Raw genomic sequence first — 56312 nt, forward strand, 5'->3', positions numbered from 1 at the left:
TTAAATGAACTTCATAGATAGTATCCAAATGTAGTCACTCGGATAGTACTACATATTCATTTTAATTATTATGCAAAGGGAATATATAATGAAAAGAAAAGTATTGGCACTGCTTCTCCCTGCTTTATTAGCTGCAGGCGCAGCAAATGCGGCTGAAATCTATAATAAGAACGGCAATAAACTGGATCTGTACGGTAAAGTCGACGGTCTGCGTTATTTCTCTGACGATGCGGGCAACGATGGCGATCAGACCTATGCGCGTCTGGGTTTTAAAGGCGAAACCCAGATCAACGAGATGCTGACTGGTTACGGTCAGTGGGAATATAACATTAAGGCCAATACCGCTGAAGGTGACGGCGCAAATTCTGCAACTCGTCTGGCCTTCGCCGGTTTAGGTTTTGGCCAGAATGGTACCTTCGATTATGGTCGTAACTACGGCGTGGTCTACGACGTAGAAGCCTGGACCGATATGCTGCCAGAATTTGGCGGTGACTCCTACACCCAAACCGACGTGTATATGACCGGTCGTACCAACGGCGTAGCCACCTATCGCAATAAAGGCTTCTTTGGGCAGGCTGATGGCCTGAACTTTGCTTTGCAGTATCAGGGCAATAATGAAGACGGTGGTTCAGGCGAAGGTACCGGTAATGGTAAAGGTCGGGACCTGACACGTGAGAACGGCGACGGTTTCGGTATGTCCACCTCTTATGACTTCGACTTCGGTTTAAGTCTTGGCGCTGCATACTCCAGTTCTGACCGTTCTAACAATCAGGTTGCTGCTGGCCGTGGCGATAGTAGCCATGCCAACAGCTATGCAGGCGGTGACACAGCGGATGCCTGGACCGTGGGTGCCAAATATGATGCCAATGATATTTACTTGGCTGCCATGTACGCAGAAACTCGCAATATGACCGCTTACGGTGATTACGGTATCGCCAACAAAACCCAGAACTTTGAAGTAGTTGCGCAGTACCAGTTCGACTTCGGTCTACGCCCTTCCATCGCTTACCTGCAGTCTAAAGGCAAGGATTTAGGTGGTCAGGAAGTCAGTCGCGGTAACTGGCGTTATGTCGACAAAGACCTGGTCAAATATGTTGATGTGGGTGTGACTTACTACTTCAACAAAAACATGTCCACCTATGTCGATTATAAAATCAACCTGCTGGATGAAGACGACAGCTTCTATGAAAGCAATGGTATCGCAACTGACGACATCGTTGCGGTTGGTTTAGTCTACCAGTTCTAATTGACGCAAAAACAAGCAAGCCCGCTTCATATGAAGCGGGCTTTTTATTTATCCGAAACGTATTTTTTTTATCACACGGGCATTACAACGATAAACTTGTGAGGATACTCAAAGAAAAAAACATCCATGAGAACTGTCGTTGAAAGCGAGGCGTGCAAGTGCTTGAATAGTGGCGGAGAGAGGGGGATTTGAACCCCCGGTAGAGTTGCCCCTACTCCGGTTTTCGAGACCGGTCCATTCAGCCGCTCTGGCATCTCTCCGTTTTGGCGGTTGCCATGATGCCAGGTAATTTGGCATTTTAACAGACCCCGTTCCGTCAATTTCGTTCAAGTGACGAGTTTGCGAGCAAAACGATGATTAAGTGGCCCTGGAAAGAGCAAGAAACAACCCGGAGTGACGACTGGCCGTGGGACGACGCCCTGGCTATTCCTCTTCTGGTGAATCTCACCGAGCAAGAACAAGCCAGGCTTATCGCCCTGGCCGAGCGCTTTTTACAGCAAAAAAGATTGGTAGCGCTTCAGGGGTTTGAACTTGATCCACTAAAAAGTGCGCGCATTGCGCTGCTTTTCTGTTTGCCTGTTCTGGAATTGGGGATCGAGTGGCTCGACGGGTTTCATGAAGTTCTCATCTACCCTGCCCCGTTTGTCGTGGACGATGAATGGGAAGACGATATTGGGCTGGTACATAATCAACGTGTTGTACAGTCCGGGCAGAGCTGGCAGCAAGGTCCAATAATCCTCAACTGGCTCGACATTCAGGATTCTTTTGATGCCTCCGGCTTCAATCTGATCATCCATGAAGTGGCACATAAGCTTGATATGCGTAATGGCGACCGCGCCAGCGGTATTCCGGCGATCCCTCTGCGAGATATTGCCAGTTGGGAGCACGACCTGCATGCCGCAATGAATAACATTCAGGATGAAATTGATCTGGTCGGTGAAACCGCGTGCAGTATAGATGCCTACGCAGCGACCGATCCTGCCGAATGCTTTGCCGTTCTATCGGAGTATTTCTTCAGTGCCCCTGAATTATTTGCACCACGTTTTCCGGCATTATGGCAACGTTTCATTCAGTTTTACCGCCAGAACCCCATGGAGCGGTTACGCGATACCCGCTAAGGTGGCCATTGTCGCTCACCAAATGTGCATTAACGCTGAATTTGAAGATTAATTAACCAATTGAAATGACGCGCTAATTTTACTGTTGACACCTCATGGTGAGGTCAGTAATATGCGCCTCGTTCAAACGATTCCTCTGTAGTTCAGTCGGTAGAACGGCGGACTGTTAATCCGTATGTCACTGGTTCGAGTCCAGTCAGAGGAGCCATATTTAAGAAGCCTGCTTAGGAAACTAAGCAGGCTTTTTGCTTTTCAGGTCACTATAAAATCCCTCTCATAAGCCCCCTGCCTGCTCTGCACCGCTGTTACATGCCGCATCACAACGTTGATTAAAGTTATGTAAATGTAAATCGTTTAAACTTTGCAATTATTGTAAGTGCTAGTGATTATCATTTATTGTACGCGGGCCAAAGGAACGAGCCCCCCGCTCGGTTCACTGTACGTTCCAATTACTCTGGGATATAAACGATGAATTCTCTGCCTCGCGCCGGACTGCGCCGTATCACCCTTGCCTCTGCCCTGGTCTTCTCTGTTAGCCTACCGGCTTTCGCTCAGGATACGTTAACGCTCTATACCACCCGTGAACCGGGTCTGATCCAGCCTTTGCTTGATAGCTGGACCAAAACCAGCGGCATCAAAGTCAGTACGGTCTATATCAAGGACGGTATGCTTGAGCGCGTTAAAGCTGAAGGTAAAAATTCACCTGCTGACCTGCTGATGACCGTTGATGCCGGTAACCTCATTGATTTAGTGGAAGCGGGTGTAACTCAGCCAGTAGAGTCAGAAGCACTGAAAACCGCTATTCCGGCTAATCTGCGCGGTGCAGATAATCAGTGGTTTGCGCTGTCGATGCGTGCCCGCGTGCTGTATGCCGAGAAGTCACTGCCAATCGATAACTGGCATTACGAACAACTCGCCAGCCCTGAGTACAAAGGTAAAGTCTGTATTCGTTCCGGACAGCACCCGTATAACACAGCGCTGATCGCCGCAATGATTGCTCATCACGGTGAAGCAAAGACCGAAGAATGGCTGCGCGGTGTGAAAGCTAACCTGGCGCGTAAAGCTACCGGTGGCGACCGCGATGTAGCTCGCGATATTCTCGGTGGAATTTGCGATATTGGTCTCGCCAACTCCTATTACGTCGGCCATATGAAAAACGCCAAAGAAGGCAGTGATGTACGTCAGTGGGGCGATGCGATTAAAGTCGTTAAACCCACCTTTGAAAATGGCGGTACACACGTCAACATCAGTGGCGCAGCTGTAGCCCGCTATGCACCAAATAAAGCCGATGCCGTTAAGCTGATGGAATATCTGGTTTCCGCACCTGCCCAGCAGCAGTATGCGAAAGCGAACTTCGAATACCCGGTACTGAAAGGCGTGACGCTTGATCCGGTTATCAGTGCAACTATTGGTGAAATCGACGTCGATAAAACGCCGTTAACCGAAATCGTTAAATATCGTAAACAAGCTAGTCTGCTGGTAGATAAAGTTGGATTCGATCAATAAACCTCTGCAGTTTCCGACGTTACGCGGCCTGGTTTCCGGGCCGCAGTCATTATTAACGCCGCTACATCTTGGCGCGCTGTGCGTAGCGCTTGGCGTTCTGACACCCATCATTGCGCTGATTTGGCAGGCTACCCAGGCCGATTTATCTCACTGGGATAATCTCCTGACGTATGTACTGCCTGCCGCACTAAAAAATACCGTGCTGTTATTAGCCGGTGTCGCGGTGATGGTCGGCGTGATTGGCGTAGGCAGCGCATGGGCGGTAACGGCATGGGATTTTCCTGGACGTAAAATTCTTAGCTGGGCGTTACTGTTGCCGCTGGCAATGCCGACCTACATTGTGGCCTTTGCGTGGCTCGATCTGCTGCATCCAATTGGCCCCCTGCAAACCTTTATCCGTTTTTTATTGGGTTTTGACAGCCCAAGACAGTTCCGGCTGCCTGATTTACGCTCACTTTCCGGCGCAATCATCCTGCTCGGATTAGTGCTATACCCATACGTGTATCTGACAACCCGCGCCATGTTTATTAGCCAACCGGCTCATTTACTGGAAGCCGCACGCACGCTGGGATGCAGCGCAACCGGAACCTTCTTTCGTGTTGCTTTGCCCATGGCTCGTCCGGCACTGGCCGTTGGGATCAGTCTGGCACTGCTGGAAACGCTCAACGATATTGGCGCATCGGAGTTTCTCGGGGTACAGACGTTAACCGTTACCGTGTACACCACATGGATCTCGCGGTCTGATTTATCTGCCGCGGCACAAATTGCCTGCATGATGCTGATGTTTATATTCCTTATTCTGACGCTGGAATTTTATGGTCGTAGAAAACAAGGATTCAGCAGCCGCAGCCTACGGGAAATTCAACCAACGCGCGTGCAGGGCTGGCGTGGTTGGCTGCTCGGTGGCGTTATTTCACTGCCGGTTGTGCTGGGTTTTCTGGCTCCGGTACTGTTTTTAATGTGGGAAAGCGCCAAACGTATAGGTGATGAGAACCCCCTTTCCTCTTCGTTACTGTCAGCATTGCAAAATACGCTATCGCTGGCAGCGGGAACTACGCTAGTGGTGGTTTGCGTCAGTATGCTGGTGGCCTGGAGCGCGCGTCATAGCGCCGCAGACAACGCCATGCCGGGATTTCGTCGCGGCGTGATGCGTCTGGCCTCTTTAGGCTATGCGGTTCCCGGCACAATTCTGGCGATTGGCTTTTTAACCCCCGCCATGGCTGTCGACCGCTGGCTGGCAGATTTACTGGATGTTCGCGGCCTGCCGCTGATGTCCGCCGGGATCCTGCTGGTAATTTGTTGTGCCATGCGATTCCAGGCGATTGCCATTGGCGCACTGGATTCTGGTCTGGGCCGCATTCCACCTTCGCTGGAACAGGCGTCTCGTCTGTTGGGTGAGAATGGTGCGGGGACGTTTGCACGAGTCCATTTTCCCCTGCTGCGCCCGGCGTTAGTCAGCAGTGCCCTGCTGGTTTTTGCTGATGCCATGAAGGAGCTACCAACAACGTTGCTTTTGCGCCCGGTCAATTTTGAAACGCTGGCAACGTTGCTGTATGCGGAAGCCGCCCGTGGAACCTATGAAGAAGGTGCTATCGCCGCGCTAATGATTGTTTTAGCTGGCACGCTACCGGTTATTTTGTTGGTGCGTCACCAAATGACTCACCGTGGTTAAGAGAGCAACAATGTCAGAAATTGCATTACGACTCCAGGATGTACACGTTGCTTATGGCAACAGCCAGCAATCGGTACTGAGCGGATTTTCAATGTCGGTACGTAAAGGTGAAATTGCCTGTCTGCTGGGCGCTTCAGGCTGCGGAAAAACCACGGTACTACGCGCAGTAGCCGGATTTGAACGCCTGCAAAACGGAGAGATCTATGTGTCACAGCGACGTGTTGCCGGTCCCGGCGTTCATCTGCCACCGGAAAAACGTCATGTCGGCATGGTCTTCCAGGAATATGCGTTATTCCCCCATCTGACCGCGCAACAAAATGTCGCCTTTGGGTTGCGTCGCATGCCGCGTGAGGAACAACAGGCCAGAGTGACTGAGTTGTTGAAAATGGTGGAGTTACACAGCCATGCCAACCGCTATCCGCATGAGCTTTCCGGCGGGCAACAACAGCGTATCGCCCTTGCGCGCGCGTTGGCGCCACATCCGGAAATCCTGTTGCTCGATGAACCCTTCTCCAGCCTGGATAAGCGCACGCGTGAGCGTCTTGGCAACGAGGTACGGGATATTTTGCGCGCCGCCGGGCAAACGGCGCTGTTGGTTACCCACAGTGAACACGAAGCCCAGCTAATGGCTGACCATATTGGCGTGGTAAAAATGGGGCAGTATCAAATTAAAAAAGCGACCCATCCGACCTGAAGGTCAACAGGGTCGCCCTGAAAATTAATAATGCTTCTGTACCAGGCTAATGTTCACTGGCATACCGGAACGTCTTTCCAACGCCTGGCTCCCGCGGCTCACATCCACGTCATTCCCGCTGATAAAGGTGCGCAAAGCGGGAGTGACTGGCAAAGGTACCTTTCTGTCAGACTCGTATTCCGAACGGTTTCGTGACAGCGGCTCATGTACTTCCACCCAGCGACTACCGTCCGGCTCTTCGCTGTATTTCACCGGTCGGTCTATCAGTTGTACACGCGTCCCTACAGGCACCGTATCAAACAGGTACTTGATGTCATCATTCCGTAAACGGATGCACCCCTGGCTTACCCGCAGACCAATACCAAAATTGGCGTTTGTCCCGTGAATGGCATAAAGCCTGCCGATATAAATTGCATACAGGCCCATTGGATTTTCTGGCCCGGCAGGAACAAAAGCCGGTAAGCTTTCCCCGCGAGCGGCGTATTCACGTCGGGTATTTGGCGTCGGCGTCCAGCTTGGTGCTTCCTGCTTACGTTCGACCGCCGTCACCCAGTTACGCGGCGTTTCTCTACCCGCCTGACCAATGCCAATGGGTAAAACCTCAACCGTATTGCTGCCAGCAGGATAATAGTAAAGCCGCATCTCGGCGACGTTGATGACAATCCCCTCGCGCACGGTATCCGGAAGTATCAGTTGCTGCGGCACAACCAGCGTTGAACCCGATTTAGGCAGAAAAACATCGACGCCCGGATTGGCTTCAAGCATATTGCTCAACCCCTGTCCGTACTGAGCAGCAAATGCCTCCAGCGGCTTGGTGTTTCCTGGTGGAACCGTGATAGTCAAAGGGCTACCCACCAGGCGACTCCCCTCTGGCGGCAGCGGATAACTCACCGCCTGCGCGCCCTGACTCGCAAGCAGCATAATGAGTGAACAAAGCAGTTTTACACGACGCATCTTTTTCCTTTCCTTCGTCGCAACAGATATCCGTTAAGTATAGCTTTTATTATCTGTTTTAGTGGGTTACGACATATTTGCGCATAAAAAAACCTCGCCATCAGGCGAGGTTCAGGTTGAACGGTAACTACGCTTCCTTACCATCTGGAAGCACAATGTTACTGGCGGCGAGCTGCCCCATATTTTTGTACATCGCACAGGCAGCTTCAACAATCGGCATTGCCAACGCGGCCCCACTGCCTTCACCCAAACGCATCCCCATATTCAGATAAGGATCCAATTCAAGATGCGCAAGCGCGGTGCGAGCGCCCTTCTCAGCGGAGAAGTGTGACGGAATTAAGTAGGGTTTAATTTGTGGTGCAATCTGGCTGGCCGCCAGAGCAGCAGAATACGAAAGAAAACCGTCCAGCACCACAGGCAGACCACAGGAGGCCGCCCCAAGCATCACCCCCGCCATACCGACAAGATCAAACCCGCCAACCTTAGCCAGCACATCGACACCGTCATGGCGATCAGGTTGATTGACGGCAATTGCCCGGCGCACAACGTCTACCTTATTCCCCACCCGAGAAAGAGGAAGGTTAGCGCCAATACCCACGACTTCCTCAGCATCACTGCCGGTCAGCACGCTGACAATGGCCGCCGCAGGTGTAGTATTTGCCATACCAAGCTCCCCGACGCCAAACAGCGTTACACCGTCTTTTGCCAGCTCATGGGTATAGCGGATGACTTCCAGCAACAGCTCCTCGGCCTGCGAACGGCTCATTGCCGGGCCTTCGGCTATATTGCCGCAACCGCGTGCCACACGCATATTCACCACACCGGGAATAGGTTCAGCATCAATCCCAACATCTATCACATGAACCTTCGCCCCAGCCTGAGCGGCCAGGACGCAGACGCCGGTCGTTCCACGCGTCATATTGGCAGCCTGAATAGCCGTGACAACTTTAGGCGAAACGGCAACCCCTTCATCCCACACGCCGTGATCGGCGCACATCACCAGCATCGCTTTGCCGTTCACATGCGGCACGCCCTTCAGGCCAGGCATCCCGGCCAATTGTACGGCGAGAGATTCGAGTCGCCCCAAACTTCCCGGCGGCTTAAGCAAGCCGTCGATATGCTGCTGTGCACGCAACATCGCGGCACTGTCTGGTGATGGGATCGTGCGGAGTAAAGAGGTTAAAGTCTGCATAAGGATTCCAGTATGTGGGCTGACTCAGAGCAGAGCCAGCAAGAAAATCAACTCGCCAAGTTCAATGGCAGCGCCCAGCGTATCGCCGGTTTGCCCACCCAACGTGCGTTTTAATAACTGCCCAAGAATAAAAACCGCCACTATTGTGACAACCAGCGCTGCCACGCCGCGCATGCCAGGAAGTAGCACGGTGGCAAGGATCGCCGCTAATCCCAACGTAACGCAGGTTTGACGCCCGGTGACTTTGCCAATAAAAACGTTGCCCAGTCCTTCTTCGCGGGCATAGCGATGCCGATACATCAGCAACACCGCCGTTCCTCGCCCGGCAACACATGCCGCTGCCAGCGCGGCCAGCATTGGCGTGCCACGCAAAGCCAGTTCACTCACCACCAGTACCTTCGCCAGTAAAACGAAAATTAACGCCAGTCCACCGTGGGTGCCCAGACGACTGTCGCGCATGATTTCCAGCATCCGCTCGCGTCGGCGCGCCGAAAAAATGCCGTCACAGGTATCCGCCAGACCATCCAGATGAAATCCCCCGGTCAGCAATGCCAGTGTCAGCACCGCAAAAAGGGCCGCCAACGGAATACCGCACCAGGGCTGGAGCGCCATAAAGACCAGCCCCGTCAGCCCTCCCAACACGACGCCAATCAGGGGAAACATTACAATACCGCGGGAATAGTGCTCGAAATCCAGTCCTTGCGACCAGCGAGCAGGAACGGGCAAGCGACTGATAAAAGAGAGCATTGCCCAGAACAACTTACTCATTTAATTTTGACTCCAATTCCTGATACCACCAGCCAGACCTCATCCGCTGCCGCCGCCAGTCGCTGGTTCACGCGTCCTGCAATATCACGAAAATGCCGCGCCAGACGATTCTCCGGCACAATCCCCATACCCACTTCGTTAGTGACCAACACGATCTTTGCCGGGCAGCATTGACAGGCTGCGATCAGCGAACGGATTTCACCTTCGATAGACTGCTCCATCGCCGCGTAATCCCAGCTGTCCGGATCGCTTTCACCGCCCAGCGCAAACAGCAAGTTGGTCACCATCGTGGTGATGCATTCCAGCAGAATAGCTTCCTGAGGATCGTTCGTGTCCGTGATCAGTTCATCAAGATGTTGCCAACGTTCGGCTGTCCGCCAGTGCGCAGGACGTCCATCGCGATGATGCTGAATTCGCGCAGCCATCTCCTCATCAAAAATCTGCGAAGTCGCGATATACAAAACATTTGGGGAATCAGCGATCAGCGCTTCCGCATGCCGACTCTTACCGCTTCGCGCGCCACCAGTAACCAGAATCATCATACTGGCTCCCGGTGTTGCTGCATGATGGTATAAATTTTTTCAATATCGATGTGTTGCCGCATCGCATCCGCCAGCAGATCAAACTGCTGCGATTTATATTGCGCGTAATGGAAGGTGGAATCCAGCGGAGCTAACCCTTTACGTTCTCGCAGGCCATTGACCAACGCACGGGTGAAATCATCGCTGTCGAAAAGACCGTGAAGATAGGTGCCGAACGCCAGACCATCCGGAGTGACCGCGCCGTCAACAACGTTGCCGCCGTCTTTGTGCAACGTCATCACCGACCGGCATTCATCGGTTAATGCTGTTTCGCCCATATGAATTTCATAACCGCGAACGGATAACCCCGCCGTGCCCGCCAGCCAGTCAGGCAGCGATGAAGACATTTGTCCCTCAACCAGGGTCGTGGTTTTGTGCTGGGCAAAATGGGTGACTGTATTGAGTAAGCCCAGACCCGGCAGCGTACCGAGGCCCGACTCTACTTCATCAATGATGGTGTCGCCGAGCATTTGATAGCCGCCACAAATCCCCACCACCGGTACGTTATTACGATGTAATTGCACGACGCCATGCGCCATCCCACTTTCACGCAGCCATACCAGATCGCCAAGGGTATTTTTGCTGCCCGGCAAAATCACCAGATCGGCTCCCACCAGCTCTTCAGGCTGGCGAACATAGCGCACGCGCACATCCGGCTGCGCAGCAAGCGCATTGAAATCAGTAAAGTTAGAAATGTGCGGTATTTGAACAACGGCGATATCGATGTCGCGTTTGTCAGTGCGCAAATACTTGCCCTTTTGCAGCGCAACGCCATCTTCATCTTCCAGATCAACATCCAGCCATGGCATCACGCCCAGTACCGGAACGCCGGTCAGCGCTTCAATTTGCTCGATACCGGAGTGCAGCAGCGTCACATCACCGCGAAACTTGTTGATGATCACCCCTTTTACCCGCGCGCGCTCGTGATCGTGCAACAGCGCCAGCGTGCCGTAAATGGAGGCGAACACCCCGCCACGATCGATATCCGCCACCAAAACGACAGGGCACTGCGCCATCTCGGCCATACCCATATTGACGATATCGCGATCGCGCAGGTTAATCTCTGCCGGGCTCCCCGCTCCTTCCAGCACCAGCACATCGAACTCCTGCGCCAGGCTGTTATAAACTGACAGGATCTGTTCCCGCAGACGTGGCTTGTACTCGTGGTAACTCACCGCGTCCATATCGGTTGCCACTTTACCCATCAGCACTACCTGCGCTTTTCGATCGCTGGTCGGTTTAAGTAACACTGGGTTCATACGCACATCTGGCGTAATGCCTGCGGCTTCGGCCTGAAAAATTTGCGCGCGGCCCATTTCTTTTCCCTCTGGCGTAATGCCAGAGTTCAGCGCCATGTTCTGCGATTTGAACGGCGCGGTATGCAGTCCATCCTGATAAAAAATACGACACAGCCCGGCGACCAATACGCTTTTACCCACATCAGATGCCGTTCCCTGCAACATTATTGCCTGCGTCATGACGCCTCCTTCAGTGCGTTCTCTCGCATACAACTAAAAAATTCAGCCTCTGTTTTACACAGCGGGAAGCCCAACTCTGTATGCAGCTTCACCAGCCAGGGCTGAGTTAATCCCGCTTGTTCAATAAGATCCGTACGGGCGAATACGTCGCCTGGCGTGCCGTGCGTGAGTACTTCGCCCCGGCGTAAAACGTACACCGCATCGCTGACTTCATAGATAAGATCGATATCATGGCTGGAAATTACGACGTGGTTTCCTTGCGCAACGATGCGTTTGATTATCTCAATCATCTGCGTGCGGCCTGACGGGTCAAGGCCCGCAGTAGGTTCATCCAGCAGCAGATACTGCGCCTGCAACACCAACGCCCCGGCAATCGCTACGCGTTTTTTTTGCCCATGGCTTAAGCACTGAATGGGCTGATGGCGAAAATGCTGGGCGTCGACCAGCGTAAGCGCATCTTCCACGCGCCGAGCGATTTCAGCTTCATCCACCCCAAGATTGCGCAGGCTAAAGGCGATATCGCTGTCGATATCGGTATAAAAGATTTGCTGATCGGGATCCTGAAATACCGTTGCCACCTGTTGACGCAGCGCCAGCAGGCCGCGCTTGCTGTAATCCAGCGGTTTGCCCTGCCACATCACCGCGCCTTGCTGTGGGCGCAATAAGCCACTCAGGTTCATAAACAGCGTGGATTTCCCGCAGCCATTAGCGCCTACCAGTCCGGTGACGGCATGCGTCGAAAAATCCAGAGTTAGCCCTTTGAGGATCGGGTCATCCTGATAGCGAAACCAAAGCGCTGAGGTGGCAAGCATACTTTTCCTTACAGGTGAAAATCACCCTGATACAGTTTGATATCCAGTGTGGTGGTCATTTGCTGGTAGCGGATCAACACACGGGTAAACAGCAATCCCACCAGCATTGCCAGAGAGCGGTAGCCCAACGGCAAGCTACGATAACCAAAACGCAGCGTTTGTGCGCGATGAATAGCCAGCGCCTCGTCTAACAGGATAAAAATAAACCGCCAGGTCAGCAGGATCTGCTCAGTTAGCAGGCGAGGAACGTGCGCGCGTTTGAGTAAGATAATTAATTGCGGAAACGGCAGATTCAGTACCAGCCAGAAGGTTGCCGCCAACGCGGCAAGGCTGCGCCAGAAGGTTTCATTGGCGGTTACCAGGCCTGGTGCGCTGATCCCCAACCAGTAACTTCCCACAGGTATGCTGGCCAACAGCGTCTGTGGATCGCGGCTGATGCTAAACAAAATGGTCACCACGCCAACCGTGAGAAAACCAAATGGCAATGCCATCCAACGGCACCAGCGCCAGAAGGAAATACGCAGCAGCCAGCAGCTCAGCGCGGCAATAAGTAAAAGCTCAATACCCTGCCCCAATGGGGGCAGAGTAAACGCCAGAATCATCATCACCAGCCAGAGCAGAAATTTCCGCATCGGCGAGACATGAACCCAACGGCTTTGATAGCTAAGCCTGTCAAGCCCGGTCATCACGGCGTTGCCTACCCTTGGTGTAACCCAGGATATAGAAAATCACGGCTGCGCCAAGCGATCCCTGGAGCGTAAACAGCAGACTTTCAATTTCACCGCTTGCGGGTTCATACAACGGCTGGAACCAGGGCTCATAATGCGGGGCAATAGCCTGAATCTGGCTTTCCGCCTCACCATCTGACCCGCCGTACTCCCCACCGTGGTTGATAAAGAACGGCAGGATCACCAGCGCCACTACCATGCCCAATATAATCAGCGTCTTTTTCATCGTTAATGCCCTTGTGCGGTTATCAACTGGCGTTTGGTTAGCTGATCGTAAATCAGCACGGTAAGTAACCCTTCCGCAATCGCAATTGGGATCTGCGTCAGGCAGAAAATCCCCATGAACTTAATGATTGAGCCGGTAGCACCAGCAGAGGGATCCGGGAACGCAACGCCCAGCTGTACCGAGGTCACGAAATAGGTGACGAGATCCGCCAGCATCGCACACAGGAAGACGCAGACATCACGACGCAGCCCTGCGCGGCAGGCCATTTTCCACACCATGTAACCCACTACCGGGCCAATTACCGCCATCGACATGCCGTTCGCGCCGAGCGTTGTCAAACCACCGTGTGCCAGCAGCAGAGCCTGGAACAGCAGGACAATCGCCCCAAGGATGGCTACCACGCCCGGTCCAAACAGGATAACCGCCAGGCCTACACCAGTTGGATGAGAGCAGCTTCCGGTGACGGAAGGAATTTTCAGCGCCGACAGCACAAAAATAAAGGCTCCACACAGGGCCAGCAAAACCTTCTGGTGGTTATCCTCCTGCACAATTTGGCGCAGACGTACCAGCCCGTACCACAGGCAGGGTAAAAACAGCAGCCACCAGGCCAGCGCCCACATCGGCGGCAAGAAACCTTCCATAATGTGCATGGCGAACGCTTGTTCAGGAACAATCATCAGTAATAGCGCCGCAGCCAACCCGCTGAAAGACAGCTGTTTTAGCTGTTGTTCAAGCTTCATTGTGCATACTCCCACTGTTTATTGACCAGAATGGTCGAGAAATAAGGCAGCGGCTGATCGTCGCTCACCTCATCGAGATGACGCCAGCACTGTTCACCTGGCAGCGTGGCTTCAGACATCATTAATGCACAGTCCAACAAACCTTCTTGTTGTAGCAGCGCTTTGATACGTGCAAAACGACCGTACACTTTCATCAACACCAGACTGTCATGCTGTTTTAACGCTTGCTGGATTTCCGCTTCCGGCGCGGTACAGGAGACCACCGCCAGTGACTGTTGCTCCATAGCGAGCGGCGTTTTGGAACGCGCGGCAATCGCGGCGAAAGAGGTCACGCCCGGAACGATTTCCAGCCAGTCAGGACAACCAATACGCTGAAGTAAAAAGACCCAGGTGCTGAACAGCATCGCATCGCCGAGAGTGATAAACCCCACCTGCTTACCGGCCTCGACTTCCTGAACCAGCGCGGCAGCAACTTCATCCCAGACGGCCTCTTTTTCAGCGCTATCGGCACTCATAGGAAAATGGCAGCAGCGGACTTCGGTCTGTTCACCGATATACTCACGTACAATCGACAATGCCAGACTGTCGCCGCCTTTACGCCCGGCAGGCGCATAGAGAATATCCAGCGCGCCCAGCGTGCGTGCGGCACGCACGGTAATCAAGTCGGAAGCACCTGGCCCGGTGCTCAGTGCATACAGTTTTCCGCTCATGCTGCTTCCTCCAGCGCCACATTAAGCGCCTGCTGTAAATGTGCCACGAACATGGCGCGAACCGCCGGGTTCTCACCCAGACCACTAAGCCACGGCGTAGCCGGTATCCCGGCTGCATTGAACAACGTTTTCCAGGAATCATCTTCATCGGAGGCCATATCGTTGATGGCATGGTCGCCAGCGACTAACATCAGCGGCATCAGATGCACCGCCGTCACCCCTTCCTGAGATAAACTTTCAATCAGCACATCCACTTCCGGATAGCTTTCCACCGCCCCAACCCGCGCGGGAAAGCGCTGCGCCGTCATCATGTGGTCGAGACAGGCATAGGCGGCAAAAGCATGGTGGCTGGCACCGTGTCCCATAAAGACCACTTTTTCACTTTCGCCAAGCTCCGGCATCTGCTGTTGCAACGCCAGCATCAACTGTGCGTAATCTTCATGGCTGCTCAGCAGCGGTACACCCAGCGTCAGGCGTGAAAACAGCGGACGCATACTTTGCACTTCGCGGACAATTTTTTCGTATTCGTCACCATTAATAATGTGCAGCGACTGAATAGCCACATCCTGATACCCCTGCTCCGCCAGTTTTTGCAGCGCCTGCAGCGGCGTGTCGATTTCAATGCCGTCGCGCTGCTTGAGCTTGCGGATTATCATCCCGGAGGTAAACGCCCGGAACAGGTCGCGGTCAGGGCAGCTAGCTGCAAGATCGCGCTCACAGGCCACAATATTTTTCTCGCAGGTGTCGTGATAGCTGGTGCCAAAACTGACCACCAGAAGCGCCTTTTTCATCTCAAACTCCTTAAGCAGTGGCCAGCCAGCGCGTTAAACGCGCCCCAAAGGCGGCCTGACTTTCCAGTAACTCTTCTCCCGTCACCAACGGTGCCGGACGTGTAATCACGATGCAGGGGATTCCGGCATCCAGACAGGGTTGAACCTTTTCCTGATAACCACCTTCAGCGCCAGATGCTTTGGTGATCACCACATCAGCCTGGCACTGGCGATAAAACGCAGCGTTGAACTCGGCGCTAAACGGTCCGCACAGTGCGAAGATTTCACCGACGCCAAATCCCAGATCCGCGCATTGCTGAATGACCTCAGGAACAGGCAGAACGCGCGCCAGCAGCGTTTTTTCAGGCAACCCTTCGCGCCAGATAGCCAGATCTTTACTGCCGGTCGTCAGCAGCACACGATCGCCGAAGCGTCGCGCCAACTCACAGGCTTGCTGAATGCTTTGTACGGTATACAGGTGCGGGTGAGTTAAACCACTCAACTGCTCAGGGCGCTGGTAGCGGCTCAGCAGTACGCCCGCCGCTTCGCAGGCGCTCATGATGTTGCGGCTCACCACCTCGGCGTACGGATGCGAGGCATCGATCACCCAGCGCGTCCGATTTTCCTGTAGCCAGGCAATCATTTGTTCGCGCTCCAGACGCCCGCAGCGCACCTGGCCTTTGATGTCTCCCGCCAGTTGTTTCCCTGTTGGGGTTGCAACTGACAGGGTGTAGGCCACGTTTGCCGCATCCAGTTGCTGGCACAGCATGCGCGCATCGCTCGTACCGCCCATGACCAGCACATCACCGTAATTCACAGCACATAACCTCGTGGCGTGATCATCAGGCCGTCCTGAACATAGGTTGTTTTGTTACCCACGATCACAAGGCTGGTCATATCAACCGGTTCGAAATCCATTTCACCGAGCGTGGTTAACCATTTTTCCTGCTTTTTACGTCCGGCAGACTTCACAATACCCACCGGCGTTTGTGCGCTTTTGCTGGCGGAAAGCAGTTCAAATGCGCGCGCCAGATGACCTTCGCGACCCCGACTGCGCGGGTTGTAGAAACAGATAACAAAGTCTGCCTCACCGGCGGCAACGATGCGTTTTTCGATAACCGGCCATGGCGTTAACAGATCGCTTAAGCTGATGTGGCAGAAGTCGTGCATCAGCGGCGCACCCAGCAAAGAGGCCGCGGCAATACTAGCGGTCATGCCAGGTATTAGCCTGACCTCAACATCCAGCTTTTGCTTGCTGACCAGTTCAAGCACCAGCCCGGCCATACCGTAAATCCCCGCGTCACCGCTACTGATCAGCGCCACGTTGTGACCCGCCTGTGCCAGTTCGATCGCCGCCTGGCAGCGTTCAATCTCTTTGCACATTCCGGTTTTGATCACCTGCTTGTCACCCGTGAACGCTTTTACCAGATGGGTGTAGGTTTTATAGCCAACGATGATTTCCGCTGCCTGCAGTGCTTCAACGGCTTCCATGGTCATCATTGCCTGCGAGCCAGGGCCAATTCCAATTACGCTTAACATCAGTGTGAAACTCCCAAAGTGATAGTGACGCCCTGTTCTCGCAGGGTCTCGCCTAACAGTTTTCCGTGGCTCAACAGCCAGGCTGCAGGACCGGAAACGCTTCCTGTACCCACCGTTTTGCGAACAAACGATGAGGCTGGAAAACGGTGCTCATGCTCACGCAGCGCGTCAGCAGTAAAGGTTTCGAAAGGAACGCGGCAGCACGAAGCCAGTTGGATAAGTCCCTGTTCATCTTTTTTCAGCGTGATGCTGCCAATCGCTTTTAGCGCCAACGGATCGAGCTGTTGAGCTTCAAGTTGCCGGGCAAGCAGCGCAGCCAGCAGAGGGAACGGCGTATCACGGCGACAGCCAATTCCGGCCACAACCCGCTGTGGCACCAACTTCCAGTGCGGAACAGGCAGGTCAGGTAAATTGGTGCGTAAGGTGATGCACACCAACGCATCCAGTTCAGGGAGCTGGTTGAGATCGGTTACCGTGATAAATCCGCGCCGGTCGCAATGGCTGACATCCTGCGTCAGTTCGTCATCCCACCACAGACCAACCCGCTTATTGCTGACCAGCATCTGATTCACGATTTTCACCGCCGAACGGAAATCACTCATCCGGGCATTCAGTTGAAATGCCAGCGTATCCAGTGCCGCCATATCGTTCACATCCGTCGCGGTAGTGATAACCGGGTCAGCGCCCAACATGCCCGCCAGATAACGCGCCAATGCATTGGCACCGCCCGCGTGACCGGAGAGCAGGCTGATGACATGCTGGGCACGTTCATCAATGACCACCACCGCCGGATCGCAGAATTTGTCATTGACCAGCGGGGCCAGTACGCGCACCGCAATGCCGGTCGCACCGATAAAAATCAGCGCCGAGTAATTCGTAAACGCTTCGCGGGCGGTATTCGCAAAGCCGTTTTCAAAGGGAATAAACCCCTCCTCCAGCAGCTTTTCACTGGTAAAACAGGTAACCGGCAGCATGGCTGCCAGACGTTTCGCCAGCACAACGCCACCAGGAGTCAGGCAAAAAAGCGCAATTGACTCAGGCTTTACGGTATTCATGGCTAAAGTCCGCCGCATAGAGTTTGGAGTAGTGATACTCCGAGCCCAGGAAATTACCGACCAGAATAAGGGCCGTTTTACGGATGCCCGCATCGCGAACCTTGTCGCCAATATCCGCCAGGGTCCCGCGCACGGTCTGACTTTCCGGCCAGGTCGCTTTATAGATCACCGCCACGGGCGTGGTCGCCGGATAGCCGCCTTCAATAAGACGCTCGGCCACCCGATGAATACGCTGGACGGAAAGATAAATCGCCATTGATGTCTGGTGGCTGGCAAAAGACTCCAGCTGTTCACGCTCTGGTACCGGGGTGCGGCCTTCCAGGCGCGTAATGATCAGGCTCTGTGAAACTTCAGGTACGGTGTACTCCACGCCCAGCTCCGCCGCCGCGCCGAGGAACGCGCTGACGCCGGGGACCACCTGCCAGTCAATCCCGCGTTTGGTCAGCTCCTCACCCTGCTCGCGTACGGAACCGTACAACGAGACATCACCGGTTTGCAGGCGCACAACGGTCTTGCCCGCTTTCACTCCGGCCTCCATCAGATCAAGGATCTGCTCCAGATGCAGTTCGGCACTGTCGTGACATTCAGCACCGGCAGGGCAATACTCCAGCAATTCAGTGTTAATCAGCGATCCGGCGTAGATAACAACCTGCGCCTGCTGCAGCAACCGGTAACCTTTGAGGGTAATCAGCTCGCGATCGCCAGGACCTGCGCCAACAAACCACACGCTACGGGGATCAAAAATCTCAGACATGGTTTCCTTCCTTCTGACAGGCGATAACAAATACGGGGTTATTCGGTTTAAAATAGTGACCATTGCCAAGCGTGGTAAGCGAGGAAACCTGTAGCTGCAGGCAATCCACTCCCTGTACGCCAAGATGATCCAGATGTGCCAGCGCGGTGTTGAGGTTTTCCTGGAGGATAAACGTCATTACCAGACGCCCTGCGGGATGCAATTGGCGCATCGACCAGTCAATTAGTTCGGTCAGATGGCCTCCGCTGCCGCCCATAAAAATGGCATCGGCTTTTTCAGCGATGGTCATGGGAGCAACGCCGGGAAAAATATCGATATTTGCGCAGGCAAAATGCTGGCGGTTTTCATCCAGCAACCTGAGCGCCGCCGGGTTACGTTCGATGGCCGTTACACGTAATCCGGGATATTGCAACGCCGCCTCTATCGACACGCTGCCGGTTCCGGCACCAATATCAATCAGGTGACTGGCGCGGTGTAATTCAAGTTTTGAGAGGGCAAGTGCGCGTACCGCTTCTTTGGTCATCGGCACTTTCTCTCCACGCAGAAACAGCTCATCTTTCATCAAGGATCACCACTGCATTCATGTCATAGTCAGCGTTAACTTCACGCACAGGCAGGAAATGGATCTGTTCGTTTTCCATCGCCAGGTTTTCGCCAATCACCATCCAGCGATGCCCCTTGCCTCGGGCAATGAGCTGCTGCGCGATTTCTCGCGGGCCACACAGCGCATCAGTCACCATCGCCACCTTGTTATGTCGCGCCAACTCATCAAAACAGACGCTGCGGCCATGGCTACTGGTCAGCCACATATCGTTCATATCAATACCGGACTGCGCGCACAGGTACTGCACCGCACTAATGCCGGGAATAATCCGCACATTCTCAATACCAAAATGCGCCACCATGCGCGTCCCGATGCCGTAAAACAGGGGATCGCCAGACGCCAGTACCACAACGTGCTTCTCCTGGTGCGCGCTAATCCAGCTCAGGAGTTCCGGGATATTGGCGCCAAGAGCAAACTGTTCACCGGCAAAATCCGGGAATTGCTGCAAATGCCGCTTTCCACCGACCAGAACATCCGCCGTCGCGACCGCTTCTCGTGCCGCAGGCGTCATCAAATGCAAACCGGCGGGGCCCATCCCTACAACGGTTAACATTGCATCTCCTCAGCAATCTCTGCGACCGGACGATTACTTCCAAGAACCTGATTATCAAAAGAAAACATGATGGCATCGCAGGTCGGGGGATTTTTGGTAAAGCGCAGCGTTTGCAGAACACGCATACAAATGCGCTGAGCCAGATGGTCATAAATGTGCTGGAAACCGTACGCGTCGATATGTTCCATCGCCGCTTCGGTGGTATCGCACTCGCTGACCAACGTCAGCAGTTCCAGCGGTGCGCCAAGTAGCGCGAGGTGGGCCACCAGCGTTTCCATGCGGGCATCGGCAATATGGCTATGAGTGTGGAAGATCCCCGCCGCGATTTTGACGAGCTTACCGGGGTGCCCCACCAGTACGATTTGCCGGAACCCCAGACGTACAGCTTCTTCAATCATGTAACCGACAAAGTTGCTCATGGTGACCACAACCTGGGTGTCGATACCCATCTGCTCGCGCACAAAACGCTCGCCGTGGTTTCCCGGCACCAGTACAACACGCTCCAGCCCTGCCGCCCGCTTAATTTCCAGCTCAAGCGACAGCGAACGCTTCCAGCTCTCTTCTGACATCGGCGTGACAATACCCGTGGTGCCGATAATCGAAATGCCGCCAAGAATGCCAAGGCGAGAGTTGTAGGTTTTTTGCGCCCGTTCTTCGCCTTCTGGCGCGAAGATTTCAATCTGCGCCCCACGATTTGGGCCAATCGCTTCGCGGACGGCTGATTCAATGGTCTGGCGAGGTGTACGGTTAATCGCCGAACTGCCCACCGGCAGGCCAATCCCCTTGCGGGTTACCGTACCGACCCCTTCACCGCCCTGTAAGGCAATCACGCCACTATCGTCTAACGTCACGCGAGCAAAAATCAGCATGCCGTGGGTGGCGTCCACATCATCTCCACCGTCTTTGCGGATGGCCGCTATTGCCTGCTGCCCTTCGATATGCGGTGACTCCACGTTCAGGCACAGCGTCACCCCGGAAGGCGTCACGATGGAAACCTGATGGATGAGGTGTTGGCGCAATACCATCAACGCGGCAACTTTTGCCGCCGCCGTGGCGCACGATCCCGTGGTATATCCTTTACGCAGCGCTTTACCGTTGTGCCACACCGGCGTATCGAAGGCCTCGCTCATCGCGCCCCCTGCATGTGATAAAGCATGGCGTTGACGATAGCGGCGGCGACATTGCTTCCCCCTTTGCGGCCTAACGCTGCAATGGCGGGCAAATTGCTTTGGGTCAGGGCATCTTTCGACTCTTCAGCACCAACGAACCCGACCGGTACACCCACCACACCGCTGACGGCAACATCATGCTCAAGCAGGCGGAACAGCGCAGTCGGCGCGTTGCCAAAGACAAACAGCTTTTCCCCCTCTTCCTTCACCGCAATGTCGACTGCCGCCATGGACCGGGTAATACCCTGCTCTTTTGCCGTACGCACAACCCGCGGGTCGCTGATGTAGCAGCGGCATTCACCGCCGAATTTTGCCAGCAGCGTTTTATTGATCCCGGAAAGCGCCATCGTGGTATCGGTATAAATCACGCTCGAACGGCTAAGCGCCGCACAAAACTGCTCCAGCACATCACTGGAAAACCACAGAATGTCCAGCCAGTCGAAATCTGCCGTCGTGTGAATAACCCGCTTGATAATGGCTTCATGTAACGGACTGGCAAACTGATAGTCCGGACGGGTTTCACGGATGATCTCGCCAATAATGTCGAAACTTTTGGCTTCAATCGCCTGGGGTTGCTGGATGTATTGCATTATGTTGTCCTCAGGCTACACCGACCCACAGCCACCGCAGCGCAATAAACAGCGCCAGTGCCAGCGTCGATGCCACCCACATCAGTCGAATCGTATGGGAAATGTCGTCTACCGAAATGTCACGTTGAGCATCACCGATCCACGGTTTCTCAACGCGCTCGCCAAAGTAGTCATTAGGACCACCCAGCCGAATGCCTAATGCCCCGGCTACGGATGCCTCTGACCACGCACAGTTTGGGCTGCTGTGGTTGTAGCGATCGCGCCAGCCAATCTGTAAAGCTCGCGAGCCGTCTTTACGACATAAAAATGCCGCCACGCCCAGCAACAGCCAGCTCAGTCTTGCAGGAATAAAGTTCGCGACATCGTCCAGACGCGCGCTGACCATACCAATAGCGCGGTATTTTTCATGTTTGTAGCCCACCATGGAGTCAAGGGTGTTTACCGCTTTGTAGGCCATCGCCAGGGGCGCACCGCCGAGGAGGAGAAAGAACAACGGTGCGATAATACCGTCTACGGTGTTTTCAGCCACGGTTTCCACCACCGCGCGATTGATCTGCTGCGGTTGCAGCTGTGAGGTATCACGCCCCACAATCCACGATAGTTTTTCCCGACTCTGAGCAAGGTCACCGGCCCGTAGCGGACGTTCGACATCCTGCGCGGCCTTTGCCAGGCAGCGTCCGGCCAGCACGGTAAAGATCATCCATACCTCTACCACCCAACCCAACCAGGGATGAATAGATTCTGCCAGTGCCAGCACGCCCCAGGACACCGCCCAGGTCAGACCAACCACCACAATCCACATCACCGCGCCGCCGATGCGCAGCGCACGGTCGCTATGGCAATAACGCCGAATAACTCGCTGCACGGCAGAAATCAGATTACCAATCCAGCGCACCGGATGCGGCCAGTTCTGCGGATCGCCGATGATAAAATCAAGCAGCCAGGCAACACACCATGCAAGGATCGTCATAGCGCACTCCTCGCAGCTGCCAGCCAATGGTTAAGCATCTGCGGACGTTGAGCAAAATGAACGTGTAGATAGCTGGCGAAGGTGTTTCCGACCTGCCAGCCGCCGGACCAGGCTTGCAGCGTTTTACCATCGCGCACTTTGCGACAGTTCATCACCGCTGGCGTTTCAGGGGTAAAATCGGAATAGTGGAATTCATGCCCGCGCAGCACTTCGCCTTCTGCAGCTAACAATGTTTGCTGCGCGGCCTGCGCTTCGCAGTAGCCAAATCGGGTCAGACGTTTCCCCATTTTGCTGTGGCCGGGAATGATATCCGCCATCAGCCAGGTATCGCCGTTGCTGTCCTCAAGCGAACTGCCGAGATACATCAGCCCGCCGCACTCTGCATAAATCGCGACGCCACGTTGATGTGCCTCTCGCAGTTGATTCAGCATCGAGACATTGCGAGCCAGCGCCGCAGCGTGTAGCTCTGGATATCCGCCACCTAACCAGATCATCTGACAGTCCGGTAAACAGGTGTCGTGCAACGGGCTAAAACGGACAACTTTAAGCCCCGTACGTTCCAGCAGCGTAATGTTATCCGGGTAGTAGAAGTTGAAGGCTTCGTCATCGGCAATGGCAACCGTTAGCCCTGCTCCGGCGTCTGCGGCAGGAAGCGCGGGCCATTCGCCAGCAGGAAGATTGGTTGACTGGCTTAATGTCAGAAGTGCGTCGATATCAAGGGTTTGCTCCAGCGTCGCGGCAAAAGCCTGCCACGGTTGCTGATTGATAACCGACTCACGTGCGGTTACTAAACCCAGATGACGTTCGGGAAGGGCAACCCCATCCATACGGGGTACGTAGCCCAAGACGGGTACATCGCAGTAACGTTCGATTGCGACTTTCAGTAACTGGTAATGCGTTTCGCTGTTAACCCGATTAACAATAACCCCGGCGATGTTCAGGGTGGGATCAAAATGCTGAAAACCCATTACCGTTGCGGCGATTGAAGTGGAAACGGCTTTGCCATCAACCAGTAAGATGACCGGACAGCCTAACTGTTTAGCCATCGCGGCGGTGCTGCAGTAGTTTGGGTCGGTACCATAGCCGTCATACAGCCCCATAACACCTTCAATAACGGCGATATCCGCATGTTGCATCTGCTCGTTGAATAGAGCGTTCAGCGTGGGGACGGGAAGCATGAAGCTATCAAGATTGCGGGAAGCGGTACCGCATACCGCTGTATGCCAGCCGGTATCAAGGTAATCAGGACCCACTTTGCAAGGCTGGACGCGCAAACCGCGTTTTTTCAACAAGCTCAACAAGCCCAGCGTCACCGTGGTTTTACCACAGCCGCTTCCGGTACCTGCAAGAACAAATGCGTGAAAATTGGCCGCCATACCCTGATCCTGTTCAGGGTGGTAGGGGTGTAGAGATACCCAGTCTCTCGACTGTATGCATCTGAACCACCCACTTCCCACCGAAGTTGTTGGTAGTCACTGACAGGCAGGTCTTCTGGCTTAGCGTCATCCTCACCCGTCCTTCCCAATCTTGCGATCAGTGGTCCATACGGGGTCGTCAGCATCACAGCAGCGGGGGCTGCGGGGGATTCTCACCCCCTTCCCTACCACAAATGTGGCAAACCTGTCAGTTCAAGAGCCTGGTTAATTAAGCTCTCTGTTATGAGGTAAATTCACGACCTCATGACAATAATTCAATTTAATATCTTTCCGAGTTCATTCAGCCAATTTTCTGGCCTTAACCCACTTATTCACACGTTCACTTTTTGAATGAAAGTATCAGCTAAGAATAAAGAAAGTCATTCACACAGACACTGTATCTCATCACAAAAATAAAAACTGGTGCAGTTTATCCCTCTAATACCATTATTTTGTTGCGCTATGACAATTTATTGACTGCTGTTGTCACATTTCATTTTATAATGACTAACATAGCGCCCGATATCAAAAATCGGCAATAGCAAAATATTGCTATTTAAGCGGATTCACCGCGTGAAATGACATTTATTTGCTGACGAAATGCCTGCGGCGTAACCTGATAGGTCTGGCGGAAAACTTTGCAAAAATAACTTGTTTGCGAAAAGCCTAAATTACGCGCAATGCTGGCTATACTCCAGTCACTGTGACAAAGCAGCTCTTTGGCACTGGCCATTCTTTGCTGGTTTACCCATGCGTTAAAACCAATACCCTGATATTTTTTGAACAATTTGCTGAAATAGTACGGGCTAAGGAAAACATGAGAGGCAACATCCTCCAGACGCAGATCGTCTGATAAATGTGCATCAATATAGCGCAGGGCTTTTTTCATTTTACTGTCATGAGGGTTGGTACTACGGTTAGCGCGTACCGGCTCTGACTGCTGCGGGTTATCTTTGATAACAACAAAATTAAGTTGTTTCTTAAGGCAATTTTCGACGATGAGCTTGAGTAAATCCGCTGAAGCAATGACTCGAGAATAGTCCATTTCAGGTACATTACGGAACTCGTTGACCAGTTCGGGATCGGCTTGCCAGCGGTCATCGACGTTCAGAATATCAACGAGGCCTACATCGTTACTTAAGCGTACTTGTCCACAAAGCACGAACCCTACCAGGTGTCCCGCGATGACCAGCGGAATTGAGAAATCGGTAAGCCCGGCATGGCAGCGATAAATGCAGGGTTGATCGGATTTAGAGGCTTCCAACCCTCCACAGCGGTCGCTCATACGACAACGCGTACTATGCTGAGGATGCTGGCGCATCAACTGGCAAAAAGGAGTGAAATTAAAAAGCTCAGAAATTTCATCACCGTGAATATTGACAACCACAACAGCCAGACTGGTGGCCTGTGCAAAATCCTGTGCGATTTTATTAATGAGTTCTGAGTTCAGGGCACTCGCAGAAATCATGATAAAACCTCTCAGTTAATTTATTGTTATAAATAAAACATATTATTCACACATTCATTTTCATCTCGCGATCCAGCGCTCTGATGAAAGTCAGCATTGAACATAACAAAAGTCTCCCATTGTTGGGAGACTTTTTAAGCCGTTCAGGAAACCGGATCACGAAAACAGTTTTTACCTTTCAATAATAAACATCTTTCGTGAAGCTAGCTCTCGTTTTCCTCCAACTTACACGAATTACACGGTAAATTTTTGCCAATAAAATAACGATAAATTGCTGCGCCCGCACAGGCGCCGATGATGGGTGCCACAATCGGCACGATGAAATAAGGGATATCACGCCCACCTGTCATCGCAACATCACCCCACCCAGCCATCCAGGCAAACAATTTAGGACCAAAATCACGTGCCGGGTTCATCGCAAAACCGGTAAGTGGACCGGTTGATGCGCCGATAACAGCAACCAGAATACCAATCAGCAGTGGTGCTAACGGGCCTTTGGGAACACCGTTACCGTCATCCGTCAGCGCCATAATCATCCCCATCAGAATGGAGGTAATCACCACTTCGACCAGTGCGGCCTGCCAGACACTCAGTGCGGCGGCAGGATACGTACTAAAAATGCTGGCAAGTTGCAGGCTTTCCAGACTACCGCGTACCATTTGATGGGCTGATTCATACTCAATAAATAAGCTGCCGTACAACAAATAGGCCAGCATAGCGCCACCAAAGGCCCCCGCTATCTGAGCGACAGAATAAGGTAGTACCTTACGACCCGGAAAACAGGCAAACAACCAAAGTGCGATGGTAATAGCGGGGTTGAGATGGGCCCCAGAAATCCCGGCTGTCAGGTAAACTGCAAGCGAGATCCCCAAACCCCATATGATGCAGATCTCCCACAATCCCAAACTGGCACCCGCGACCTTCAGGGCGCTCAGGCACCCAATACCAAAAAACAAAAATAGTCCGGTACCCAAAAACTCAGCAATACATTGCGCTCTTAGTGAATCGTTCATTGTGACACCTTCTAAGCAGAGTTCGTGTCTTTACCAGCGGACTCCTTGCTGGCAGGAAGATTACTTCAAGGCTTACTATAAAAATCTGTATCGGCAAATTGTTGGCAATCTGCAAGCGACATGCCCTTAAAAATCGTGTTGTGATAGCAAATTCTTGCTATCACCTTTATTAAAGCAGGCGGTAAAACGAGGATTTACCCTATTAAAAGTACATTTTCAAAATAATAAAATATTGCGAACAGCAGAATTCCATTTTCAAACGATCATCACAATTTCATTTTTCTCGCATAGCAAATGATATTTAAACTGTCACTCGGAAAAGTGTAAATATGGAATTAACATAACCAAATAGTCACATTACTTAAACTAAAAATAACCAACAAAAACAAATTGTTATGATGACATATAGCAATTTTATCTCACCATAACCCCACTATTTTTTCACTCTTACTTTCAACTCAGCCATTCTTTTTCCTCGCTTCTTTTTATAGTCATGAAAATCGGGACAACCCAGGCGAGGTCTTTATGCAACAAGAAGCGTTAGGAATGGTAGAAACCAAAGGCTTAACTGCAGCCATAGAGGCCGCAGATGCAATGGTGAAGTCAGCCAATGTAATGCTGGTCGGCTACGAAAAAATTGGTTCGGGACTGGTAACAGTCATTGTCCGTGGCGATGTCGGCGCAGTCAAAGCAGCAACAGATGCAGGTGCCGCCGCAGCCCGTAATGTGGGAGAAGTGAAAGCCGTACACGTCATCCCACGCCCGCATACCGATGTAGAAAAAATCTTACCGAAGGGAATTAGCTAATGAGCAGCAATGAGCTGGTTGAACAGATCATGGCACAGGTGATTGCTCGCGTGGCAACGCCGGAACAGCAGGCTATCCCTGAAAATAATCCTCCAACACGAGAAACGGCTATGGCAGAGAAAAGCTGCAGTTTAACGGAGTTTGTCGGTACCGCGATTGGCGACACCGTCGGTCTGGTAATCGCCAACGTAGACAGCGCCCTACTGGACGCGATGAAACTTGAAAAACGGTATCGCTCCATTGGCATCCTTGGCGCCCGTACTGGCGCAGGCCCGCACATCATGGCCGCCGATGAAGCGGTAAAAGCCACCAATACTGAAGTCGTCAGTATTGAGTTACCACGTGATACCAAAGGCGGCGCAGGTCATGGCTCGCTGATTATTCTTGGTGGCAACGATGTTTCCGACGTGAAACGCGGCATTGAAGTCGCACTGAAAGAACTGGATCGCACCTTTGGCGATGTTTATGCCAACGAAGCCGGTCACATCGAAATGCAGTACACCGCACGCGCCAGCTACGCGCTGGAAAAAGCCTTTGGCGCACCGATTGGCCGTGCCTGTGGCGTTATCGTCGGCGCGCCAGCATCCGTTGGTGTCCTGATGGCCGATACGGCCCTGAAATCAGCCAACGTGGAAGTTGTGGCCTACAGCTCCCCTGCCCATGGCACCAGCTTCAGTAACGAAGCCATTCTGGTTATTTCGGGTGACTCTGGCGCTGTTCGTCAGGCCGTTATCTCCGCCCGTGAAATCGGTAAAACCGTACTCGGGACCCTCGGCTCAGAGCCGAAAAACGATCGTCCGTCCTACATCTGATATCAGTGAGGCTGATTCATGAGATCGAAAAGATTTGAAGCACTGGCGAAGCGCCCTGTGAATCAGGATGGTTTCGTTAAGGAGTGGATCGAAGAAGGCTTCATTGCGATGGAAAGCCCGAACGACCCCAAACCGTCGATTAAAATCGTCAACGGTACAGTCACTGAACTGGACGGTAAATCCGCCAGTGAATTTGACTTAATCGACCATTTCATTGCCCGCTATGGCATTAACCTGGCGCGCGCTGAAGAGGTCATGGCGATGGACTCGGTCAAACTGGCCAATATGCTTTGCGACCCTAACGTAAAGCGCAAAGACATAGTGCCGCTGACCACCGCAATGACGCCGGCAAAAATTGTCGAAGTGGTGTCCCATATGAACGTCGTTGAGATGATGATGGCGATGCAGAAAATGCGCGCTCGTCGTACACCCTCTCAACAAGCGCACGTCACAAACGTCAAAGATAACCCGGTGCAGATTGCCGCTGATGCCGCTGAAGGCGCATGGCGCGGGTTTGACGAACAGGAAACAACCGTTGCCGTTGCGCGTTATGCGCCATTTAACGCCATTGCGCTGTTAGTCGGCTCACAGGTTGGACGCCCAGGCGTATTAACCCAGTGCTCGCTGGAGGAAGCTACCGAACTTAAACTCGGCATGCTAGGCCACACCTGCTACGCGGAAACCATCTCCGTCTATGGTACTGAACCCGTCTTTACCGACGGCGATGACACGCCATGGTCGAAAGGCTTCCTCGCCTCGTCCTATGCTTCCCGTGGTCTGAAAATGCGCTTTACCTCCGGCTCTGGCTCAGAAGTTCAGATGGGTTACGCCGAAGGCAAATCGATGCTTTATCTGGAAGCCCGCTGCATTTACATCACCAAAGCTGCGGGCGTACAGGGCCTGCAAAACGGTTCAGTAAGCTGCATCGGTGTCCCTTCCGCCGTGCCGTCAGGCATTCGTGCAGTGTTGGCTGAAAACCTGATTTGTTCCTCTCTGGATCTGGAATGCGCCTCCAGCAACGACCAAACCTTTACCCACTCGGATATGCGTCGTACTGCTCGTCTGCTGATGCAGTTCCTGCCGGGTACTGACTTCATTTCTTCTGGTTATTCCGCGGTGCCGAACTACGACAACATGTTTGCGGGTTCGAACGAGGATGCTGAAGATTTTGACGACTACAACGTTCTTCAGCGCGACCTGAAAGTAGACGGCGGTCTGCGCCCGGTTCGCGAAGAAGACGTTATCGCCATTCGTAACAAAGCGGCACGTGCGCTGCAGGCCGTCTTTGCCGGGATGGGATTACCACCAATCACTGATGAAGAAGTGGAAGCTGCGACCTACGCCCACGGTTCGAAAGATATGCCGGAACGTAACATCGTTGAAGACATCAAGTTTGCACAAGAGATCATCAATAAAAACCGTAACGGTCTGGAAGTGGTGAAAGCCCTTGCTCAGGGCGGATTTACCGATGTCGCTCAGGACATGCTCAACATCCAGAAAGCCAAGTTAACCGGGGATTACCTGCATACCTCCGCCATTATCGTTGGCGACGGACAGGTGCTATCCGCCGTCAATGATGTTAACGACTATGCCGGTCCGGCAACAGGTTATCGCCTGCAAGGCGAACGCTGGGAAGAGATCAAAAACATCCCTGGCGCACTTGATCCCAACGAGCTTGGCTAAGGGGTGAAAAATGGAAATTAATGAAAAACTGCTGCGCCAGATAATTGAAGATGTGTTGTCTGAAATGCAGACCAGCGACAAACCCGTCTCTTTCCGCGCATCTACAGCGGCAAGCGCACCTCAGGCTGCGGCGACACAGGGAGACAGCTTTCTGACCGAGATTGGTGAAGCCAAACAAGGCCAGCAACAGGACGAAGTGATTATTGCCGTAGGGCCGGCGTTCGGGCTCTCGCAAACCGTCAATATCGTAGGGATCCCGCATAAGAATATCTTGCGCGAAGTGATTGCCGGTATTGAAGAAGAAGGCATTAAAGCGCGCGTTATCCGCTGCTTTAAATCCTCCGATGTGGCGTTTGTCGCCGTTGAGGGGAACCGTCTGAGCGGTTCCGGGATCTCTATCGGCATCCAGTCAAAAGGTACCACGGTTATCCACCAGCAGGGGTTACCGCCGCTTTCAAACCTGGAGCTGTTCCCTCAGGCACCGCTTCTGACGCTGGAAACCTATCGTCAGATCGGTAAAAACGCCGCGCGTTATGCCAAGCGTGAATCTCCGCAACCGGTCCCTACTTTGAATGACCAGATGGCCCGTCCTAAGTACCAGGCCAAATCAGCCATTCTGCACATTAAAGAGACCAAATACGTTGTGACAGGCAAAAACCCGCAGGAACTGCGCGTGGCGCTTTGATAAAGGATACCTCCATGAATACCGACGCAATTGAATCGATGGTTCGGGATGTGTTGAGCCGGATGAACAGCCTGCAAGGCGAGTCCGCGACTCCGCCCGCGGCGAGTTCATCAGCACATACCGCGAAAGTCACGGATTACCCTCTCGCGAATAAACATCCTGAGTGGGTAAAAACTGCGACCAACAAAACGCTGGACGACTTCACGCTTGAAAATGTTCTGAGCAACAAAGTGACCGCGCAGGACATGCGCATCACCCCTGAAACACTGCGCCTGCAGGCGGAAATTGCCAAAGATGCCGGACGTGACAGGCTGGCGATGAACTTCGAGCGCGCAGCCGAGCTAACCGCTGTTCCTGACGATCGCATTCTTGAGATCTACAACGCGCTGCGCCCGTACCGCTCAACAAAAGATGAGCTGATGGCTATCGCCGACGATCTCGAAAATCGTTATCAGGCAAAAATCTGTGCAGCTTTCGTTCGTGAAGCGGCAGCGCTGTACGTTGAGCGTAAAAAACTCAAAGGCGACGACTAACTCAGGGACAGGATCATGCGATATATAGCTGGCATTGACATAGGCAACTCATCAACGGAAGTCGCTCTGGCTACTCTGGATGAGTCTGGCGTGCTGAGCATCACCGGCAGCGCGCTGGCAGAAACCACCGGAATTAAGGGCACATTACGTAATGTGTTTGGAATTCAGGAGGCCCTTACGCTGGCGGCAAAAAACGCCGGTATCAATGTCAGCGATATTTCGCTCATCCGTATTAACGAAGCCACCCCGGTCATTGGCGACGTGGCGATGGAAACAATAACCGAAACCATCATCACTGAATCCACCATGATCGGCCATAACCCTAAAACACCGGGCGGCGTCGGGTTAGGCGTGGGCGTCACTATTACGCCGGAAGACCTTCTCAGTCGCCCGGCGGATACGCCCTATATTCTGGTGGTGTCATCGGCATTTGATTTCGCCGATGTCGCTACGATGATTAATGCCTCCGTCCGAGCTGGATACCAGTTAACTGGCGTTATTTTGCAGCAGGACGATGGCGTGTTGGTCAGCAATCGTCTGACTCACCCCCTGCCCATCGTCGATGAAGTCCTTCATATCGACCGCATCCCGTTGGGGATGCTGGCTGCCATTGAGGTCGCTGTACCAGGAAAGGTCATTGAAACCCTTTCTAACCCCTACGGCATTGCAACTGTCTTTGGCCTCAATGCCGATGAGACTAAAAACATTGTTCCGATGGCACGGGCGCTGATCGGCAACCGTTCAGCCGTGGTGGTGAAAACGCCGTCAGGTGATGTGAAAGCGCGAGCGATTCCTGCCGGAAATCTGGAGCTACAGTCTCAGGGTCGTACCGTACGGGTCGACGTTGCCGCGGGCGCCGAAACGATTATGAAAGCGGTTGGTGAATGCCCGAAACTGGATAACGTTACCGGAGAAGCTGGCACCAATATTGGCGGCATGCTGGAGCATGTGCGCCAGACGATGGCTGAATTAACCAACAAACCCAGTCATGAAATTTTTATTCAGGATCTGCTGGCGGTCGATACCTCGGTTCCCGTCAGCGTGACGGGTGGACTTGCCGGTGAGTTCTCGCTGGAACAGGCTGTCGGCATAGCCTCTATGGTGAAATCAGACCGCCTGCAAATGGCGATGATTGCCCATGAGATCACGCAAAAGCTCAACATTGATGTCCAGGTTGGCGGGGCCGAAGCCGAAGCTGCCATTCTGGGAGCCTTAACAACTCCGGGCACAACACGACCACTGGCTATTCTGGATCTCGGCGCGGGTTCAACCGACGCTTCTATCATCAATCCTAAGGGCGAAATTATTGCCACGCACCTGGCAGGCGCAGGCGATATGGTCACGATGATCATTGCCCGTGAACTGGGCCTGGATGACCGTTATCTCGCTGAAGAGATTAAAAAGTATCCGTTGGCGAAAGTTGAGAGCTTGTTCCACCTTCGCCACGAAGACGGCAGCGTTCAGTTCTTCCCTACGCCTCTCCCACCAACGGTTTTTGCCCGCGTGTGTGTAGTAAAACCCGATGAACTGGTGCCACTGCCAGGCGAACTGGCACTGGAGAAAGTACGGGCCATCCGCCGCAGTGCGAAAGAACGCGTTTTCGTTACCAACGCGCTCAGAGCGCTACGTCAGGTGAGTCCGACCGGGAACATTCGGGATATTCCCTTTGTGGTACTGGTTGGCGGCTCATCGCTGGACTTCGAAGTTCCACAGCTGGTCACCGATGCGCTGGCACATTATCGCCTGGTTGCCGGGCGCGGCAACATTCGTGGTACCGAAGGTCCGCGCAATGCGGTTGCGACAGGACTGATTCTCTCCTGGCATAAGGCATTCGCTCATGGAAAGTAATCTCACCACCCCAGCCATCGTTATCTTCACCAGTGCTGACTGTGCTGACGTCTGGAATGACGTACTGCTGGGTATTGAAGAAGAAGGGATCCCCTTTGTGATTCAGGAGAGTAGCTCAACTGACGTTATCCACAACGCATGGTTGGCCGCCTGCCAGTCTCCATTGCTGGTCGGTATTGGCTGTAGCCGCGAAAAACTGGTCGTGCACTACAAAAACTTACCCACATCAGCACCACTTTTTACGCTGACGTATCAACAAAATAGCCACGATCGCCGCAGCATTGGTAACAACGCTGCGCGGCTGGTTAAAGGCATTCCGTTCCGGGAATGCCACTCATAACCCACAGGAGAAAAGCAGTATGAATAACGCACTGGGACTGGTTGAAACAAAAGGGCTTGTCGGCGCTATTGAAGCCGCTGATGCCATGGTGAAATCCGCAAACGTGCAGCTGGTTGGTTACGAAAAAATCGGCTCTGGCCTTATCACCGTTATGGTTCGCGGTGATGTCGGCGCGGTGAAAGCAGCCGTAGATGCTGGAAGCGCAGCCGCAAGCGCCGTTGGTGAGGTGAAATCCTGCCACGTTATCCCGCGTCCGCACAGCGACGTTGAAGCCATTTTACCTAAATCCGCATAAGTCGTTGCAACCAAGGAGCACAGCGTGAAGCAATCACTGGGATTACTTGAAGTTAGTGGTCTGGCATTAGCCATCAGTTGCGCGGACGTCATGGCGAAAGCCGCCTCCATCACGCTGGTGGGCCTCGAAAAAACCAACGGCTCAGGCTGGACGGTGATCAAGATAATCGGGGATGTGGCCTCCGTCCAGGCGGCCATTTCCACCGGTGTCAGTTTCGCTGACCAGCGAGATGGACTGGTGGCTCACAAAGTCATTTCCAGACCCGGGGATGGGATCCTGTCGCATAGCGTTGTCCTGGAGCCTGAGCCAACGCCCGAACCCATACCAGCCGTAGCGCATGAAGAGATATTTGTAGACCATGATGTACCCGAAGCACCGCAAGATGCAGAGTTGATTAGCTGCAATTTGTGTCTTGATCCTGCCTGCCCTCGTCAAAAAGGCGAGCCGCGCACGCTTTGTCTTCACTCTGGCAAACGAGGTGAAGCGTAATGGATAAACAGCAACTGGAGACCACTGTCGCTAAGGTTCTGGATGAAATGCGCGAGCGCCCGATTCCGCTGGGGATCTCTAATCGTCATATTCATCTGTGCGCTGAAGATTACGGTCGCTTGTTTCCCAATCACCCCATTAGTGAGAAAAAAGGGCTGCTGCAGCCGGGACAATATGCAGCAGAGCAGACTGTCACGCTGGTGGGGCCAAAAGGTCAGTTAAAAAATGTGCGTTTACTCGGCCCGCTGCGCAGTACCAGCCAGGTCGAAATTTCTCGTACCGACGCCCGCACGTTGGGAATTGCTGCTCCGCTGCGGATGTCGGGCAATATTCAGGGCACACCCGGTGTTCGTCTCGTCAGCCCATTTGCTGAACTGGACTTAGCATCCGGGGTGATCGTCGCCCAACGGCATATCCATATGTCGCCGCTTGATGCTCTGATTCTGCGGGTTTCCCATGGTGATAAAGTCTCGGTCGCCATTAATGGCGATGAACGTCGACTGATTTTCGATAACGTCGCCGTACGCGTTTCGCCGGATATGCGCCTCGAAATGCATATCGATACAGACGAAGCCAATGCCGCAGGCGCTGATAATCCCCAGGCATTCGCCACACTGGTGACCTCACGATGAACAACGAACTGCTGCAACGCATTATCGAGGAGGTTGTTTCCCGATTAAAAAAACGCGCGGAAAGCACGCTCACTCTTAGCTTCGCGCAGTTACGGGAAATCGATTCACGGACAGTATGCTGCCAGTACTCGTCGCTCCATCTCCAGCAAGTGGATCTGCCATTACTGGAGCAAATTGCCGAAGGCTGCCCAGCCAACATGTCGGTGGGAAAGATTCACGACGCGCTGGCATGCGGAGTCCGCGTGAAAATTTCACTACAACACCGATTGTTACCCGCAATCCCCGTGAAAAAACTCGCACGTCTGCCGCTGGAGTTCGATGACGAACGGGGACGAACCATCTTTTTGCATCCTGAGAAGCTTCTCAGCTATGCCGACGTCGCCCAATTAAGGGATGGCGTACTGGTGTTGCGCCGTCGGTGTGTTGTGACGGCTCTGGCTCAGGAAGCAGGCAGTCTGCGAAATGTCCAACTAATTAAGCAGGAGTGAGCTATGCATCTGGCCCGGGTTACAGGCGTTGTGGTTTCCACGCAAAAATCCCCATCACTGGTGGGAAAAAAACTGTTGCTGGTACGTCGGGTAAGTGCTGACGGAGAGCTTCCTGCATCCCCTGTGAGTGGAGATGAAGTCGCTGTTGATTCTGTCGGCGCAGGGACCGGCGAACTGGTATTACTCAGCAGCGGATCCAGCGCCAGACACGTTTTTTCTGGCCCTAACGAGGCCATCGATCTGGCTATCGTCGGCATTGTCGACACGCTTTCTCGTTAGGAGGAATTATGGCGATTTATACCCGCACTGGTGATGCCGGAACAACAGCCCTCTTTACCGGACAGCGCGTGAGCAAAACGCATCCACGCGTGGAAGCCTACGGTACGCTGGACGAACTGAATGCGGCGCTAAGTCTGTGCATTTGTGCAGCGAAAAACCCGCAGCACCGGCAGTTACTTGAGAATATCCAGCTGCAGCTTTTTTGGTTCAGCGCCGAACTGGCAAGCGAAAGCGAAGAACCAACGCCAGAGCAGCGCTACATCAGCTCAGAAGAAATTGCGGCACTGGAAGCGGCCATCGATACCGCAATGGGAAGAGTACCGCCCCTGCGCAGCTTTATTCTACCTGGCCGCAGCGAAGCCGCCAGCCGACTGCACTTTGCCCGTACGCTGGCACGCCGCGCAGAGAGACGACTGGTCGAGCTCTCCACCGAGATATCCGTCAGACACGTGCTGATGCGTTATATCAATCGCCTGTCCGACTGCTTATATGCGCTTGCACGAGCAGAAGATCATGACGCCCATCAAAACGACATCATTCAGAAAGTGGCTGAGCGCTATCTCGCTGCCGTTCAAGCACCAGCCATAAAGGAGCCGACTATGTCTCTGTCTTTTCAGGAGCTCCACCAACTCACTCGCGCTGCGGTGACGAGAGCAGAAGAACTTCAGGTTCCGGTCGTCATAAGCATTGTTGATGCGAACGGGACCCAAATGGTGGCCTGGCGCATGCCTGACGCTTTACTCGTGAGTAGCGAACTGGCACCCAAAAAAGCCTGGACTGCCGTGGCGATGAAAACCGCCACACATGAGCTGACATCGGCAGTGCAACCCGGCGCTGCGCTTTACGGTCTGGAAAGCCATATGCAGGGAAAAGTCGTCACCTTCGGTGGCGGATACGCATTATGGCGTGAGGGTTTACTCCTCGGGGGTCTTGGCATCAGCGGAGGAAGCGTTGAACAGGATATGGACATTGCAGAAACGGCCATTGCGGCGATTAACGTGAGAACACATCAATGAATACTTCAGAACTTGAAACCCTTATTCGTAACATTTTGAGTGAGCAACTCGCCCCGGCAAAAACAGAAGTTCAGGGTAACGGTATTTTTCCGTCCGTTGGCGAAGCTATCGATGCAGCGCATCAGGCTTTTCTGCGTTACCAGCAATGTCCATTGAAAACCCGCAGCGCCATCATAAACGCCCTACGCGAAGAACTGACGCCTCATCTTGCTTCACTGGCTGCTGAGAGCGCTGCCGAAACGGGGATGGGCAACAAAGAGGATAAGTTCCTTAAAAATAAAGCCGCGCTGGACAACACTCCGGGTATCGAAGATCTCACCACCACGGCGTTAACCGGCGATGGCGGCATGGTGTTATTCGAGTATTCCCCATTTGGCGTGATTGGTTCTGTCGCCCCCAGTACTAACCCGACAGAGACCATTATTAACAACAGCATCAGCATGCTGGCGGCAGGGAATAGCGTTTACTTCAGTCCGCATCCGGGTGCTAAAAAGGTTTCACTCAAGCTGATTGCCATGATCGAAGATATTGCTTTCCGTTGCTGCGGAATTCGTAATCTTGTCGTCACGGTCACAGAACCCACTTTTGAGGCTACCCAGCAGATGATGGCGCACCCTAAAATCGCAGTTCTGGCGATTACCGGTGGCCCTGGCATTGTTGCTATGGGCATGAAAAGCGGGAAAAAAGTCATCGGCGCAGGCGCAGGAAATCCCCCCTGCATTGTTGATGAAACGGCCGACCTGGTTAAGGCGGCGGAAGATATCATCAATGGCGCATCCTTTGATTACAACCTCCCCTGCATTGCCGAGAAGAGCCTGATTGTTGTTGATGCCGTTGCCGAACGACTGGTTCAACAGATGCAGTCTTTTGGTGCGATGCTTCTCAATAGCGAAGAGGTAGACAAACTGCGCGCTGTCTGTCTACCAGAAGGCATAGCCAATAAAAAACTGGTGGGTAAAAGCCCGGCAACCTTACTGGAAGCAGCAGGAATACCTGTTCCGGCAAAAGCACCTCGATTACTGACAGGCATCGTCAAGGCTGACGACCCGTGGGTTACCAGCGAGCAATTGATGCCAATGCTCCCCGTCGTAACGGTGAGCGATTTTGACAGTGCATTAACGTTGGCCCTGAAAGTTGAAGAGGGATTGCATCACACCGCCATTATGCATTCGCAAAATGTGTCACGTTTGAACCTTGCCGCGCGCACGCTTCAGACCTCCATCTTTGTGAAAAATGGCCCCTCTTACGCCGGGATCGGCGTTGGTGGTGAAGGTTTTACAACCTTCACTATTGCGACGCCAACCGGTGAAGGAACAACATCTGCGCGCACTTTCGCACGCTCTCGTCGTTGCGTGCTGACAAACGGTTTTTCTATTCGCTAATGGGGCCGTTATGAAAAGCTTTTCACTGCAAACTCGATTGTACAGCGGCCAGGGAAGTCTGGATGTGCTCAAGCGCTTCACGAATAAGCATATCTGGATTATCTGCGATGGTTTTCTCGCGCGTTCTCCCCTGATTGAAAAGCTGCGCAACGCTCTGCCAGCGGATAACCGCATCAGCATTTTCAGCGATATCACCCCCGATCCCACCATCGGCACGGTAGTACAAGGGATTGCACAAATGCAGTCCCTGCGACCGGACGTCGTGATGGGTTTTGGTGGCGGCTCAGCACTGGACGCCGCAAAAGCCATCGTCTGGTTCAGCCGACAGTTCGGTATTGAAATTGAAACCTGTGTCGCAATTCCCACCACCAGCGGCACAGGCTCCGAGGTAACCAGTGCCTGCGTGATTAGCGATCCGGATAAAGGCATTAAATATCCATTGTTTAATAATGCGCTTTACCCGGACATGGCCATCCTTGATCCAACGTTGGTCGTCAGCGTACCACCTGCCATCACCGCGAATACCGGCATGGACGTGTTAACGCATGCGCTGGAGGCTTACGTGTCCACGAAGGCCAGCGACTTCACAGACGCACTGGCTGAAAAAGCGGCTCAAATCGTCTTCCAGTACCTGCCTGTCGCCGTCAGCAAAGGCGACTGTCTGGCAACCAGGGGGAAAATGCACAATGCATCAACGCTCGCGGGAATGGCATTTAGTCAGGCTGGACTGGGGATCAATCATGCGATTGCCCATCAGTTGGGTGGTCAGTTTCATCTGCCGCATGGACTTGCCAATGCGCTGCTGCTGACCCATGTCATTCATTTTAATGCCCGCGACCCGCGGGCTGCGAAGCGCTATGCCCGTTTCGCTAAAGCCTGCCATTTATGCCCGGATAACGCGAACGATACAGCGGCATTGAATGCGCTCATTCATCATATCGAGCTACTCAAAAAACAGTGTGCGTTGCCTTCTTTTGTTGACGCGCTTAAAGACGGAAAGCAAGCCTGGTCACAACGTATCCCATTGATGGTTCAGGCCGCGCTGGCTGACGTCACGTTGCAAACCAATCCTCGTGTTGCCGATGCCAGTGCCATGCAGGAACTGCTTGAGGAATTATTATGAAGACAGCCATGACGGCAGAGTCCACGCTTTATGATGCGCAGACTATTCGCGAACGCGTTCGCGCAGCGGGTGTTGTCGGAGCCGGAGGCGCAGGCTTTCCTGCTCACGTAAAATTACAGGCGCAGGTCGATACCTTTCTGGTCAATGCGGCTGAATGTGAGCCAATGCTGAAAGTTGACCAGCAGTTGATGGCCGTCCAGGCTGATCGACTTATCCGCGGCGTTCAATATGCCATGACGGCGACCGGAGCCAGTGCCGGGATTATTGCGCTCAAAGAGAAATACCAGAAGGCTATCAATGCATTAACGCCCCTTCTACCTACCGGGATCCGCTTACATATTTTGCCCGATGTCTACCCGGCTGGTGACGAGGTTTTGACCATCTGGATGGCAACAGGTCGGAGAGTTCCGCCTGCCGCGCTGCCGGTCAGCGTCGGTGTGGTGGTCAATAACGTCCAGACCGTGCTCAACATCGCCAGAGCAGTTGAGCAGCAGTACCCCGTTACGCGTCGCACCCTGACCGTTAACGGCGCAGTCGCCAGTCCCATAACACTCACTGTCCCTATCGGAATGTCTTTACGTGACGTTCTGGCGCTGGCCGGTGGTGCAACCGTTGACGATCCCGGTTTTATTAACGGTGGTCCGATGATGGGCGGCCTGATTACTTCACTGGATACCCCCGTAAGCAAGACCACCGGGGGCCTGCTGGTTTTGCCTAAGTCTCATGCGTTGATTCAGCGGCGGATGCAGGATGAACGCACCGTGCTTTCTGTAGCAAAAACCGTTTGCGAGCAGTGCCGTTTGTGTACGGATTTGTGCCCAAGGCATTTGATCGGCCATGAATTATCCCCGCACCTGTTGGTTCGTGCGGTTAATTATCAGCAGGCGGCCACACCGCATCTGCTGCTCACGGCCCTGACCTGTTCAGAATGCAACGTGTGTGAAAGCGTAGCCTGCCCGGTTGGGATTTCACCGATGCGCATCAACCGTATGCTGAAACGCGAGCTGCGGGCGCTCAACCATCGTTATGAAGGGCCGCTAAATCCTGAGGATGAAATGGCGAAATACCGGTTGATCCCGGTTAAGCGCCTTATTACCAAACTGGGTCTTAGCGACTGGTATCACGATGCGCCACTGGCTGAGACTGATTATTCCACAGATAAAACGACGCTGTTGTTACGCCAGCATATTGGTGCCAGCGCCATCCCATGTGTAGAACAAGGCGAACGCGTTGTTCGCGGTCAATGCGTTGCCGATGTGCCGTCCGGTGCATTAGGCGCGCCTGTTCACGCCAGCATTGACGGTATTGTCAGCGAAATCACTGAGCAATCTATCACGGTAATTAGAGGTTAATCATGTCTCAGGCTATAGGGATTTTAGAACTCACCAGCATTGCCAAAGGGATGGAAGCTGGTGATGCCATGTTAAAAAGCGCGAATGTGAATTTACTGGTCAGCAAGACCATCTGCCCGGGAAAATTTCTACTCATGCTCGGTGGTGACGTAGGTGCCGTACAACAGGCGATTGCCACTGGAACATCTCTTGCTGGCGATATGCTCGTTGACAGTCTGGTACTCCCCAACATTCATGCCAGCGTACTCCCCGCAATCAGCGGACTAAACAGCGTGGATAAGCGTCAGGCTGTTGGTATTGTCGAAACATGGAGCGTTGTTGCCTGCATCTGCGCCGCCGACCGGGCGGTTAAAGCCTCCAACGTCACGCTGGTACGTGTCCATATGGCATTTGGTATTGGCGGCAAGTGCTACATGGTCGTTGCTGGCGATGTATCCGATGTGAATAACGCAGTGACGGTTGCCAGTGAAAGTGCGGGTGAAAAAGGCCTGCTGGTTTACCGCTCGGTCATACCTCGCCCGCATGAAAGCATGTGGCGACAAATGGTGGAGGGATAATGGAAAGACAACCCACCACGGATCGAATGATTCAGGAATATGTACCAGGCAAACAGGTCACGCTGGCGCATCTTATTGCTAATCCAGGTAAAGATTTGTTCAAGAAGCTGGGATTACCAGATGCGGTTTCCGCAATCGGTATTCTGACCATTACCCCCAGCGAAGCCTCAATCATCGCCTGTGATATCGCCACGAAATCCGGGGCGGTAGAGATTGGTTTTCTCGACAGGTTTACCGGCGCGGTGGTACTGACGGGTGATGTTTCCGCCGTTGAGTACGCGCTGAAACAGGTAACCCGAACGCTCGGCGAAATGATGCGTTTTACCGCGTGTCCCATCACCCGGACGTAATATCATGAAACGTATCATGCTAATTGGCCCCAGCCAGTGCGGTAAAACGTCGCTCACGCAGTGCATGCGGGGAGAGGCGCTTCACTATCAGAAGACCCAGGCCATAGTCTGGTCTCCTACGACAATAGACACACCGGGTGAATATCTTGAGAACCGCTGCCTGTACAGCGCGCTGCTGGCCAGCGCCTGTGAAGCAGACATTATTGCGCTGGTACTCAATGCTGACGCGCCGTGGTCACCATTTTCTCCCGGTTTTACCGGACCAATGAACCGACCCGTTATTGGCCTCGTTACCAAAGCCGATTTAGCCAATCCGCAGCGTATTTCTCTTGTGGAGAGTTGGTTAGTTCAGGCTGGTGCGCAAAAAGTATTTGTCACCAGCGCGCTGGAGAATACTGGGGTCGATGAGATGTTCATTTTTCTGAATGCAAAGGAACCTTCATGTCTCACAAAATAATGGCCATTAATGCAGGTAGTTCCTCGCTTAAATTTCAACTACTGGCGATGCCGCAGGGTGAAATGATCTGTCAGGGGTTGATTGAACGTATCGGTTTGTCTGATGCGCAGGTCACCCTAAAAACGCCAGCGCAGAAATGGCAGGAGACTTTGCCCGTAGCCGATCACCGTGAAGCCGTAACGTTGCTCCTGGAAAAACTGCTCAACCACCACATTATCAACAGTCTGGAAGAGATCGACGGCGTGGGTCATCGCGTCGCGCACGGCGGAGAATCTTTTAAAGACTCCGCGCTGGTAACTGATGAAACGCTGGCAGAAATCGAGCGACTCGCGGAACTGGCCCCTCTGCATAACCCGGTAAATGCGTTGGGGATCGCGGTATTCCGCCAGCTATTGCCCAAAACACCAGCCGTTGCGGTGTTCGACACCGCCTTTCATCAAACGCTTGATGCGCCTTCTTTCATCTATCCCCTGCCCTGGCGTTACTATGCAGAGTTGGGTATTCGTCGCTATGGTTTTCATGGTACCAGCCACAAATACGTTAGCTCACAGCTTGCTGAAAAACTGGGTGTACCACTCAGCGCCCTGCGCGTTGTTTGTTGTCATCTGGGCAACGGCAGCAGCATCTGCGCCATCAAAGGCGGACAATCGGTGAATACGTCAATGGGCTTTACGCCGCAGTCTGGCGTGATGATGGGCACGCGAAGTGGCGATATCGATCCGTCCATTTTACCGTGGATTGCCCTGCGAGAAGGCAAAACACCGCAGCAGCTCAACCAATTGCTCAACAATGAGTCCGGATTGCTCGGTGTTTCTGGCATCTCACCTGACTACCGCGACGTTGAACATGCCGCAGATACGGGCAATAACCAGGCGGCGCTGGCGTTGACGCTTTTTGCTGAGCGCATTCGTGCCACCATTGGTAGCTATATTATGCAGATGGGCGGTCTGGATGCCCTGGTGTTTACCGGTGGTATAGGCGAAAACTCCGCACGGGCGCGCGCTGCGATTTGTCGTAATCTGAATTTCCTGGGGCTGGCCGTTGATGAGGAAAAAAATCAGCGTAATGCCACCTTCATTCAGACTGAAAATGCGATGGTCAAAGTGGCGGTGATTAATACCAATGAAGAGCTGATGATTGCGCAAGACGTTATGCGTTTAGCGATATCTGAAACTGTGACATTGGGCATTCCTGCATAATACTGCCGCACCGCAAATTGCGGCAAATCATGGTAATAGCGCGATCGCCATGACACTATGCGCCGAAGATTTCTGATCACATAGGTGAAGACGTGGCTGTTGCGCAATGTCCCGCATCGTGCGGAGAACTTATCCAGGGCTGGATTCTGGGCAGTGAGAAATTGGTCTCCTGCCCGGTTGAATGGTATAGCACCGTTGAGGTCACTTCAGGTTCACCGCTGACAGATGAACGTCCACTTTCGCGGGCGATGGTTGAGAGGTTATTGCTGCACTGGCAATACCCGGCACAAATGAGTCAGGATATTCGAATTGATGTCCAGTCAACCATTCCTGTCGCTAAAGGGATGGCCAGCAGCACAGCGGATATCGCCGCCACGGCAATCGCCACGGCGCAGTATCTGGGTCATCAGCTAGACGAATCCACTCTGGCGCAGCTTTGCGTTTCGCTGGAACCTACCGACAGCACCGTTTTCCGCCAGCTTACGCTGTTCGATCACAACGACGCCTCCACGCAAATTGCCTGTGAAGCCCAGCCTCAACTCGATCTGCTGGTTCTCGAAAGCCCGGAAACCTTGCTTACTGCTGATTATCACCGTACTCCACGTCAGTCAGGGTTACTGGCAGGCGCTCCAGCGCTGAAACGCGCATGGGAAAAGGTACAGGAAGCCTGTATCAGTCAAAATCCTTATCGGATGGGTGAAGCCGCCACGCTGAGCGCGATCGCCAGCCAGTTGCTGTTACCTAAACCAAATTTTGATTCACTTTTAGCGCTGGTAGAAGAATGTGATTTATACGGTGTCAACGTTGCGCACAGTGGCAGCGTAGTCGGTCTGATGCTCGACAGAAAGCGTCATGATGTGGACTACATTAAATGGATGCTGACGCAGAAAAAATTGACGGAACACTGGCCGGAACAGCATTTGTTGCGGATGGTAACTGGCGGGGTCGAACTGCAATAAGGGCCGCCGCTAAGCAGCGACCCGAACAAGCATAAAATCGTTACTCGGCTTTCGCTTCGCCGTTCTTCACTTCGCCCATCGCTTTCAGCTTTTTAGAGATGTCGCGGCGCTCTTTAGAGATCTCAGCGTTTTTGATGATGTAATCATCAACACGATCTTCATAATCGCTTTTCATGCTGGCGATAATGCCCTGAATCGCTTCCACGCTCATTCCAGGCTTGATGTAGTCGCTCAGGTTGTCCAGCAGCAGAACACGTTTCTGGTTGTCACGGATCTTTTTCTCAACGTCCTGGATTTCACGTTGCAGTTTGTTTTTACGACGGAACAGACGAACAAATTCCAGCACGTCCTGGAAAGAAGGCTTGGTAGTTTCCATTTTTACACCCCTGATAATGTGAGATTCGGATTCGTTAAAACAACGGCTAAAGTGGGTCAACATTACTTTCATGCCCGCCATACTTCAAGTTGCATCTGCATCGACCATGCATGGTTGAAACCTGAATTATCGAGGGTAAAGCCATTGCAGTTACCAATGGTTTTAGCCTTTTTCAGTATCATACCTCTAATCGTTGCTGAATCGAAGCAGCAGTAGAACCAATCCCCTCATCTGCTCTTTATTTGCGCAGCGCGCGACAGATCAAATGAGAGAGCAACTCCAGCTGTCGCGCCATTTCCATATTTAGCCAAACGTAGCCGTGAATGGGCGTTTCAGCGACATTATCGCCCTTATGCTCAGCAATAAGCTGACGTAACTCCACCACGGTGTCATTGAGTTTTTCCGTATTGGCAAGCACCGGTTGTGGATTACCTTCATACAATGCGTGGGTTATCGTCAGTAGCGCCTGTTGTGTCCTGAGCTGTGTTTCACGCAAAGTATGCGCATTCAACATGACAAAGTGGCTGGTACGGCTGGCCCATAGCGCATTGATTTGCAGCTCAAGCATGCAGACCAGGTTGCGATTAACCGTCTGAATAGCTTCAAAGATTGATTTTTGAATGCGGGTTTCTTTGCTGGCAGGAACGATGAGCCCACGCATTTTGACAACATCGCTTAAAAGCTGTTGTAAATGCTTTTCCAGTCGCGGTTGCTCCAGCAGGTTGGGAGATAGCGCAGCCTGATACACCCGATTGTACCCCGTTACGCAATGCGCCAGCTGAATTCGCCAGTGTATAAATGCCCGCTGCGGCCAGATACCGGTAAACAGCATTGCCAGTAATGAACCCAGAATAACATCGCCACCGCGCCATAACGCTGTGTTCATATCTCCAGCGGGGGCACCCACAACGACCGCAAGCGTTATACCAATCAGCAACGCCTGATACGGCTTTTTACCCAGTGCCAGCCAGCCGCAGAGAAACATCGCCACCGCGCACCATATCAGCATTAGCGGAAGTGAAAAGAGCTCCAGACGAAGAGCCACCAGCCCAAGTACCGAACCCAGAATTGTCCCGCCAATACGCTCAAACGCTCTGGGGACAACGTTCCCCCAAAAGGAAATAGGCCCCATGATTACCACCAGCGTAATCAGAGGCCATGTACCTTCAGGAATGTTCAACAGGCGAACCAACAGAAAAGTAAAAAGAAACGCCAGCGCAATGCGAACACCATGCACCACACGATAATGACGATACAAACGAATTTCAAAAGGACTCAGTGACTTATCTGCACGCACTCATGCACTCCGTCAGGGAATTGCAAAGAACAGAATTGTACCTGTTTTTTAAGTGAAAACATCACCCTGATGACCAGGACATTCATCCTGATTTACACCAAAAACAGTTACTTCGACTGTACCGGCACGTACATTTCAATGTCCCAGTAACCGTCCTCCATGCCATTGTTCATATAAACTTCAAAGCAGGGTTTAGCGGCTATCGCATACGTCGAATCCTGCAGCAGGCGCTCAAAGAACTGATACCACGGCGTCGCGAAGTCATGATTTTCAACGCGCGCAACGGCGATAGCATAGTCGCCCCCCGCCAGTTCGGTCTGGATCACCCCTTCGCTGTTTTCTGGGATCTCAAAACCTTCAGGCACAGACACCACGGTATCACAACGCAGTTTTTCCGCCGGAACAACGTCAGGATTGTCGTAATAAACGGCTATCCATTCCAGCGGTACGATCTGCTTACCGTCGACCCACATCATTAACTGCTCGAAACCCTGCTTTACCGTTTGTTCCCACGGTCCAACCATATGGAAACCGGCAATTATGCGTTTCTCAACCTGCTTTATCTCGTACTCCATATAACCTCCGTTATTACACTGTATTTATATACAGTGTAATTTTTAGGTATGACGGCCACAAGGAATCAGTGATTATTATGTGAGCAGATTCGCACTCTTGCCAGTCAGGCACATCAGGAAAAACTACGCCTTGTGGTGGAAGTAATCGCTCAAACGCGAGAAGACGCCGCCTTCGTTGACAGACTCCAGCGTAACCAGAGGCCAGTGAGCCACCAGTTTATCCCGATCGTAGAGTTCAATTTCCCCCACACGTTGATGGGCAGCAATGGGGGCAACCAGTTCTTTCTTATCAAGAACATATTTTGCCTTGATATTAGCGACTTCGGCTTTAGGCAGAGCCATCCAGAAATCCTGCTCTGTGCCAAGGCTAATTTTTTCTTTATCGCCGTACCAGATCCGTTCAATACCAACCTGCTTACCGCTACGTAAAACCTGCACGGTATCGAAGTTCTGTTGTCCCCATTGCAGCAGTTTTCGCGCCTGGTCTTCACGCCCTTTCGCACTCTCCGCCCCCATCACAACCGCAATCAGGCGGCGCTGACCATCAACAGCTGAAGCAATCAGATTGAATCCAGCGCCGGAGGTATGCCCAGTCTTCAGACCGTCGACGTTCATGGTTTTATCCCACAACAAACCGTTACGGTTTTGCTGCGTAATTCCGTTCCAGGTAAGGCTTTTTTCACTGTACATATGGTAGAAATCCGGCTCTCCATGGATGATAGCTCTCGACAGCACGGCCAGATCGTATGCTGAGCTGTGCTGACCTGGCGCATCCAGACCATGTACCGTTTCAAAATGCGTGTCCCGCAAGTTCAGCTTTTGCACATAGCTGTTCATCATCGCGACAAACTGCGGCTGCCCTCCGGCGATGTAATCCGCCAGCGCCACGCAGGCATCATTACCGGAATCAACAATTAGCCCGCGACTCAGGTCGCGCACAGAAACGCGATCACCTTCTTTCAGGAACATTAAGGATGAACCGACGAATACCGGATTATCTTTCGCCCAGGCATCGCGCCCTACGGTGACAATATCTGTCGGACTAATACGCTTGCTGTCGATTGCGCGATCAACAACATAGCCGGTCATCAGCTTGGTCAGGCTGGCAGGGTTGCGCTGCTGGTGTTCATTTCCGGCTGTCAGGATTTGGCCCGTGGTGTAATCCATTAATACCCACGCACCGGCATTAATTGCCGGAGGCTGTGGAGCGAAACTGGCGACGTCGGTCGCGTACGCGGGCGAAAAACTCATCGCAAATAGTGAAGCGGCAATAAACAAACGGCGTTTCAACAGCATGTCCTCAGGAAATGGAGAAATAGCCGTTCTTTTTACGGAAGTTCTGGCGAACAAACATGGATAAATTGCAAGAAAATGTGACATAAGGCACATTTTCTTGCTGTAAGGAAAGGTTTTCAGATATCAACCGCGGCGGGCATTACCCTTTGCGCGGTGCTGTCTCTGCGTGATGGCTGCGATGACGATGATAGCCATCTATCATGCTGCGGAAAATTTGCCCCGGCGTGTCACCCAGCGTGCACAGGTAAATATGTGCACAGATGAACAGTAAGCCGACAATCGCCAACACCATATGCAGCACCAGCATCACAGGCCCTGCCCCTATCACCTGCGGGTAGAGGCATAACAACCCGCTGATGATTAGCAGCGGAACCAGCGCATACATGATGGCCAGATAAGCCAGCTGTTGTAGCGGGTTAAATTTACTCTCTGCCGTTGCGGCAAACGGGTGTGGTTCACCCTTCATGATGCCATACAGATAAAAGCGCGTTTGCAACAAGCAGCGTGATATCAACCCATTAAACTTCACCCGGTAATGACAACCGTTGCCGCTGGTTGCGTTGATTAGCACAAAACCAACCCAGAAGGCCAACAAGGCGAAACCGCACCAGGTATGTATCTGCACCATCAATGCCACCGGTCCGACAGAGAAGTGCCCAAACAGGCCACTCAGCAAAAGCAGGATAAAAAGCAGCGCATTACCCCAGTGCCAGCGGCGGACTGCCAGAGAATAGAGGTAATCCCGGTGCTCTTCTCCGGTTGCCGTCTTGGGTGCCAGCATCCGACGTAACAGCGCGTGCATAACCAGGCCCGCAATCATCAGCACAACAACAACGCCTGCATAAATGAGCCACAGCGGCCAGTAGTCCGGCGCATAGTTAAGCTCTGCTCCCCAGATAGAATTCATGCTTTACCCTCCTGATGGATCTCTTTACGCCGATAAACACTCACCGGACCGCTACGCGTATCCTGCTGGCGATAAACCTCTTTTTGATTTATCCAGTGCTGAATTTCCGGATCGTCACGACGACCAAATTTCAGCGCATCCGTCGGACAAACGGAAACGCAGGCGGGCGAGTGACCGCTCTCGAGTCGGGTATCTGCGCAGAAGTTACATTTGTCGGCAATTCCCGTTTGCGGATTGAGATAACGGACATGGAACGGACAAGCGGCAACGCAGTAGTCACAGCCAATACAGCGAGACTTATCCACTTGCACAATGCCATTTTCGTCGCGAAATGATGCACCGGTCGGACAAACGCTGACGCAAGGCGCATCTTCACAATGCTGACAGGAAACGCGAACAAACTGGAAGTGGGACAGTACCTCGGGTTCATGTTCGGGTGAACGGATCTGCACCTGTAGACGGCTAAATCCCTCTGGCACATCATTCAGAACTTTGCAGGCAACCGTGCATGCCTGACAGCCGATACAGCGTTTCTCGTCATGCAGCATGACATAAGGGTTTGTAGATTGATTCATGATGTTCTCCTTTCTCATGCCCGACGAAGCGTAACGCCAGCGGTGTGGACCACCGTACCGGAAACCGGACTGGTAACATGCGGAAGCAAATTACCGCAATGGATACCGTGCGTTGTCGCTGCGGTTTTGGCTCCCGCCTTGGCGCCAAATCCCATATAAACAAACAGCGTATCGGGCCGAATTCCGGCGGTGACCAGCGCTTTGCCTTTTTCCTTGCCGGTCGCATTTTCCAGCCAGATGTCATCACCGCTTTTGATGCCTTTTTCACGGGCCGTTTGCGGGTGGATCCACACCGCGTTATCCCACATCAACTCGCTAAGCAGTGGCACGTATTGCGTCGCACCGTTGGTATGAACCGCCACTTTTCCCTGGATAAAATAGAGTTCACTGTCGCCTTTAAGCGCAAAATTGCGCGCGCGCGGAATACCATAGCCAGGCAGGAGCGTTTCCAGCTCTTCGGAATAGAGTTCGATTTTTCCTGACGGAGATTTAAAGCGCAGTTGCTCGCCATAGGTACCGTCGCTGTCAACCGCCACCGCGCCCGGATAGCGTTCCACAAACTGACGCACCGCTTCAGGTTCACGCAGCAGCAACGGAACACCCCACTCCCGATACCCTTTCTGACGCAATTCAGCAGATAGCGCATGATCGCCATTAAGCTGGTATAACTGACGCGTTTGCATATCCTGCCATGGGTAGAATTGGCCAAGGCCTAACTGCACGGCCAGCTCTTTCCAGATTTGCCAGCTCGGACGCGCATCACCAATAGGTTCTACTACCTGCTGACGCAGGGCATAGGCTGGATTCAGACCCGACATGTCTGAAACTTCTTCATCGCGCTCAAGATAAGTACATTCAGGCAAAAGGTAGTCGGCATACGCCGCGCTTTCGCTTAGGTAGACATCACAACTGACCACAAGGTCGAGCTGTTCAACGGTTTTGACCAGATCTGGTCGACAGGTTACGGTTTGGAAAGGGTTGTGTCGGGACATAATCCATCCCTTCACCGGATAAGGCGTCTGGTTTAACACAGCATCAATGATGCTTTGCACCACACCACCGCCCGCCGCGATGTACTTAAACTGCGGGGCTACCAGATCGATACGCTGCGCCGTTGGCTTGGGTAATTTGACATCGGGTTTTGCCAGCACCGGAGCGACCTTCTCTCCAGCCAGCTTATTGTAAGTTGCCGCCGCTTTTTTCTGATACAAACCGCCTTCACGCTCAATATTGCCAAGCAGCACATTGAGGGTAAAAATCATGCGCCGCATATCAATTTCTTCTTGCGAAAACGTCGCGCGATGGCCCGGACTGACGATGGCATGAGGCGCGCAGGCGGCCATTTCGCGGGTGACCCGAACAATGACATCAGCAGGCACATCCGCGAGCTGCTGCGCCCATTCCGGCGTGGTCTCTTGTACCGCTTCTGCCAGTTGCTCAAACCCCGTGGTGTAGCGCGCAACAAAGTCCGCGTCATACAGATTTTCATTGATCATGACGTGACACATGGCCATCAGCACCGGTAAATCGCCGCCCGGCTTGAGCGCATGCCATTCATCCGCCTTGCTGGAGAATACGGACAGACGGGGATCGAAGCTGACCATCTTCGCCCCCTTCTCCTGCGCGGTCATCAGCTCATGCGTATCAGCAACCTCGATCCCTTCATAGAGGTTATGGCCAAAAGAGACCATATAACGGGTATTGGCGATATCCATGGCTAAATCGCCACCCATCATAACTTTAGCGGCAATGGATTTACCGGCAGGACACGTTGATGCGTGAGTAAAGGTATTCGGTGACCCGAAAGCCGTCGCGAGGTGAAATAAATGGCCAGACAGCGAGCCAGATTTAGACGAGAAGACGACTCCCTGGGGACCATATTGCGTTTTTATTGCCGTCATTTTTTCGGCGATTTCTTTATACGCCTGTTCCCAGCTAATAACCTGCCAGTCACCGCTCCCGCGAGGTCCTGTGCGTTTCATGGGTTTAACAATGCGATGAGGGTCGTTGACCAGGCTAACGCCGCTGCCGCCGCGAGCGCAGACACGTGTCCCCTGCTGTGGCGCATTAGGGTTTCCCTGAATAAAAACCGTTTTATTATTAATCACCTGAGCCTGAATTGGGCAGCGAAAAGAACACATCTCGCACAAACTTGGCGTCAGGGATGTTTTCCCTTTGATACTCTCTGGAGAATTTCGCGCCAGTGCCCCTGGCGGGAAACTGCCTATCGCACAGGCTGAACAGCCTATACCCACTCCTCGCAAAAAATTACGCCGACTAATGCTCATATAACCTCCTGTTATTAGATATATCCAATAATTATATGGCGTTTAGATTATTTATTTTTTACATCAATCACATTTCATTACAATGCATGACAGCGAATTGACATAAATAAAAAACCATTGTTTATAAAAGATTTTTAAAGTTTCCAGAACACAGTAAATAAAAGGGAAATAACAATAATGGTTATCAGTTAGATTATTTACAAACCCGCAACCTCAAGATATTTTATTTCAGTAATTTATTTTAACAGTGCGGAATTTATTAATTAATTCCATTAATGTCCTGTTTATCTCAATTTTATTGCGTACACAATCCAGCTTCGATAATGCCATAGCTGATTATCTCGCTATTTTTTGGTATTCTTGAACCAGCGCTAAATTGATCCCGGACATAACTGAACAATGAATGACGGCAAGCAGCAACCTGGTTTTCTCTTCCACGATTACGAGACCTTTGGTACCCATCCAGCGCTGGACAGACCCGCGCAATTTGCGGCTATCCGCACAGATAATGATTTCAACATCATCGGTGAACCAGAAGTCTTTTATTGCAAACCCGCGGACGATTATCTGCCGCAGCCTGAGGCGGTGTTGATTACGGGTATCACACCGCAGGAAGCACGTGAAAAGGGAGAAAATGAAGCCGCTTTTGCTGCACGCATCCACGCCCTGTTCACCGTGCCGAAAACCTGTATCCTGGGTTATAACAACGTGCGCTTCGATGATGAGGTGACGCGCAACATCCTGTATCGCAATTTCTACGATCCCTATGCCTGGAGCTGGCAGAACGATAATTCGCGCTGGGATCTGCTGGATGTGATGCGCGCCTGCTATGCCCTGCGCCCTGAAGGCATTAACTGGCCGGAAAACGACGACGGCTTACCCAGCTTCCGCCTGGAGCATTTGACCAAAGCCAACGGTATTGAGCATACCAATGCTCACGATGCTATGGCGGACGTATATGCCACAATCGCAATGGCGCAATTAGTGAAGTCGCGCCAGCCGCGTCTGTTTGATTATCTCTACAGCCATCGTAATAAGCACAAGCTGGCCGCGCTGATTGATGTCCCGCAAATGAAGCCGCTGGTCCATGTCTCTGGTATGTTCGGCGCATGGCGCGGCAACACCAGTTGGGTAGCGCCGTTGGCGTGGCATCCGGAGAATCGTAACGCGGTTATTATGGTCGACTTAGCCGGTGATATTTCGCCGCTGCTCGAACTCGACAGTGATGCCCTGCGCGAGCGGCTTTACACGTCTAAAGCGGATCTGGGTGATAACCCGGCCGTACCGGTTAAACTGGTGCACATCAACAAATGCCCGGTACTGGCACAGGCGAATACCCTGCGTCCGGAAGATGCCGACCGTCTTGGCATTAACCGCCAGCACTGTCTGGATAATCTCAAAGTTCTGCGTGAAAATCCGCAGATACGCGACAAAGTGGTCGCGATCTTTGCCGATGCGGAACCCTTTACACCATCAGATAACGTGGATGCCCAACTGTACAACGGCTTTTTCAGCGATGCTGACCGTGCGGCGATGAAAATCGTTCTGGAAACCGAACCGCGCAATTTACCGGCACTGGATATCTCCTTCGTAGATAAGCGCATTGAAAAACTGCTGTTTAATTACCGTGCACGTAACTTCCCGGGAACGCTGGACGAAGCTGAGCAGCAGCGCTGGCTGGACCATCGTCGCCAGGTATTCACACCGGAGTTTTTGCAAAATTACGCCAATGAACTGCAGTTATTGAGCCAGCAATATGCGGATAACAAAGAAAAGTTGATGCTGCTGAAATCACTCTGGCAGTATGCCGAAGAGATTGTATAAATCCCACGTATAAAAAAACGGAGAACATGTCTCCGTTTTTTTTTAGTTAAATGCTGTTATTACGCGACATCTTCGTCGTACTGCGGTACCGGGTTGCGGAAGCTTTTGGTCACACAAGCCAGGTAAATCAGACCGATACCGGCCCAGATCAGACCCAGAACCATTGAGCTCTCTTCCAGATTCACCCACAGCGCACCAACGGTCAGCGCACCGCACATCGGCAGGAACAGATACTGGAAGTGGTCTTTCAGCGTCTTGTTACGCTTCTCACGGATCCAGAACTGGGAGATCACCGACAGGTTAACGAAGGTAAACGCCACCAGCGCACCAAAGTTAATCAGCGCCGTCGCCATCACCAGGTCGAAGTTGATTGCCAGCAGAGCAATCGCACCAACCAGAATGATGTTCATAGACGGAGTACGCCATTTCGGGTGTACATAACCGAAGAAACTTTTCGGGAACACGCCGTCACGCCCCATCACGTACATCAGACGCGCTACGCCAGCATGCGCCGCCATACCGGACGCCAGTACGGTAATGGTAGAGAAAATCAGCGCGCCAACCTGGAAGAACTTACCGGCGACGTACAGCATGATTTCCGGCTGTGAAGCGTCTGGATCTTTGAAGCGCGAGATATCCGGGAAGTACAGCTGCAACAGATAGGTGGAGACGATAAAGATCAGGCCACCAATCAGCGCAGTCAGGAAAATCGCACGCGGGATCACGCGCTCAGCGTCTTTGGTTTCTTCTGACAGGTTGCTGATACCGTCAAAACCGGTGAACGAGAAGCACAGGATCGTAGCGCCCGTGATCATCGGGATCACGTGTGCATCACCTGACCAGAATGGACGGCTGCTCGCCAATGTACCAGCACCTTCCCCTTCGAACACGCCATAAACGACCATGCCGAGGATCACTGCAATCAGCACCACCTGCAACAACACGATTACGGTGTTGAAATTCGCAACTGATTTAAGGCTGCGCAGGTTGAAGGCGGTCATGAAGGCCACCAGCGCCACCACGAATATCCATGACGGTATCGACGGCACCAGGGCTTCAAAATAAATTTTTGCCAACAGAATGTTGATCATCGGAGCGAACAGGTAGTCCAGCAGTGATGACCAACCCACCATAAAGCCAACGGTCGGGCTAATGGATTTCTGGGCATAAGTGTAGGCAGAGCCTGCAGACGGATAGCGACGCACCAGTTTACCGTAGCTCAGTGCGGTAAAGAGGATGGCGATCAGTGCAAAGGCGTAAGCTGTCGGGACGTGACCATCGGTCATTCCTGATACGATACCGAATGTATCGAACAGCGTCATCGGCTGCATATAGGCAAGGCCCATCATGACAACCGGAACCAGCGTAAGCGTTTTACGTAATTCCACGCGAGAGGTGTTTGGAGTAGCGTTATGCGACATGGTTATCCCCCATTACGGCGAAAACCGTCGCGTAAGCAAAAAATTGCCCCATTTTTTGTTAATCCTCAGCGACAACAACTGTCGATTTTTAAGTAAGTATCTATCCGGTACGAAGCCCGGCCTCTTTTATGAATGATTGGTTTGATGCAAAAAAATAACCGACGCGTATTAAAACGTCGGTTAATGTCATTTTTTGCAAGCGGCGTATTTTGCCCTAAATTGGGGAGAAATAACAAGAGATTGAAGCGACCACAAAAGAATATTTTTTCTTAACTGATTGATTTGTCAGCAGCTGTTTTAACATACACCCCCGCAATAGCACTATTTGCTAAAATTTCATCCCGCCACCAGGCACTGGCCAACCCGGCGGTCTGTTCATTCCAGCCTATCCACACGGGTTCAAAGACAATTTGCGCGACCACTTTTTTCTCAATCAGTGCGCCACTCTCCAGAAATCGCTGCGCCAGGTAGCGCGGAATATAGCCACATCCCAGACCGCTGATTTGCAGTTCCAGCTTGGTTTTGAAGTCAAAAACGGTAATGGCTTCTTGATCGTCCAGCACCTGGGAACCTGAGACGTTGGCATGCTGCGCATTGTCGCCCACCACTATGGCGCGAAAACGGCGAATGGTACGACGATTTAACGGTTCCTGTTCCTGCGCCAGCGGATGATGCGGCGCAACCACAAATACCTGTTCCAGAACCCCGAGTCGCGCAAAGCCAAATTCACTCGCAGCAGGCGGTTCGTGCATGGCACCGACAATAATATCCGCCCGGCCCTGAGTGAGAGCATCCCAGGAGCCGCCCAGCACGCCATTGATAAATTTCAGGCGCGTCACGCTGTGGTGTTGATAGAAAGATTCGATGAGTGGGGCCAGCAGTGAAAAGGGAAACGTATCATCTACGCCAATAACCAGTTCATTCTCCCAGCCTTCGTGAAGTTTAATCGCCTGTTTTTCAAGTTCGCGGACGGTGTGCAGCACCTCCCGTCCCTTTTCCAGCAGCATCTGCCCGGTGCGGGTGAACTTAGCCCGGTGTCCGCTGCGATCGAGTAGCTGAATATTAAGATCGCTTTCCAGCTTATGGACGGTGTAGCTGAGCGCAGACGGCGTCTTAAACAATTTTGCCGACGCCGCCGCGAAACTGCCCTCTTTTTCTAATGCATCGAGGATGATAAGAACGTCCAGCAGTGGTTTCATACTCGCCCCCTGGCGGTATACAGCGGCACTCTGCTGGATTGTCACTCCATCGGCATCACCAGCGGGTCAGGATACTGGTACTCAAACCCAAGCTCATTACAAATACGGTTGCCATCAATGACTTTACCTTTACCGTTATCCGTACCGCCGCGAAATTCCGGCGGCTCCATCCCCAACTGGCGGGCCATCTGCGGATAGAACACGTTACGCGCCGGATGCATAGGCGCACATATATTATAGATGTGTCCCCCTTTAGGCGCTTGCAGCAGTAACGTGATGGCAGAAACCACATCGTCCAGATGCACCAGATTGACGCCATGATGTCCGTCAGGTGCCGTCTTGCCAGCGAAGAAGCGACCAGGATGTCTTCCCGGACCGACCAACCCGGCCAGACGCAAAATATCCACCGATGTGCCTGGCAAATTGTGCAACCAGTCTTCAAGTTCTTTCAGGACACGACCGCTCGCCGTGACCGGATTACGCGGCGTCCCCTCTTTCACTGTGCCTTGAACGTCACCATAGACTGACGTCGAACTGGTAAAAATAATTCGTGGGATCCGATACGCCAGCGCGCTGTCGACCAGCTCCTGCATTGCCTGCAAGTAAAATGCTTCCCCAGGACCGCTACGACGCGCAGGCAGCGTAATAACCAGCGCATCGGCGTCCATCAGTGCATCGAGATCGTCAGCCTCACAGACCAGTTCAGGTTCCAGGCGCAGCGAATAACTCTCGATACCGCTCATGCGGGCCGCTTCCACCCCATCCAATGTGGTTTTGCTGCCGGTAACCTGCCAGCCTCTCGCCGCCAGCGACATGGCTAACGGCATGCCTAACCAACCTAACCCGACAATTGCGACCTTTTTCATGCCTTCTCTCCTGACTTTTGGCCTATAACGCAAGGCTACGCCAGCCCACGGTGGCTGACAATTCATAGTATCAATAT

The 56312-nt window shown here is 52.8% G+C and carries 60 protein-coding genes, 2 tRNA genes, 1 pseudogene and 1 riboswitch; of the genes and pseudogenes, 28 read left to right on the plus strand and 35 right to left on the minus strand.

Going from position 1 to position 56312, the window contains the following annotated elements; genetic code table 11:
- Positions 1-88: 88 nt before the first annotated feature.
- Positions 89-1246: a porin OmpC gene (gene ompC, locus BZK40_RS21250; RefSeq protein WP_060683647.1), complete on the plus strand. Its 1158-nt coding sequence runs from the start codon at positions 89-91 to the stop codon at positions 1244-1246.
- Between the two features lie 170 nt (positions 1247-1416).
- Here ompC and BZK40_RS21255 read toward each other — a convergent pair.
- Positions 1417-1506, minus strand: a tRNA-Ser gene (locus BZK40_RS21255).
- Between the two features lie 93 nt (positions 1507-1599).
- Between BZK40_RS21255 and mtfA the strand changes: the two genes are divergently transcribed.
- The 5 genes from mtfA (at position 1600) to BZK40_RS21280 (ending at position 6236) form a co-directional block, all read left to right on the plus strand.
- Complete coding sequence (gene mtfA / locus BZK40_RS21260) at positions 1600-2364, plus strand: DgsA anti-repressor MtfA (RefSeq protein WP_032943883.1); 765 nt, start codon at positions 1600-1602, stop codon at positions 2362-2364.
- Positions 2365-2496: 132 nt separating this feature from the next.
- A tRNA-Asn gene (locus BZK40_RS21265) sits at positions 2497-2572 on the plus strand.
- A gap of 260 nt (positions 2573-2832) precedes the next feature.
- Positions 2833-3870: an extracellular solute-binding protein gene (locus BZK40_RS21270; protein ID WP_079935262.1), complete on the plus strand. Its 1038-nt coding sequence runs from the start codon at positions 2833-2835 to the stop codon at positions 3868-3870.
- The gene (locus BZK40_RS21275; RefSeq protein ID WP_079935263.1) at positions 3854-5542 is read left to right on the plus strand and encodes an ABC transporter permease; all 1689 of its coding nucleotides are present in this window, start codon (positions 3854-3856) and stop codon (positions 5540-5542) included. Before BZK40_RS21270 ends, BZK40_RS21275 begins: the two co-directional genes overlap by 17 nt.
- Before the next feature lie 10 nt (positions 5543-5552).
- Positions 5553-6236 (plus strand): ABC transporter ATP-binding protein, encoded by a 684-nt coding sequence (locus tag BZK40_RS21280; protein WP_032669186.1) that lies wholly within the window; start codon positions 5553-5555, stop codon positions 6234-6236.
- Positions 6237-6260: 24 nt separating this feature from the next.
- On the opposite strand, the gene ldtA is transcribed toward BZK40_RS21280, so the two are convergent.
- The 23 genes from ldtA to pduF form a co-directional block, all read right to left on the minus strand.
- Positions 6261-7190 (minus strand): L,D-transpeptidase, encoded by a 930-nt coding sequence (gene ldtA, locus BZK40_RS21285; protein ID WP_048235113.1) that lies wholly within the window; start codon positions 7188-7190, stop codon positions 6261-6263.
- 127 nt (positions 7191-7317) lie between these two features.
- Positions 7318-8382, minus strand: a complete 1065-nt coding sequence (cobT, locus tag BZK40_RS21290) for a nicotinate-nucleotide--dimethylbenzimidazole phosphoribosyltransferase (RefSeq protein ID WP_048216014.1) — start codon at positions 8380-8382, stop codon at positions 7318-7320.
- Between the two features lie 24 nt (positions 8383-8406).
- Positions 8407-9150, minus strand: coding sequence for an adenosylcobinamide-GDP ribazoletransferase (gene cobS, locus BZK40_RS21295; protein ID WP_079935264.1), 744 nt, complete (start codon positions 9148-9150; stop codon positions 8407-8409).
- Positions 9147-9692, minus strand: a complete 546-nt coding sequence (gene cobU, locus BZK40_RS21300; RefSeq protein ID WP_079935265.1) for a bifunctional adenosylcobinamide kinase/adenosylcobinamide-phosphate guanylyltransferase — start codon at positions 9690-9692, stop codon at positions 9147-9149. Before cobU ends, cobS begins: the two co-directional genes overlap by 4 nt.
- Positions 9689-11209, minus strand: a complete 1521-nt coding sequence (locus BZK40_RS21305) for a cobyric acid synthase (protein ID WP_079935266.1) — start codon at positions 11207-11209, stop codon at positions 9689-9691. Before BZK40_RS21305 ends, cobU begins: the two co-directional genes overlap by 4 nt.
- On the minus strand, positions 11206-12021 hold the full coding sequence (locus BZK40_RS21310) for an energy-coupling factor ABC transporter ATP-binding protein (RefSeq protein ID WP_003839037.1): 816 nt from the start codon (positions 12019-12021) through the stop codon (positions 11206-11208). The genes BZK40_RS21305 and BZK40_RS21310 overlap by 4 nt, the downstream gene beginning before the upstream one ends.
- Positions 12022-12029: 8 nt before the next feature.
- Positions 12030-12707 carry an energy-coupling factor ABC transporter transmembrane protein gene (locus BZK40_RS21315; protein ID WP_079935267.1) on the minus strand — a complete coding sequence of 226 codons (678 nt, stop codon included), beginning with the start codon at positions 12705-12707 and terminating at the stop codon, positions 12030-12032.
- On the minus strand, positions 12694-12975 hold the full coding sequence (locus BZK40_RS21320; RefSeq protein WP_003030289.1) for an energy-coupling factor ABC transporter substrate-binding protein: 282 nt from the start codon (positions 12973-12975) through the stop codon (positions 12694-12696). Before BZK40_RS21320 ends, BZK40_RS21315 begins: the two co-directional genes overlap by 14 nt.
- Before the next feature lie 2 nt (positions 12976-12977).
- Complete coding sequence (cbiM, locus tag BZK40_RS21325; RefSeq protein ID WP_003834098.1) at positions 12978-13715, minus strand: cobalt ECF transporter S component CbiM; 738 nt, start codon at positions 13713-13715, stop codon at positions 12978-12980.
- A complete protein-coding gene (locus BZK40_RS21330; protein WP_003834099.1) occupies positions 13712-14425 on the minus strand; it encodes a cobalt-factor II C(20)-methyltransferase in 714 nt (237 codons plus the stop codon). Before BZK40_RS21330 ends, cbiM begins: the two co-directional genes overlap by 4 nt.
- Positions 14422-15216: a sirohydrochlorin cobaltochelatase gene (gene cbiK / locus BZK40_RS21335; RefSeq protein WP_079935268.1), complete on the minus strand. Its 795-nt coding sequence runs from the start codon at positions 15214-15216 to the stop codon at positions 14422-14424. Before cbiK ends, BZK40_RS21330 begins: the two co-directional genes overlap by 4 nt.
- A gap of 10 nt (positions 15217-15226) precedes the next feature.
- Positions 15227-16012: a cobalt-precorrin-6A reductase gene (locus BZK40_RS21340; protein WP_008785136.1), complete on the minus strand. Its 786-nt coding sequence runs from the start codon at positions 16010-16012 to the stop codon at positions 15227-15229.
- Positions 16009-16734: a precorrin-3B C(17)-methyltransferase gene (locus tag BZK40_RS21345; protein WP_003030278.1), complete on the minus strand. Its 726-nt coding sequence runs from the start codon at positions 16732-16734 to the stop codon at positions 16009-16011. Before BZK40_RS21345 ends, BZK40_RS21340 begins: the two co-directional genes overlap by 4 nt.
- Complete coding sequence (gene cbiG, locus BZK40_RS21350; RefSeq protein ID WP_003834107.1) at positions 16734-17789, minus strand: cobalt-precorrin 5A hydrolase; 1056 nt, start codon at positions 17787-17789, stop codon at positions 16734-16736. The genes BZK40_RS21345 and cbiG overlap by 1 nt, the downstream gene beginning before the upstream one ends.
- Positions 17770-18543, minus strand: a complete 774-nt coding sequence (locus BZK40_RS21355) for a cobalt-precorrin-4 methyltransferase (RefSeq protein WP_003030275.1) — start codon at positions 18541-18543, stop codon at positions 17770-17772. Before BZK40_RS21355 ends, cbiG begins: the two co-directional genes overlap by 20 nt.
- Positions 18536-19105, minus strand: a complete 570-nt coding sequence (locus tag BZK40_RS21360; protein WP_008785138.1) for a decarboxylating cobalt-precorrin-6B (C(15))-methyltransferase — start codon at positions 19103-19105, stop codon at positions 18536-18538. The genes BZK40_RS21355 and BZK40_RS21360 overlap by 8 nt, the downstream gene beginning before the upstream one ends.
- On the minus strand, positions 19095-19700 hold the full coding sequence (locus tag BZK40_RS21365; protein WP_003834111.1) for a cobalt-precorrin-7 (C(5))-methyltransferase: 606 nt from the start codon (positions 19698-19700) through the stop codon (positions 19095-19097). Before BZK40_RS21365 ends, BZK40_RS21360 begins: the two co-directional genes overlap by 11 nt.
- Positions 19694-20830, minus strand: coding sequence for a cobalt-precorrin-5B (C(1))-methyltransferase CbiD (gene cbiD / locus BZK40_RS21370; protein ID WP_003030269.1), 1137 nt, complete (start codon positions 20828-20830; stop codon positions 19694-19696). The genes BZK40_RS21365 and cbiD overlap by 7 nt, the downstream gene beginning before the upstream one ends.
- The gene (locus BZK40_RS21375; protein WP_008785140.1) at positions 20827-21459 is read right to left on the minus strand and encodes a cobalt-precorrin-8 methylmutase; all 633 of its coding nucleotides are present in this window, start codon (positions 21457-21459) and stop codon (positions 20827-20829) included. Before BZK40_RS21375 ends, cbiD begins: the two co-directional genes overlap by 4 nt.
- Before the next feature lie 10 nt (positions 21460-21469).
- Positions 21470-22429, minus strand: coding sequence for an adenosylcobinamide-phosphate synthase CbiB (gene cbiB / locus BZK40_RS21380; protein WP_048216004.1), 960 nt, complete (start codon positions 22427-22429; stop codon positions 21470-21472).
- Positions 22426-23805, minus strand: a complete 1380-nt coding sequence (locus BZK40_RS21385) for a cobyrinic acid a,c-diamide synthase CobB (RefSeq protein ID WP_079935269.1) — start codon at positions 23803-23805, stop codon at positions 22426-22428. The genes cbiB and BZK40_RS21385 overlap by 4 nt, the downstream gene beginning before the upstream one ends.
- Positions 23806-23893: 88 nt before the next feature.
- Positions 23894-24068, minus strand: a riboswitch (cobalamin riboswitch).
- Positions 24069-24400: 332 nt separating this feature from the next.
- The gene (gene pocR / locus BZK40_RS21390) at positions 24401-25312 is read right to left on the minus strand and encodes a transcriptional regulator PocR (protein WP_003834122.1); all 912 of its coding nucleotides are present in this window, start codon (positions 25310-25312) and stop codon (positions 24401-24403) included.
- Between the two features lie 203 nt (positions 25313-25515).
- Positions 25516-26325 carry a propanediol diffusion facilitator PduF gene (gene pduF, locus BZK40_RS21395; protein ID WP_003030258.1) on the minus strand — a complete coding sequence of 270 codons (810 nt, stop codon included), beginning with the start codon at positions 26323-26325 and terminating at the stop codon, positions 25516-25518.
- 525 nt (positions 26326-26850) lie between these two features.
- On the opposite strand from pduF, the gene pduA reads away from it, so the two are divergent.
- From pduA to BZK40_RS21500, 21 genes are all read left to right on the plus strand, one after another.
- Positions 26851-27132 (plus strand): propanediol utilization microcompartment protein PduA, encoded by a 282-nt coding sequence (gene pduA, locus BZK40_RS21400; protein WP_003030255.1) that lies wholly within the window; start codon positions 26851-26853, stop codon positions 27130-27132.
- Positions 27132-27944 carry a propanediol utilization microcompartment protein PduB gene (gene pduB / locus BZK40_RS21405; RefSeq protein ID WP_003834129.1) on the plus strand — a complete coding sequence of 271 codons (813 nt, stop codon included), beginning with the start codon at positions 27132-27134 and terminating at the stop codon, positions 27942-27944. Before pduA ends, pduB begins: the two co-directional genes overlap by 1 nt.
- 18 nt (positions 27945-27962) lie before the next feature.
- On the plus strand, positions 27963-29627 hold the full coding sequence (pduC, locus tag BZK40_RS21410; RefSeq protein WP_003030249.1) for a propanediol dehydratase large subunit PduC: 1665 nt from the start codon (positions 27963-27965) through the stop codon (positions 29625-29627).
- 10 nt (positions 29628-29637) lie between these two features.
- Positions 29638-30312: a propanediol dehydratase medium subunit PduD gene (pduD, locus tag BZK40_RS21415; protein ID WP_003834131.1), complete on the plus strand. Its 675-nt coding sequence runs from the start codon at positions 29638-29640 to the stop codon at positions 30310-30312.
- A gap of 14 nt (positions 30313-30326) precedes the next feature.
- Entirely contained in the window at positions 30327-30845 is a 519-nt protein-coding gene (gene pduE, locus BZK40_RS21420; RefSeq protein ID WP_003030243.1) for a propanediol dehydratase small subunit PduE, read from the plus strand.
- 15 nt (positions 30846-30860) lie between these two features.
- Positions 30861-32693 (plus strand): diol dehydratase reactivase subunit alpha, encoded by a 1833-nt coding sequence (locus BZK40_RS21425; RefSeq protein ID WP_079935270.1) that lies wholly within the window; start codon positions 30861-30863, stop codon positions 32691-32693.
- Positions 32683-33033, plus strand: coding sequence for a glycerol dehydratase reactivase beta/small subunit family protein (locus BZK40_RS21430; RefSeq protein WP_003834139.1), 351 nt, complete (start codon positions 32683-32685; stop codon positions 33031-33033). The genes BZK40_RS21425 and BZK40_RS21430 overlap by 11 nt, the downstream gene beginning before the upstream one ends.
- Before the next feature lie 19 nt (positions 33034-33052).
- Positions 33053-33328, plus strand: coding sequence for a propanediol utilization microcompartment protein PduJ (gene pduJ, locus BZK40_RS21435; protein ID WP_001057752.1), 276 nt, complete (start codon positions 33053-33055; stop codon positions 33326-33328).
- Between the two features lie 24 nt (positions 33329-33352).
- Positions 33353-33817, plus strand: a complete 465-nt coding sequence (locus BZK40_RS21440; RefSeq protein WP_048235096.1) for a BMC domain-containing protein — start codon at positions 33353-33355, stop codon at positions 33815-33817.
- Positions 33817-34449, plus strand: coding sequence for a phosphate propanoyltransferase (locus tag BZK40_RS21445; protein WP_008785145.1), 633 nt, complete (start codon positions 33817-33819; stop codon positions 34447-34449). Before BZK40_RS21440 ends, BZK40_RS21445 begins: the two co-directional genes overlap by 1 nt.
- Positions 34446-34937: a microcompartment protein PduM gene (pduM, locus tag BZK40_RS21450; RefSeq protein ID WP_079935271.1), complete on the plus strand. Its 492-nt coding sequence runs from the start codon at positions 34446-34448 to the stop codon at positions 34935-34937. Before BZK40_RS21445 ends, pduM begins: the two co-directional genes overlap by 4 nt.
- Before the next feature lie 3 nt (positions 34938-34940).
- Positions 34941-35216, plus strand: coding sequence for a EutN/CcmL family microcompartment protein (locus tag BZK40_RS21455; protein ID WP_003030211.1), 276 nt, complete (start codon positions 34941-34943; stop codon positions 35214-35216).
- An 8-nt stretch (positions 35217-35224) separates the two neighbouring features.
- A complete protein-coding gene (gene pduO, locus BZK40_RS21460; RefSeq protein ID WP_079935272.1) occupies positions 35225-36232 on the plus strand; it encodes a two-domain cob(I)yrinic acid a,c-diamide adenosyltransferase PduO in 1008 nt (335 codons plus the stop codon).
- Positions 36229-37614 (plus strand): CoA-acylating propionaldehyde dehydrogenase PduP, encoded by a 1386-nt coding sequence (gene pduP, locus BZK40_RS21465; RefSeq protein WP_032943900.1) that lies wholly within the window; start codon positions 36229-36231, stop codon positions 37612-37614. The genes pduO and pduP overlap by 4 nt, the downstream gene beginning before the upstream one ends.
- 10 nt (positions 37615-37624) lie before the next feature.
- Positions 37625-38737, plus strand: a complete 1113-nt coding sequence (locus BZK40_RS21470; RefSeq protein WP_048235093.1) for a 1-propanol dehydrogenase PduQ — start codon at positions 37625-37627, stop codon at positions 38735-38737.
- Positions 38734-40089 (plus strand): cobalamin reductase PduS, encoded by a 1356-nt coding sequence (gene pduS, locus BZK40_RS21475; protein ID WP_048235091.1) that lies wholly within the window; start codon positions 38734-38736, stop codon positions 40087-40089. Before BZK40_RS21470 ends, pduS begins: the two co-directional genes overlap by 4 nt.
- Before the next feature lie 2 nt (positions 40090-40091).
- The gene (pduT, locus tag BZK40_RS21480) at positions 40092-40646 is read left to right on the plus strand and encodes a propanediol utilization microcompartment protein PduT (RefSeq protein ID WP_048235090.1); all 555 of its coding nucleotides are present in this window, start codon (positions 40092-40094) and stop codon (positions 40644-40646) included.
- Positions 40646-40996 carry a propanediol utilization microcompartment protein PduU gene (gene pduU, locus BZK40_RS21485; protein ID WP_008785151.1) on the plus strand — a complete coding sequence of 117 codons (351 nt, stop codon included), beginning with the start codon at positions 40646-40648 and terminating at the stop codon, positions 40994-40996. The genes pduT and pduU overlap by 1 nt, the downstream gene beginning before the upstream one ends.
- Positions 40997-41000: 4 nt before the next feature.
- Positions 41001-41453, plus strand: coding sequence for a propanediol utilization protein PduV (gene pduV / locus BZK40_RS21490; protein ID WP_008785152.1), 453 nt, complete (start codon positions 41001-41003; stop codon positions 41451-41453).
- The gene (locus BZK40_RS21495; protein WP_048235088.1) at positions 41438-42652 is read left to right on the plus strand and encodes an acetate/propionate family kinase; all 1215 of its coding nucleotides are present in this window, start codon (positions 41438-41440) and stop codon (positions 42650-42652) included. The genes pduV and BZK40_RS21495 overlap by 16 nt, the downstream gene beginning before the upstream one ends.
- 92 nt (positions 42653-42744) lie before the next feature.
- Positions 42745-43611 carry a GHMP family kinase ATP-binding protein gene (locus BZK40_RS21500; protein ID WP_003834174.1) on the plus strand — a complete coding sequence of 289 codons (867 nt, stop codon included), beginning with the start codon at positions 42745-42747 and terminating at the stop codon, positions 43609-43611.
- 40 nt (positions 43612-43651) lie between these two features.
- Here the strand turns inward: BZK40_RS21500 and BZK40_RS21505 are convergent, their stop codons facing one another.
- From BZK40_RS21505 to phsA, 7 genes are all read right to left on the minus strand, one after another.
- Positions 43652-43987 (minus strand): DUF496 family protein, encoded by a 336-nt coding sequence (locus BZK40_RS21505; RefSeq protein ID WP_003834176.1) that lies wholly within the window; start codon positions 43985-43987, stop codon positions 43652-43654.
- Positions 43988-44225: 238 nt separating this feature from the next.
- Positions 44226-45284, minus strand: a complete 1059-nt coding sequence (locus BZK40_RS21510; protein WP_008785155.1) for an FUSC family protein — start codon at positions 45282-45284, stop codon at positions 44226-44228.
- Positions 45285-45391: 107 nt separating this feature from the next.
- Entirely contained in the window at positions 45392-45859 is a 468-nt protein-coding gene (sbmC, locus tag BZK40_RS21515; RefSeq protein WP_008785156.1) for a DNA gyrase inhibitor SbmC, read from the minus strand.
- A gap of 123 nt (positions 45860-45982) precedes the next feature.
- A complete protein-coding gene (dacD, locus tag BZK40_RS21520; RefSeq protein ID WP_048235085.1) occupies positions 45983-47155 on the minus strand; it encodes a serine-type D-Ala-D-Ala carboxypeptidase DacD in 1173 nt (390 codons plus the stop codon).
- Positions 47156-47294: 139 nt separating this feature from the next.
- Complete coding sequence (phsC, locus tag BZK40_RS21525; RefSeq protein WP_048215989.1) at positions 47295-48062, minus strand: thiosulfate reductase cytochrome B subunit; 768 nt, start codon at positions 48060-48062, stop codon at positions 47295-47297.
- Positions 48059-48637, minus strand: a complete 579-nt coding sequence (gene phsB, locus BZK40_RS21530; protein ID WP_048215988.1) for a thiosulfate reductase electron transport protein PhsB — start codon at positions 48635-48637, stop codon at positions 48059-48061. The genes phsC and phsB overlap by 4 nt, the downstream gene beginning before the upstream one ends.
- A 14-nt stretch (positions 48638-48651) precedes the next feature.
- The gene (gene phsA, locus BZK40_RS21535; RefSeq protein WP_048235084.1) at positions 48652-50925 is read right to left on the minus strand and encodes a thiosulfate reductase PhsA; all 2274 of its coding nucleotides are present in this window, start codon (positions 50923-50925) and stop codon (positions 48652-48654) included.
- Positions 50926-51324: 399 nt separating this feature from the next.
- On the opposite strand from phsA, the gene sbcB reads away from it, so the two are divergent.
- The gene (gene sbcB, locus BZK40_RS21540) at positions 51325-52749 is read left to right on the plus strand and encodes an exodeoxyribonuclease I (RefSeq protein ID WP_048215987.1); all 1425 of its coding nucleotides are present in this window, start codon (positions 51325-51327) and stop codon (positions 52747-52749) included.
- Positions 52750-52808: 59 nt separating this feature from the next.
- On the opposite strand, the gene plaP is transcribed toward sbcB, so the two are convergent.
- From plaP to BZK40_RS21555, 4 genes and pseudogenes are all read right to left on the minus strand, one after another.
- Positions 52809-54170, minus strand: coding sequence for a putrescine/proton symporter PlaP (gene plaP / locus BZK40_RS21545; RefSeq protein ID WP_003834188.1), 1362 nt, complete (start codon positions 54168-54170; stop codon positions 52809-52811).
- On the minus strand, positions 54160-54222 hold the full coding sequence (yoeI, locus tag BZK40_RS24985; RefSeq protein WP_099045591.1) for a membrane protein YoeI: 63 nt from the start codon (positions 54220-54222) through the stop codon (positions 54160-54162). The genes plaP and yoeI overlap by 11 nt, the downstream gene beginning before the upstream one ends.
- Positions 54223-54384: 162 nt before the next feature.
- A pseudogene (locus BZK40_RS21550) lies at positions 54385-55369 on the minus strand (LysR family transcriptional regulator).
- A 41-nt stretch (positions 55370-55410) separates the two neighbouring features.
- On the minus strand, positions 55411-56235 hold the full coding sequence (locus BZK40_RS21555; RefSeq protein ID WP_008785162.1) for an SDR family oxidoreductase: 825 nt from the start codon (positions 56233-56235) through the stop codon (positions 55411-55413).
- Positions 56236-56312 lie beyond the last annotated feature (77 nt).

The organism is Citrobacter portucalensis, assembly GCF_002042885.1.
Taxonomy (GTDB): Bacteria; Pseudomonadota; Gammaproteobacteria; order Enterobacterales; family Enterobacteriaceae; genus Citrobacter; species Citrobacter portucalensis.

What these genes read in the sequence shown, in the direction of transcription:
- ompC (WP_060683647.1), top strand. Translation starts at nt 89, where the DNA reads ATGAAAAGAAAAGTATTGGCACTGCTTCTCCCTGCTTTATTAGCTGCA.
- mtfA (WP_032943883.1), top strand. Translation starts at nt 1,600, where the DNA reads ATGATTAAGTGGCCCTGGAAAGAGCAAGAAACAACCCGGAGTGACGAC.
- BZK40_RS21270 (WP_079935262.1), top strand. Translation starts at nt 2,833, where the DNA reads ATGAATTCTCTGCCTCGCGCCGGACTGCGCCGTATCACCCTTGCCTCT.
- BZK40_RS21280 (WP_032669186.1), top strand. Translation starts at nt 5,553, where the DNA reads ATGTCAGAAATTGCATTACGACTCCAGGATGTACACGTTGCTTATGGC.
- ldtA (WP_048235113.1), bottom strand. Translation starts at nt 7,190, where the DNA reads ATGCGTCGTGTAAAACTGCTTTGTTCACTCATTATGCTGCTTGCGAGT.
- cobT (WP_048216014.1), bottom strand. Translation starts at nt 8,382, where the DNA reads ATGCAGACTTTAACCTCTTTACTCCGCACGATCCCATCACCAGACAGT.
- cobS (WP_079935264.1), bottom strand. Translation starts at nt 9,150, where the DNA reads ATGAGTAAGTTGTTCTGGGCAATGCTCTCTTTTATCAGTCGCTTGCCC.
- cobU (WP_079935265.1), bottom strand. Translation starts at nt 9,692, where the DNA reads ATGATGATTCTGGTTACTGGTGGCGCGCGAAGCGGTAAGAGTCGGCAT.
- BZK40_RS21305 (WP_079935266.1), bottom strand. Translation starts at nt 11,209, where the DNA reads ATGACGCAGGCAATAATGTTGCAGGGAACGGCATCTGATGTGGGTAAA.
- BZK40_RS21310 (WP_003839037.1), bottom strand. Translation starts at nt 12,021, where the DNA reads ATGCTTGCCACCTCAGCGCTTTGGTTTCGCTATCAGGATGACCCGATC.
- BZK40_RS21315 (WP_079935267.1), bottom strand. Translation starts at nt 12,707, where the DNA reads ATGACCGGGCTTGACAGGCTTAGCTATCAAAGCCGTTGGGTTCATGTC.
- BZK40_RS21320 (WP_003030289.1), bottom strand. Translation starts at nt 12,975, where the DNA reads ATGAAAAAGACGCTGATTATATTGGGCATGGTAGTGGCGCTGGTGATC.
- cbiM (WP_003834098.1), bottom strand. Translation starts at nt 13,715, where the DNA reads ATGAAGCTTGAACAACAGCTAAAACAGCTGTCTTTCAGCGGGTTGGCT.
- BZK40_RS21330 (WP_003834099.1), bottom strand. Translation starts at nt 14,425, where the DNA reads ATGAGCGGAAAACTGTATGCACTGAGCACCGGGCCAGGTGCTTCCGAC.
- cbiK (WP_079935268.1), bottom strand. Translation starts at nt 15,216, where the DNA reads ATGAAAAAGGCGCTTCTGGTGGTCAGTTTTGGCACCAGCTATCACGAC.
- BZK40_RS21345 (WP_003030278.1), bottom strand. Translation starts at nt 16,734, where the DNA reads ATGTTAAGCGTAATTGGAATTGGCCCTGGCTCGCAGGCAATGATGACC.
- cbiG (WP_003834107.1), bottom strand. Translation starts at nt 17,789, where the DNA reads ATGAATACCGTAAAGCCTGAGTCAATTGCGCTTTTTTGCCTGACTCCT.
- BZK40_RS21355 (WP_003030275.1), bottom strand. Translation starts at nt 18,543, where the DNA reads ATGTCTGAGATTTTTGATCCCCGTAGCGTGTGGTTTGTTGGCGCAGGT.
- BZK40_RS21360 (WP_008785138.1), bottom strand. Translation starts at nt 19,105, where the DNA reads ATGAAAGATGAGCTGTTTCTGCGTGGAGAGAAAGTGCCGATGACCAAA.
- BZK40_RS21365 (WP_003834111.1), bottom strand. Translation starts at nt 19,700, where the DNA reads ATGTTAACCGTTGTAGGGATGGGCCCCGCCGGTTTGCATTTGATGACG.
- cbiD (WP_003030269.1), bottom strand. Translation starts at nt 20,830, where the DNA reads ATGAGCGAGGCCTTCGATACGCCGGTGTGGCACAACGGTAAAGCGCTG.
- BZK40_RS21375 (WP_008785140.1), bottom strand. Translation starts at nt 21,459, where the DNA reads ATGCAATACATCCAGCAACCCCAGGCGATTGAAGCCAAAAGTTTCGAC.
- cbiB (WP_048216004.1), bottom strand. Translation starts at nt 22,429, where the DNA reads ATGACGATCCTTGCATGGTGTGTTGCCTGGCTGCTTGATTTTATCATC.
- BZK40_RS21385 (WP_079935269.1), bottom strand. Translation starts at nt 23,805, where the DNA reads ATGGCGGCCAATTTTCACGCATTTGTTCTTGCAGGTACCGGAAGCGGC.
- pocR (WP_003834122.1), bottom strand. Translation starts at nt 25,312, where the DNA reads ATGATTTCTGCGAGTGCCCTGAACTCAGAACTCATTAATAAAATCGCA.
- pduF (WP_003030258.1), bottom strand. Translation starts at nt 26,325, where the DNA reads ATGAACGATTCACTAAGAGCGCAATGTATTGCTGAGTTTTTGGGTACC.
- pduA (WP_003030255.1), top strand. Translation starts at nt 26,851, where the DNA reads ATGCAACAAGAAGCGTTAGGAATGGTAGAAACCAAAGGCTTAACTGCA.
- pduB (WP_003834129.1), top strand. Translation starts at nt 27,132, where the DNA reads ATGAGCAGCAATGAGCTGGTTGAACAGATCATGGCACAGGTGATTGCT.
- pduC (WP_003030249.1), top strand. Translation starts at nt 27,963, where the DNA reads ATGAGATCGAAAAGATTTGAAGCACTGGCGAAGCGCCCTGTGAATCAG.
- pduD (WP_003834131.1), top strand. Translation starts at nt 29,638, where the DNA reads ATGGAAATTAATGAAAAACTGCTGCGCCAGATAATTGAAGATGTGTTG.
- pduE (WP_003030243.1), top strand. Translation starts at nt 30,327, where the DNA reads ATGAATACCGACGCAATTGAATCGATGGTTCGGGATGTGTTGAGCCGG.
- BZK40_RS21425 (WP_079935270.1), top strand. Translation starts at nt 30,861, where the DNA reads ATGCGATATATAGCTGGCATTGACATAGGCAACTCATCAACGGAAGTC.
- BZK40_RS21430 (WP_003834139.1), top strand. Translation starts at nt 32,683, where the DNA reads ATGGAAAGTAATCTCACCACCCCAGCCATCGTTATCTTCACCAGTGCT.
- pduJ (WP_001057752.1), top strand. Translation starts at nt 33,053, where the DNA reads ATGAATAACGCACTGGGACTGGTTGAAACAAAAGGGCTTGTCGGCGCT.
- BZK40_RS21445 (WP_008785145.1), top strand. Translation starts at nt 33,817, where the DNA reads ATGGATAAACAGCAACTGGAGACCACTGTCGCTAAGGTTCTGGATGAA.
- pduM (WP_079935271.1), top strand. Translation starts at nt 34,446, where the DNA reads ATGAACAACGAACTGCTGCAACGCATTATCGAGGAGGTTGTTTCCCGA.
- BZK40_RS21455 (WP_003030211.1), top strand. Translation starts at nt 34,941, where the DNA reads ATGCATCTGGCCCGGGTTACAGGCGTTGTGGTTTCCACGCAAAAATCC.
- pduO (WP_079935272.1), top strand. Translation starts at nt 35,225, where the DNA reads ATGGCGATTTATACCCGCACTGGTGATGCCGGAACAACAGCCCTCTTT.
- pduP (WP_032943900.1), top strand. Translation starts at nt 36,229, where the DNA reads ATGAATACTTCAGAACTTGAAACCCTTATTCGTAACATTTTGAGTGAG.
- BZK40_RS21470 (WP_048235093.1), top strand. Translation starts at nt 37,625, where the DNA reads ATGAAAAGCTTTTCACTGCAAACTCGATTGTACAGCGGCCAGGGAAGT.
- pduS (WP_048235091.1), top strand. Translation starts at nt 38,734, where the DNA reads ATGAAGACAGCCATGACGGCAGAGTCCACGCTTTATGATGCGCAGACT.
- pduT (WP_048235090.1), top strand. Translation starts at nt 40,092, where the DNA reads ATGTCTCAGGCTATAGGGATTTTAGAACTCACCAGCATTGCCAAAGGG.
- pduU (WP_008785151.1), top strand. Translation starts at nt 40,646, where the DNA reads ATGGAAAGACAACCCACCACGGATCGAATGATTCAGGAATATGTACCA.
- pduV (WP_008785152.1), top strand. Translation starts at nt 41,001, where the DNA reads ATGAAACGTATCATGCTAATTGGCCCCAGCCAGTGCGGTAAAACGTCG.
- BZK40_RS21495 (WP_048235088.1), top strand. Translation starts at nt 41,438, where the DNA reads ATGTCTCACAAAATAATGGCCATTAATGCAGGTAGTTCCTCGCTTAAA.
- BZK40_RS21505 (WP_003834176.1), bottom strand. Translation starts at nt 43,987, where the DNA reads ATGGAAACTACCAAGCCTTCTTTCCAGGACGTGCTGGAATTTGTTCGT.
- sbmC (WP_008785156.1), bottom strand. Translation starts at nt 45,859, where the DNA reads ATGGAGTACGAGATAAAGCAGGTTGAGAAACGCATAATTGCCGGTTTC.
- dacD (WP_048235085.1), bottom strand. Translation starts at nt 47,155, where the DNA reads ATGCTGTTGAAACGCCGTTTGTTTATTGCCGCTTCACTATTTGCGATG.
- phsC (WP_048215989.1), bottom strand. Translation starts at nt 48,062, where the DNA reads ATGAATTCTATCTGGGGAGCAGAGCTTAACTATGCGCCGGACTACTGG.
- phsB (WP_048215988.1), bottom strand. Translation starts at nt 48,637, where the DNA reads ATGAATCAATCTACAAACCCTTATGTCATGCTGCATGACGAGAAACGC.
- phsA (WP_048235084.1), bottom strand. Translation starts at nt 50,925, where the DNA reads ATGAGCATTAGTCGGCGTAATTTTTTGCGAGGAGTGGGTATAGGCTGT.
- sbcB (WP_048215987.1), top strand. Translation starts at nt 51,325, where the DNA reads ATGAATGACGGCAAGCAGCAACCTGGTTTTCTCTTCCACGATTACGAG.
- plaP (WP_003834188.1), bottom strand. Translation starts at nt 54,170, where the DNA reads ATGTCGCATAACGCTACTCCAAACACCTCTCGCGTGGAATTACGTAAA.
- BZK40_RS21555 (WP_008785162.1), bottom strand. Translation starts at nt 56,235, where the DNA reads ATGAAAAAGGTCGCAATTGTCGGGTTAGGTTGGTTAGGCATGCCGTTA.